The 57,671-nt window shown below is 40.3% G+C and carries 53 protein-coding genes (1 of these 53 running past the window's edge); 28 read left to right on the forward strand and 25 right to left on the reverse strand.

Features of this window, described 5'->3' with window-relative positions; genetic code table 11:
• Window positions 1–79: 79 nt before the first annotated feature.
• From A3860_RS15365 to A3860_RS15375, 3 genes are all read right to left on the reverse strand, one after another.
• Window positions 80–481 (reverse strand): response regulator, encoded by a 402-nt coding sequence (locus tag A3860_RS15365; RefSeq protein ID WP_081147611.1) that lies wholly within the window; start codon window positions 479–481, stop codon window positions 80–82.
• A gap of 75 nt (window positions 482–556) precedes the next feature.
• Window positions 557–1,174 carry a hypothetical protein gene (locus tag A3860_RS15370; RefSeq protein WP_081147612.1) on the reverse strand — a complete coding sequence of 206 codons (618 nt, stop codon included), beginning with the start codon at window positions 1,172–1,174 and terminating at the stop codon, window positions 557–559.
• Window positions 1,175–1,187: 13 nt separating this feature from the next.
• On the reverse strand, window positions 1,188–2,099 hold the full coding sequence (locus tag A3860_RS15375; protein ID WP_081147613.1) for a HEPN domain-containing protein: 912 nt from the start codon (window positions 2,097–2,099) through the stop codon (window positions 1,188–1,190).
• A 214-nt stretch (window positions 2,100–2,313) separates the two neighbouring features.
• Between A3860_RS15375 and A3860_RS15385 the strand changes: the two genes are divergently transcribed.
• The 12 genes from A3860_RS15385 to A3860_RS15440 all read left to right on the forward strand — a co-directional run bounded on the left by A3860_RS15385 (window position 2,314) and on the right by A3860_RS15440 (window position 16,511).
• On the forward strand, window positions 2,314–2,721 hold the full coding sequence (locus A3860_RS15385; protein ID WP_081147615.1) for a helix-turn-helix transcriptional regulator: 408 nt from the start codon (window positions 2,314–2,316) through the stop codon (window positions 2,719–2,721).
• 213 nt (window positions 2,722–2,934) lie between these two features.
• Window positions 2,935–4,227: a toll/interleukin-1 receptor domain-containing protein gene (locus tag A3860_RS15390; RefSeq protein WP_081147616.1), complete on the forward strand. Its 1,293-nt coding sequence runs from the start codon at window positions 2,935–2,937 to the stop codon at window positions 4,225–4,227.
• On the forward strand, window positions 4,220–5,770 hold the full coding sequence (locus A3860_RS15395; RefSeq protein ID WP_081147617.1) for an argonaute/piwi family protein: 1,551 nt from the start codon (window positions 4,220–4,222) through the stop codon (window positions 5,768–5,770). Before A3860_RS15390 ends, A3860_RS15395 begins: the two co-directional genes overlap by 8 nt.
• A 3-nt stretch (window positions 5,771–5,773) precedes the next feature.
• Window positions 5,774–6,313, forward strand: a complete 540-nt coding sequence (locus A3860_RS15400; protein ID WP_081147618.1) for a toll/interleukin-1 receptor domain-containing protein — start codon at window positions 5,774–5,776, stop codon at window positions 6,311–6,313.
• Between the two features lie 10 nt (window positions 6,314–6,323).
• On the forward strand, window positions 6,324–6,725 hold the full coding sequence (locus tag A3860_RS15405; RefSeq protein WP_081147619.1) for a hypothetical protein: 402 nt from the start codon (window positions 6,324–6,326) through the stop codon (window positions 6,723–6,725).
• Window positions 6,726–6,734: 9 nt separating this feature from the next.
• Window positions 6,735–7,232, forward strand: a complete 498-nt coding sequence (locus tag A3860_RS15410; RefSeq protein WP_081147620.1) for a TIR domain-containing protein — start codon at window positions 6,735–6,737, stop codon at window positions 7,230–7,232.
• 121 nt (window positions 7,233–7,353) lie between these two features.
• On the forward strand, window positions 7,354–8,613 hold the full coding sequence (locus A3860_RS15415) for a toll/interleukin-1 receptor domain-containing protein (protein ID WP_081147621.1): 1,260 nt from the start codon (window positions 7,354–7,356) through the stop codon (window positions 8,611–8,613).
• Between the two features lie 123 nt (window positions 8,614–8,736).
• Window positions 8,737–9,357, forward strand: a complete 621-nt coding sequence (locus A3860_RS15420; RefSeq protein WP_081147622.1) for a TIR domain-containing protein — start codon at window positions 8,737–8,739, stop codon at window positions 9,355–9,357.
• A 50-nt stretch (window positions 9,358–9,407) separates the two neighbouring features.
• Window positions 9,408–10,580 carry a toll/interleukin-1 receptor domain-containing protein gene (locus tag A3860_RS15425; protein ID WP_081147623.1) on the forward strand — a complete coding sequence of 391 codons (1,173 nt, stop codon included), beginning with the start codon at window positions 9,408–9,410 and terminating at the stop codon, window positions 10,578–10,580.
• 4 nt (window positions 10,581–10,584) lie between these two features.
• Entirely contained in the window at window positions 10,585–11,160 is a 576-nt protein-coding gene (locus A3860_RS15430; RefSeq protein ID WP_081147624.1) for an SLOG domain-containing protein, read from the forward strand.
• A 41-nt stretch (window positions 11,161–11,201) separates the two neighbouring features.
• Window positions 11,202–11,984 (forward strand): hypothetical protein, encoded by a 783-nt coding sequence (locus A3860_RS15435; RefSeq protein WP_216823455.1) that lies wholly within the window; start codon window positions 11,202–11,204, stop codon window positions 11,982–11,984.
• A 492-nt stretch (window positions 11,985–12,476) separates the two neighbouring features.
• Window positions 12,477–16,511: a leucine-rich repeat domain-containing protein gene (locus tag A3860_RS15440; RefSeq protein ID WP_081147625.1), complete on the forward strand. Its 4,035-nt coding sequence runs from the start codon at window positions 12,477–12,479 to the stop codon at window positions 16,509–16,511.
• 286 nt (window positions 16,512–16,797) lie between these two features.
• On the opposite strand, the gene A3860_RS15445 is transcribed toward A3860_RS15440, so the two are convergent.
• The 3 genes from A3860_RS15445 to A3860_RS15455 are packed head-to-tail and all read right to left on the reverse strand — an operon-like array spanning window position 16,798 to window position 17,874.
• Window positions 16,798–17,301 carry an SRPBCC family protein gene (locus A3860_RS15445; RefSeq protein WP_081147626.1) on the reverse strand — a complete coding sequence of 168 codons (504 nt, stop codon included), beginning with the start codon at window positions 17,299–17,301 and terminating at the stop codon, window positions 16,798–16,800.
• On the reverse strand, window positions 17,298–17,624 hold the full coding sequence (locus A3860_RS15450) for an ArsR/SmtB family transcription factor (protein WP_081147627.1): 327 nt from the start codon (window positions 17,622–17,624) through the stop codon (window positions 17,298–17,300). Before A3860_RS15450 ends, A3860_RS15445 begins: the two co-directional genes overlap by 4 nt.
• A 43-nt stretch (window positions 17,625–17,667) precedes the next feature.
• On the reverse strand, window positions 17,668–17,874 hold the full coding sequence (locus A3860_RS15455) for a hypothetical protein (protein ID WP_081147628.1): 207 nt from the start codon (window positions 17,872–17,874) through the stop codon (window positions 17,668–17,670).
• Between the two features lie 637 nt (window positions 17,875–18,511).
• Here A3860_RS15455 and A3860_RS15460 point away from each other — a divergent pair.
• Window positions 18,512–20,719 carry a DUF5723 family protein gene (locus tag A3860_RS15460; RefSeq protein WP_158085270.1) on the forward strand — a complete coding sequence of 736 codons (2,208 nt, stop codon included), beginning with the start codon at window positions 18,512–18,514 and terminating at the stop codon, window positions 20,717–20,719.
• 103 nt (window positions 20,720–20,822) lie between these two features.
• Here the strand turns inward: A3860_RS15460 and A3860_RS15465 are convergent, their stop codons facing one another.
• Window positions 20,823–21,272 (reverse strand): hypothetical protein, encoded by a 450-nt coding sequence (locus tag A3860_RS15465; RefSeq protein ID WP_081147630.1) that lies wholly within the window; start codon window positions 21,270–21,272, stop codon window positions 20,823–20,825.
• A gap of 256 nt (window positions 21,273–21,528) precedes the next feature.
• On the opposite strand from A3860_RS15465, the gene A3860_RS15470 reads away from it, so the two are divergent.
• Entirely contained in the window at window positions 21,529–22,617 is a 1,089-nt protein-coding gene (locus tag A3860_RS15470) for an AI-2E family transporter (RefSeq protein ID WP_262497310.1), read from the forward strand.
• On the forward strand, window positions 22,614–23,528 hold the full coding sequence (locus tag A3860_RS15475) for a YihY/virulence factor BrkB family protein (RefSeq protein ID WP_081147632.1): 915 nt from the start codon (window positions 22,614–22,616) through the stop codon (window positions 23,526–23,528). Before A3860_RS15470 ends, A3860_RS15475 begins: the two co-directional genes overlap by 4 nt.
• Window positions 23,529–23,831: 303 nt before the next feature.
• Here the strand turns inward: A3860_RS15475 and A3860_RS15480 are convergent, their stop codons facing one another.
• Window positions 23,832–24,122 carry a hypothetical protein gene (locus tag A3860_RS15480; RefSeq protein ID WP_081147633.1) on the reverse strand — a complete coding sequence of 97 codons (291 nt, stop codon included), beginning with the start codon at window positions 24,120–24,122 and terminating at the stop codon, window positions 23,832–23,834.
• A 26-nt stretch (window positions 24,123–24,148) separates the two neighbouring features.
• Window positions 24,149–24,484 (reverse strand): hypothetical protein, encoded by a 336-nt coding sequence (locus A3860_RS15485; protein WP_081147634.1) that lies wholly within the window; start codon window positions 24,482–24,484, stop codon window positions 24,149–24,151.
• Between the two features lie 159 nt (window positions 24,485–24,643).
• On the opposite strand from A3860_RS15485, the gene A3860_RS15490 reads away from it, so the two are divergent.
• From A3860_RS15490 to A3860_RS15505, 4 genes are all read left to right on the forward strand, one after another.
• Window positions 24,644–26,287: a Na+/H+ antiporter gene (locus A3860_RS15490; protein ID WP_245843548.1), complete on the forward strand. Its 1,644-nt coding sequence runs from the start codon at window positions 24,644–24,646 to the stop codon at window positions 26,285–26,287.
• Between the two features lie 79 nt (window positions 26,288–26,366).
• A complete protein-coding gene (locus A3860_RS15495; RefSeq protein ID WP_081147635.1) occupies window positions 26,367–26,927 on the forward strand; it encodes a helix-turn-helix domain-containing protein in 561 nt (186 codons plus the stop codon).
• Between the two features lie 390 nt (window positions 26,928–27,317).
• Entirely contained in the window at window positions 27,318–28,388 is a 1,071-nt protein-coding gene (locus A3860_RS15500) for a fatty acid desaturase family protein (RefSeq protein WP_081147636.1), read from the forward strand.
• 4 nt (window positions 28,389–28,392) lie between these two features.
• A complete protein-coding gene (locus tag A3860_RS15505) occupies window positions 28,393–29,919 on the forward strand; it encodes a B12-binding domain-containing radical SAM protein (RefSeq protein ID WP_081147637.1) in 1,527 nt (508 codons plus the stop codon).
• Window positions 29,920–29,944: 25 nt separating this feature from the next.
• Here the strand turns inward: A3860_RS15505 and A3860_RS15510 are convergent, their stop codons facing one another.
• A complete protein-coding gene (locus A3860_RS15510) occupies window positions 29,945–30,520 on the reverse strand; it encodes a helix-turn-helix domain-containing protein (protein WP_081147638.1) in 576 nt (191 codons plus the stop codon).
• A gap of 207 nt (window positions 30,521–30,727) precedes the next feature.
• Here A3860_RS15510 and A3860_RS15515 point away from each other — a divergent pair, with 207 nt between their 5' ends.
• The 3 genes from A3860_RS15515 (at window position 30,728) to A3860_RS15525 (ending at window position 34,977) form a co-directional block, all read left to right on the forward strand.
• Window positions 30,728–34,099 carry a chemotaxis protein CheB gene (locus A3860_RS15515; RefSeq protein WP_158085271.1) on the forward strand — a complete coding sequence of 1,124 codons (3,372 nt, stop codon included), beginning with the start codon at window positions 30,728–30,730 and terminating at the stop codon, window positions 34,097–34,099.
• 35 nt (window positions 34,100–34,134) lie between these two features.
• Window positions 34,135–34,521: a response regulator gene (locus A3860_RS15520; RefSeq protein ID WP_081147640.1), complete on the forward strand. Its 387-nt coding sequence runs from the start codon at window positions 34,135–34,137 to the stop codon at window positions 34,519–34,521.
• A gap of 99 nt (window positions 34,522–34,620) precedes the next feature.
• Window positions 34,621–34,977, forward strand: coding sequence for a hypothetical protein (locus A3860_RS15525; RefSeq protein WP_081147641.1), 357 nt, complete (start codon window positions 34,621–34,623; stop codon window positions 34,975–34,977).
• Between the two features lie 68 nt (window positions 34,978–35,045).
• Here A3860_RS15525 and A3860_RS15530 read toward each other — a convergent pair whose 3' ends face one another.
• Window positions 35,046–35,684, reverse strand: a complete 639-nt coding sequence (locus A3860_RS15530) for a toll/interleukin-1 receptor domain-containing protein (RefSeq protein ID WP_081147642.1) — start codon at window positions 35,682–35,684, stop codon at window positions 35,046–35,048.
• 323 nt (window positions 35,685–36,007) lie between these two features.
• Between A3860_RS15530 and A3860_RS15535 the strand changes: the two genes are divergently transcribed.
• Window positions 36,008–36,463, forward strand: a complete 456-nt coding sequence (locus A3860_RS15535; RefSeq protein ID WP_081147643.1) for a YybH family protein — start codon at window positions 36,008–36,010, stop codon at window positions 36,461–36,463.
• A gap of 49 nt (window positions 36,464–36,512) precedes the next feature.
• Here A3860_RS15535 and A3860_RS15540 read toward each other — a convergent pair whose 3' ends face one another.
• Together A3860_RS15540 and A3860_RS15545 are read right to left on the reverse strand one after the other, a co-directional pair.
• Window positions 36,513–37,277: a slipin family protein gene (locus A3860_RS15540; protein ID WP_081147644.1), complete on the reverse strand. Its 765-nt coding sequence runs from the start codon at window positions 37,275–37,277 to the stop codon at window positions 36,513–36,515.
• A gap of 123 nt (window positions 37,278–37,400) precedes the next feature.
• On the reverse strand, window positions 37,401–38,294 hold the full coding sequence (locus A3860_RS15545) for a tetratricopeptide repeat protein (RefSeq protein ID WP_143774122.1): 894 nt from the start codon (window positions 38,292–38,294) through the stop codon (window positions 37,401–37,403).
• 264 nt (window positions 38,295–38,558) lie between these two features.
• On the opposite strand from A3860_RS15545, the gene A3860_RS15550 reads away from it, so the two are divergent.
• On the forward strand, window positions 38,559–39,677 hold the full coding sequence (locus tag A3860_RS15550) for a glycoside hydrolase family 5 protein (protein WP_081147646.1): 1,119 nt from the start codon (window positions 38,559–38,561) through the stop codon (window positions 39,675–39,677).
• A gap of 24 nt (window positions 39,678–39,701) precedes the next feature.
• On the opposite strand, the gene A3860_RS15555 is transcribed toward A3860_RS15550, so the two are convergent.
• The 8 genes from A3860_RS15555 to A3860_RS15585 all read right to left on the reverse strand — a co-directional run bounded on the left by A3860_RS15555 (window position 39,702) and on the right by A3860_RS15585 (window position 45,151).
• Entirely contained in the window at window positions 39,702–40,124 is a 423-nt protein-coding gene (locus A3860_RS15555) for an ester cyclase (protein ID WP_081147647.1), read from the reverse strand.
• A gap of 58 nt (window positions 40,125–40,182) precedes the next feature.
• The gene (locus A3860_RS15560) at window positions 40,183–41,067 is read right to left on the reverse strand and encodes a helix-turn-helix domain-containing protein (RefSeq protein ID WP_081147648.1); all 885 of its coding nucleotides are present in this window, start codon (window positions 41,065–41,067) and stop codon (window positions 40,183–40,185) included.
• Window positions 41,068–41,072: 5 nt separating this feature from the next.
• Window positions 41,073–41,222, reverse strand: coding sequence for a hypothetical protein (locus A3860_RS40560; RefSeq protein ID WP_143774123.1), 150 nt, complete (start codon window positions 41,220–41,222; stop codon window positions 41,073–41,075).
• 126 nt (window positions 41,223–41,348) lie between these two features.
• On the reverse strand, window positions 41,349–42,284 hold the full coding sequence (locus tag A3860_RS15565; RefSeq protein WP_081147649.1) for an alpha/beta fold hydrolase: 936 nt from the start codon (window positions 42,282–42,284) through the stop codon (window positions 41,349–41,351).
• Window positions 42,285–42,365: 81 nt separating this feature from the next.
• Window positions 42,366–43,229 (reverse strand): AraC family transcriptional regulator, encoded by an 864-nt coding sequence (locus A3860_RS15570; protein WP_081147650.1) that lies wholly within the window; start codon window positions 43,227–43,229, stop codon window positions 42,366–42,368.
• Between the two features lie 9 nt (window positions 43,230–43,238).
• Window positions 43,239–43,715, reverse strand: a complete 477-nt coding sequence (locus tag A3860_RS15575) for a group II truncated hemoglobin (protein WP_081147651.1) — start codon at window positions 43,713–43,715, stop codon at window positions 43,239–43,241.
• Window positions 43,716–43,829: 114 nt separating this feature from the next.
• The gene (locus A3860_RS15580) at window positions 43,830–44,456 is read right to left on the reverse strand and encodes a chloramphenicol acetyltransferase (RefSeq protein ID WP_081147652.1); all 627 of its coding nucleotides are present in this window, start codon (window positions 44,454–44,456) and stop codon (window positions 43,830–43,832) included.
• 2 nt (window positions 44,457–44,458) lie between these two features.
• Complete coding sequence (locus tag A3860_RS15585) at window positions 44,459–45,151, reverse strand: HAD family hydrolase (RefSeq protein ID WP_081147827.1); 693 nt, start codon at window positions 45,149–45,151, stop codon at window positions 44,459–44,461.
• Between the two features lie 71 nt (window positions 45,152–45,222).
• Here A3860_RS15585 and A3860_RS15590 point away from each other — a divergent pair, with 71 nt between their 5' ends.
• Window positions 45,223–45,810, forward strand: coding sequence for a Crp/Fnr family transcriptional regulator (locus A3860_RS15590; RefSeq protein ID WP_216823456.1), 588 nt, complete (start codon window positions 45,223–45,225; stop codon window positions 45,808–45,810).
• Between the two features lie 165 nt (window positions 45,811–45,975).
• Window positions 45,976–48,351, forward strand: a complete 2,376-nt coding sequence (locus A3860_RS15595) for a glycoside hydrolase family 3 N-terminal domain-containing protein (RefSeq protein ID WP_081147654.1) — start codon at window positions 45,976–45,978, stop codon at window positions 48,349–48,351.
• 353 nt (window positions 48,352–48,704) lie between these two features.
• On the opposite strand, the gene A3860_RS15600 is transcribed toward A3860_RS15595, so the two are convergent.
• The 3 genes from A3860_RS15600 to A3860_RS15610 all read right to left on the reverse strand — a co-directional run bounded on the left by A3860_RS15600 (window position 48,705) and on the right by A3860_RS15610 (window position 53,979).
• On the reverse strand, window positions 48,705–50,120 hold the full coding sequence (locus A3860_RS15600; protein WP_081147655.1) for a LytR/AlgR family response regulator transcription factor: 1,416 nt from the start codon (window positions 50,118–50,120) through the stop codon (window positions 48,705–48,707).
• Window positions 50,121–50,289: 169 nt separating this feature from the next.
• Entirely contained in the window at window positions 50,290–52,200 is a 1,911-nt protein-coding gene (locus A3860_RS15605) for an FG-GAP-like repeat-containing protein (RefSeq protein WP_245843549.1), read from the reverse strand.
• 1,131 nt (window positions 52,201–53,331) lie between these two features.
• The gene (locus A3860_RS15610; RefSeq protein ID WP_081147656.1) at window positions 53,332–53,979 is read right to left on the reverse strand and encodes a (4Fe-4S)-binding protein; all 648 of its coding nucleotides are present in this window, start codon (window positions 53,977–53,979) and stop codon (window positions 53,332–53,334) included.
• A 140-nt stretch (window positions 53,980–54,119) separates the two neighbouring features.
• Here A3860_RS15610 and A3860_RS15615 point away from each other — a divergent pair, with 140 nt between their 5' ends.
• Window positions 54,120–55,760 (forward strand): T9SS type A sorting domain-containing protein, encoded by a 1,641-nt coding sequence (locus A3860_RS15615; RefSeq protein WP_081147657.1) that lies wholly within the window; start codon window positions 54,120–54,122, stop codon window positions 55,758–55,760.
• 250 nt (window positions 55,761–56,010) lie between these two features.
• Entirely contained in the window at window positions 56,011–56,853 is an 843-nt protein-coding gene (locus A3860_RS15620) for an ankyrin repeat domain-containing protein (RefSeq protein ID WP_081147658.1), read from the forward strand.
• Window positions 56,854–57,026: 173 nt separating this feature from the next.
• Here the strand turns inward: A3860_RS15620 and A3860_RS15625 are convergent, their stop codons facing one another.
• On the reverse strand, window positions 57,027–57,671 hold the 3' portion of the coding sequence (locus tag A3860_RS15625; protein ID WP_081147659.1) for a right-handed parallel beta-helix repeat-containing protein. Its footprint extends 255 nt past the window's final position; the window shows 645 of its 900 coding nt (coding positions 256–900); its start codon lies off the right edge, out of view; it ends in the stop codon at window positions 57,027–57,029.

The raw sequence follows: 57,671 nt of genomic DNA on the forward strand, positions 1-57,671 counted from the left end.
AAATACTATTTGAATTCGATTTGATTTTATTTAACCGGAACTGAAAATCATTTAAAAAGCCTGTGTGATCGGCATGTGATTATTGCGATGTGATTTTACTGCCGACTATTTGGCTGGTTAAAAGTGCCAGCGCCGCCTTTAATTCCTGGTATGGGCCGCTTTTGGAAACGATCACGTCTGCTCCTTCAGGTTGTTGCGCATGTGGATCTTTAAAATCCATTGAATAAGCAATGATTTTAATGCCAGGCCATTTTTCTTTTACAACTTTTATGGTTTCATAGCCATCCATTTCAGGCATTCGCATGTCTAAGATGCAGATATCTGGTATGATTCCCCTAACAAGCAAGTCCAGAAAGTCTTTGCCGTTTGTCGCTTGTGGAATTACGTTGTACCCCCAAAGGCTGACTAATTCTTGCAGGCTTTTACGAATTAGAGCATGATCGTCTACGATAGCTACTTTTATTTGGCTACTTATGTTCATAAAGTGGAGTTTAGGTTGGCGAAATTTATAAAGAGGGAACCCAAAGGTGACTGAGGATGGATATTGGAGGTTGTATTAGTGGACGATCTTATTCCTATTTTTGGGAATGCCTCTGATGTGGTTAACTTCCCTTACATCTATCAGATGGGCTGCTTCTACCAATTTAGAAAGATGAAAATAGAGCGATAGCATATCTTTTTCAATACCGGCTTCAGATAGACTTGTTTCAACCAGTGCATATTCCAGCAGGTCTTGCAATTCCAATTTCCATTTCGGTAACGACAAGTATTTAAAAAAGCGCTTGAAGGTTATATATGGGTTAGCAAATTCCTTAAATGATAAAGCGCGTGGAAAATAGTCCCATTGGGTAGAATGCACATGCCATCCGCAAAAAAGGTTGGGGTTGAATGAGTCTTCCTTTTTAATGCTCAGCGGTGAAGTTTTATTTTCTTTGTTTAGTAAATAGGCTGCATTGATAACGGATTCTATCATCTTAAAGTCATACAACAAGTCACCTGGATTGTATTTACGCCAGATAAATTTACCCGCAGCCGCATTCAGAGCTTGTTTGATACATTTTCTGCGTGCTGATAGGTGGCCAGAACAGAAAAATTCGGCAATTACCTGGTAAGGGTCGGTTATTTTCTCTTTGTACCATAGAGAAGTTTGCAAATAATCGTTGGCTGATTTCATAAAGATTAAAGGTTTAGGCTATGGGGGTGGCATTTGGTGTTAATGGAAATGTGGTGGTTTGATTATTCTGTATTGCTATAGCTTTCTTGTTATATAGTTTTCCTGCAACAAGCAATAATTGATGTACTCGTTTCTTTAAAAGATTCGCTGTTTCCGTGGGTATAGAATAATCTTCCTTATAGCGTGCATCTGAATAGGCTTTATTAAGTAGATTGAAAAGGGAGGTTTCTTCTTCCGTGCTACAAGGGAAAATAGTAGAGGGTATAAATGAGAAATTTTCAATAAGAGCCAATAATCGGGAGAGATTGTGTGTAGTTGACCGATAGCCGGTAAATATTCGAAGTAGGGCCATGCAGGTGTGTTGAGTTGCCTGGTGTAAATCAAACAGAGCTTTTTCATTCCAGCCATTGTCCAGGCAAAAACAGGCGGTTTTATAAAAGCGCTCCGCCGTTCGGAAGCATTTGTTCCAGGTAGTTTCTAATTTACTCTTTGTTGTTTCATACGATGGTGCTGTCGGAGGGGTGATTAAAGTACTATTGCTTGTATTGTAAAGCAGAACGGCTTTATGATAAAGTGTAGTAAGAAAACGGCTGTTTTTGGCTAATAATTCGTTTACAGCATCCAGGGATTGAACCACGGCAGTAACCTCACAGTCCAGAGAAGTTGCCAATAGATCAATTTTCTGTTGGATTTCATGGTCGGCCTGGTTGTCATCATTACCTGTGATTATCAGTAGATCAAAGGTAGCTTTGATTGTGTCTTGGTAGCCGGTATCGTCTTTAAAACAGCTCCAATCCTGGTAATTAGAGGTTCGGTAACCGTAGCAAAGGATCTTTTCGGGGTGGATGGTTGTAGCAATTTTCTGAATAAACTGGGCTAATAGAGTTACCAGACTCGGGGATAGGTTGTCAAAAGTAGTTAGCATAAAAGGTTAAAGGTTTGGTATTAAAATAAAAGCATATGCCTTGTGGCTGGGTACGGCTTTTATCTGTAACTAACAGCAAATTACGGGGCGCTTGTACTGTACCGAACCAATTTAACTGGTGGACTACCAGTATTTTATTGTATTTTACGAGGGATATAACGGTATAATACCAATACCATAAATTCCATATATTTGAACCATGATAACTACGCCTATGCCTGAAAAAGTACATCAAGGACGAGCTGTTAAGCGCATACGAGAAATATTACAGGTAAAACAGGAAACCCTGGCTAGCGAACTTGGTATCAGCCAGCAAAGCGTGTCCCTGTTAGAATCTAAAGAAACGATTGATCCGGAGACTTTAGAGCAAATTGCCAAAACGCTAAAGGTGCCAGTGGAAGCGATTAAGAGTTTTAATGAAGAAGCAGCCGTTAATATTATAGCGAACACTTTTCAAGACGAATCTGTTGCATATGCCTATAACTACAAGTGTACTTTCAACCCATTAGATAAGTATATCGAAACTGTTGAAAAGAATGAAAAGCTTTATGAGGCGTTATTAAAATCAGAACGTGAAAAGATTGCTTTGTTGGAAAAGATGTTGGGAGAGAAAAAGAAGTAATAATAGAACGCTTTTAATACTTTTAACCACCTTTTGGGTGGTTTTTTTATTAATGCACTTTCAACAAACGCAATTTGACTTATTCATGTATCCTAAAGGTGTTCTAGATTATAATAAGGAAATTTTTCCACAACGGTGGAAAAAGTACTAAAGAAATTAGGATTAATATTCATATTTTGCTATAGGCGTCAATATCATTGACGCCCTTTATTAATGAATGAAAAGGAAACGATATTTATAAGCCATAAATCTCCAAGCGACAATTATTTTGCTGCATGGTTAACCTCAAAGTTAAAGTTGCTTGGATACGATGTTTGGCTAGAGGTTGATGAATTGAAAAGCGGAGATCCTTTCTGGCCAGAAATCGAAGCTGTTATAAGGAACCGGGCGGTAAAATTCCTTATACTCATTTCTAATAACTACTTGGACAATATAAATGATGCCAGTAGTGGAATATTTAAAGAGCTTTCAACCGCAGACAGAATTAAAACTATAAAAAATTTTAAAACCCCCATTAAGATTGATGATGTGAATGAGGACAACTTTCCTCTTCAGCTAATGGGACTCAACTCAATTGATTTTTTTAACAATTGGCAAAGTGGCCTGGATAAATTACTTGATAGTTTCGGAAAAGAAAAAATTCCTAAAAAAGATCACGCAGACAGTCCACTAAATTTTTGGCTAGAAGCATTTAAGATTAAAGATTGTCACACAAACGAACCTGAGAAAATATATACTAATTGGTTTCCTTTCACCTTACCAGATAAACTGTACATTCATAAACCTATTATTAAAAGTAGCCTTGACAAAACAGATATAATCTACCCATTTATTGAATATAGTGATAGACACATAAGCTTTTTTCCCAGCAGTGCGTATCCTGAATCAATCGTAGTTCCTACCAGCGCAGAATTGAGCATCCCTGATATATTAGACCAGCAGCTAGTTCCAATTGATGATTTTCTTTCTTTAAGCGAGCCTAGAAAAAAGATAATTGAACTAGTAAATAGCGCATTTGCTGAATACTTGTTTCAATCAGGCTTAAAAAAATATGAGCAGTCTAATAGATTAGTATTCTACTTCCAAAATACAGAGGCACATAGGAAAAGGATTAGTTTGAAAACTGTGGGTAAAACTAATGTTGCAGTCACAGGTAAGACAAAAGAAAACCGTTGGAGTTTCGCGATTAGTTTTTTTTCTATCCTGCACCCATACCCTTGTCTGCGTGTGAATAGCCATATCGTATTTGAATCGCAAGAAAATATTGTACTTGACGCTGACGAACAGCATCAGCTTAGAAGGAAATTTGGATTTGATTGGTATAATAGAGACTGGTTAGATACCTTATTGGGAATGATGCTAAAGATTTCGGATAGTGTTAATGATTGTAAAATTAGAATACCCATTGGTCCAAAATTGGAGTTAGTCATTGACGCGATTCCCGCATCTATTGATACTAACTTTGGATATTTTGAACCTGAGAAAGAAGAAAAGGAAAATGCTTAAAATTATACATATAAATGAACCGAATCTTATTTTTGGATTTGACCAGAAAACGATTGATCCCCGCGATGGTCTTGTTTTATTCGGACCACATCAGCCGTTATACCCCTACTCCTTAAGAATTGGGGTCATCGGTTTACAAGAAGATGTTATTGAATATAAAAATTTTGTTGCACAACTAAATCGGCCAATACTTTCAACACAGTCAAAGTATAAAGTAACAAAATCTCTTGAAAGGTCGCGCCCAAGTTTTCCTGGCTTTGAAGCGGTTTTTAATGTCAAATGGCCCGTCAAGCCTGAAGTTGAATTAATAATTGGTTCCCTGGAAATTCAAAAGTGCCTAAAGAATCCGAACAGAATTTTACGTGCCAACGATCTAGTTGACCTCTACCTAAATAAAATACGTCAAGTTGAAAAGAAAGAGGATGCAAAACTTAACTTATGGTTCATCCTTATTCCCACCCAAATCTATGAAACTTGTAATGCTAGTTCTTGGGGGCGAAGTATTGGCAAAGGCACTCACGAATATGTAGAGAAGACTGAAAAGGGCCAAATTTCGTTAAGTTTTTCTGAATATGCAGATTACGACAACAAACTGGCAAGGATACTCGACACCGCTTCTGATTTTCACAACTTACTAAAAGCCAGGTTAATTCAAGAACAGATTACAGTTCCTGTACAGTTAATAGTCGATAAAACGCTAAGATTTCGAAATAGGGATACCAATATACCGTTCCAGGAATATCTGAAGGCAAACTTTGCATGGACGCAATCAACCACGGTCTATTACAAATTGGGCAGGTTGCCTTGGAAATTAGGAGATGTCAGGGAAGGTGTATGTTATATAGGCTTAGTCTATAAAAAGCTACCTAATGAAAGGGAAAGAAATGTTTGCAGTGCAGCACAAATGTTTTTAAAAGATGGTGACGGTTCTGTCTTTAGAGGAAATATTGGGCTTTGGGAAAGTGAAAAACCGCACGAATATCACCTTGACGAGATGTCTGCTCAAGAATTAATCGGTATGGCCCTAGATGATTATAAAGAAAAATGGAATATATATCCGAACGAACTCTTTATTCATGCCAAAGCTAATTTCAACGATATCGAATGGCAAGGCTTTTTAAATGCAGTTCAGAACCGTTCGGCTCACACAAGTTTAGTCGGAATTCTCATTAAAGATTTAAACGAACTAAAGTTATATCGTCAGCCCTATAATCAATTGGGTAATTATGGTGTAATGCGCGGCACTGCCTTAATTGTTGATGAAAAAGAAGGTTACCTCTGTACCAAAGGATTTATCCCTCGCCTTAACACTAGCAATAGTTTAGAAATTCCGAGAAATCTGAGAGTAAAAATTGTTCGTGGGAATGCACACATTGAAACTGTATTAAAAGATATATTGGCATTAACCAAGTTAAATTACAACGCCTGTGCTTATGGAGATGGAAGCCCAGTAACTCTTAAGTTTTCTAATAAAATTGGTAGTATTCTAACGTCAATACCCGATTGGAAAGTGGACACTCGACAATTCATGTTTTATATATAAATAATGATTATAACAGAAGCTCAATTCTTTAGCGACACTAAAGGAGATAATAAATTTTCTGTATTGTTTGAAAAAGTGTTAGCTGATGCATTTAAAAAAACACTTTACATTTTCATTTCCCATAAACACAATGAAGTGAATCATGTTTATAGGCTCCAAGAAATATTAGGCCGATATGGTTTTACAGGCTATGTTGACTGGGAAGACGATAACATGCCTCCTACCACAAGTGGTGAAACAGCCGTCCAATTGAAAGACAGAATAGTAAAAGCCAGAAAATTTATATTAATAGCAACAGAAGCAGCTATTGAATCCAAATGGTGTAATTGGGAGGTTGGCTTTGCAGATGCACACAAGTATGAAGATCATTTGGCGTTGCTTCCAATAAAACCTGATCAATCACAATACAAAGGAGAAGAATATTTACAAATTTATCCTTCCATTCAGATAAGAAGTGAAAGCTTGGAAAGGTCACAATTATCTTATTACGTTCAGTACCCCAACGGAAAGGAAATATCATTAAAAAACTGGTTAACAATTTAAAATATAACATATGGAAAATAAGATCAAACATCTGGAATTTATTCAACTAACCATCACCAGGATGAACGTGAATTCCTTTATGGTAAAGGGCTGGCTCATAACACTTGTTGCAGCAATTTTTGTTTTGTCTGAAAAGGATGCTAACACAAAATTTCTATGGTACACACCCTTTGCCACCGCAGTGTTCTATGGTTTGGATACATATTTTTTGATGTTAGAAAGGCAATTCCGCAGTCTTTATAATCATGTTAGGACTTTGCAGGAAGCTGAAATAGACTACTCTATGGATATTTCTTCTTACCAAAGCGGAAGAAACAGTTTTGTAAGGTGCCTGGTTTCTCTTACAGTACTCTTGTTTTACCCTGTGGTTCTCGTCGCATCCCTCATTGCGGCTGCATATATTAATCATTAATTTTTTGTTATGACCAGAAAAGTTTTTTTTAGCTTTCATTACAAAAGGGACATTGTTAGGGTGTCAAGAATAAGAAATAGTGGCATCGTTACTTCTAACTATGAAAAATCATCTTTTCTCGACCATGCAGATTGGGAGTCCATTCAGAGAAAAGGTTCTTCTGCTATAAAAGATTGGATTGACAGCCAACTGATTGGCTCAACTGTAACCTGTGTTTTAATTGGTTCCGAAACCAATGATAGAGAATGGGTACATTATGAGATAGAACAAAGTGTTTTGAGAAAAAACGCAGTATTAGGAGTCTATGTTCATAATATGAAAGATTTCAATGGGAATGTTGATCGGCCCGGCTTCAATCCTTTGGCCAAACACAAAATAAATGGCTATGATTTACAATTGATCGCTCCAGTTTATGATTGGGAATTACATGATGGGTACAGAAGTTTCGGAGGATGGATTGATCAAGCAGTCAGCAAGTTTAAACATATAGGGCATTTCAGGGGATAAAATCCATTGTATCTACATTATACTTTTTCCAATATCCGATTATATCTTTAAATAATTCCAAAGCCATACATTAGAACTTACAATATTTCCTTATTAACTAAATCCTAAATTCTTCCTTAAAGTGCAATATGACGCTTTTATCTGCCATGCCAGTGAGGACAAAAAAGATTTTGTTCGCCCGCTGTCTGAATTGTTGCAACAACAAAACCTTGATATTTGGTATGACGAGTTTTCACTTACTGTCGGCGATAGTCTGATGAAAAAAATTGACGAAGGGCTATCCAAATCTAGGTTTGGAATTGTTGTACTGAGTCCAAATTTTTTTAATAAACCTTGGGCGAAACGAGAGTTGAATGGTCTTACAACAAGGGAAATGTTGGAGAAAAGGAATTTAATTCTACCTATTTGGCATGGGGTCACAGCTCATGACGTTGCTCTGTACTCTCCCCCGTTGGCGGATAAATTAGCGATATCTTCTGCAAATGGAATAAATGCTGTTATAAGGGAATTGACCAGAAAAATTAAACCAGATGAAAGTCCATTAATAGTTGCGCGAGATTACCTATTGCATCTTAAACTTGATCCCCCACCTATTTCAGATGAATGGTGGTTAGATATGGTCGAATATAAAGAGTTCCTTAAATTTCCGGATCTCAATGCACAAAAAAGATGGATATTTCCATTGCCCTATCCGAATGAAGATAGAGGTTGGGAAAGAGGTCATAATATTGCATCCACTGCTTTACAATTGGATTGGTCATTTGAAGGTGAAGAATTAAATATTGATCCAACAACTCACCCCGAAATCGTTCATAAATTCCTTCATCGATGGCCGGGACTATATGAATGTGTAAGATTAAATCCAACCGTGCTAGCCTTGTACGTCCCTCAGTTAACAATTCCTGGTTTCGATTCTGGGTTCGAAGACTTATTTGACGAAATTCTAAGCCCAAGTAAACAAACTTCAGACAAAATATTTTCTTATGGCAAACACAAAACTATTGATAACAATGATCCCTTATGCGCAGACATAATTGCTCTTAGACATCCAACATTTGGTAACTATACGGAAGAAGAATTGGGATATTGGTATTTTAATGCTCATGATACAAAATATTTTCGTTCTGAAGCGGATACTTTCGAAGGGCTAGTTTGGCTTTTGAGTGATGATTCCACATGGTTGCCTCAAAAATATAGAGATACTTTTATTAAGGGAATCTGTTCTAGGGATCAATGGACGCACCCAGGGCATAGATATAACAATTCATTTATGCAGGCATTATTAACCAAACCACGTAAGCAGTTTAAATTTACGAAGCAAGTAAAGAAAGGATTATTTGAAATAGTAGAACAAGCGAAAAACAATATGGCCATTCGGTAAAAGTCAGATAGTATTATTTCAAAGCTACTGGAACTAGATTTAGTTAAATGTTTCTATGATTATAGGGACTGGTTGGAAGATCAAAGGAACCGTTATTAGGACGAATGGTGAAAAAAAATAGCTATGGCAAAACGAGTATTTTTTAGCTTCAATTATGAAGACGTAAAGAACTTCAAGGTAAATGTAGTCAGAAACAGCTGGATAATAAGAGACGGCGAAGGCTCTTTTGTTGACAGTTCCATTTGGGAATCTGCAAAATCCAAAGGAGTAGCTCTTATTAAAAATTTAATAGATAGTGGGTTAAAGGGCACTTCGGTTACTGCTGTTTTAATTGGCGAAGATTCGGTTAACCGCAGATGGGTTAATTATGAAATTATCCGGAGCTTTGAGCGAGGGAATGGTTTATTGGGTATTCATATTAATAGAATAGCCGGACGAACGGGTCCTACTGTCAGAGGATTAAATCCACTAGATCGGCTTGGCTTCGAGATTTCAAAGGATGGCAAGAAAGTTCATTTTTATGAACTCAATAACAAAAATTGGGTCTCTTATGCGGATTTACCTATAATTAATAACAAACAATCCAATACTCTCTTTTTTGAAGACAGCTTTTGGTCTGGCAATGAATTTGGTAAGTTTTATCGCTTTTCTGATAAATTCAGTACGAAATGTTGGGATTTAGAAAATGGATATAAGAATTTATTTAACTGGGTGGAAATTGCAGTTAAACAAGCAGGAAAGTGATCATGTTCCTATCTAATAAATTGTATAATTAATTATGAACATAAAAGTTTATGACTACCACATATCAATTAATAACAATCGGAATTTCTCATACTCTTAAAGACACAATTATTGAATCTTTCTTTCAAAGGGTTGAGGAATTAGGAATTCCAACCGAATTAATATCAATTATTAATGGAGAAAATTTTAACCAATACAAACCCAATGCTCCTTCCGTTTGCCTCTATTTTGGGGAGCCTCAGGTTAAACAATTTCCAGACCTTGTTATATTAGAGCAACTACAGGCAAATGCAGTTTTTACGATACCAATTGTACCTGATCTTAAAAATTTTTCAAATTCTATACCTGAATCACTACGTCCCATTAACGGTACCGCGTTGAATAATCTCACGCAAGTCGATGCGATTGTAAACAGTATTTTAGAAGGGCTTTCGCTTTTACGAGAATCGAGAAGACTTTTTATTAGTTATAGAAGAATCGAATCTAGGACGATGGCAATTCAGCTTTACGAACATCTGGATGCCTGTGGGTTTGATGTGTTCTTAGATACTCATTCCATTCGCCCAGGAGAACCGTTTCAAGAAGAACTTTGGCATCGGCTGGTGGATACTGACGTCGTAGTACTTTTAAACACTCCTGGCTTTATGGAGAGTCGGTGGACTGCAGAAGAGCTTGCTAAAGCATCTGCTATGAGTATCGGAGTCGTACAAGTAATCTATCCTGAGCACGAGCCAGAAAAAATGGCTGCACTTTGTTTTCCTTTTTATTTGGACGATAAACATTTTGCAGGGGGCAATTCAAGAAATCCTGATGGCTTTTTCACCGTAGGTGCACTTAAAGAGATAGCAAAACAAGTAGAGGTAGTAAGGGCTAGAAGTTTAGCAGCACGTCAAGACAATATTATACGGGAATTTACTTCCACCGCGCAAAAATTAAACGTAGCTGTTCAATTGCACCCACAAAAGTTCATGACCCTGCGGAATTCAAATGGTAAGGAAGTAGCGGTGATTCCGACTGTAGGAATTCCTCATGGTTTTACTTACAACCAAACAGCCGAGTTGATTAAACTGATTCGAGAGAGTGAAGCCGCAGAAGCATTAATACTTTATGACCATCGGAATATCAGAGAAAAGTGGTTAAATCACTTGATTTGGTTAGACTTATATTTGCCTGTCAAATCGGTAAAAATCACCGAAATTGAAGAATGGATGACTAAATTATAATATCATGATATTTTTATCTGCCAGCATTCCTGATGCCAAACGCGATCCGAAATACTTTAATACAGCTGATATTGTAGCCATAAGGGATGCCGTTCGCGCTCTAGCCACGGTGGTAATACCTCGTACGCAACTGATTTGGGGTGGGCATCCAGCTATTACTCCCTTAATTCGCCATGTGATGCAAACTATGAAGTCCGATGTAAATGAACATGTTACTCTATATCAGTCTGAATATTTCCGATTGCACTTCCCACAAGAAAATAAATATATAGAAAAAATCATATTCACTGATGCTAGGCCAACCCTTGAAGAAAGTCTTTTAATTATGCGTCAGGAAATGTTACAAAAGGAGCATGAATTCAAAGTTGGAATTTTTATTGGAGGAATGGGAGGTGTTGAAAAGGAATTTAGACTGTTTCGTGAATTGCACCCTACGGCTCATATTTTACCAGTGGCTAGCACCGGCGCTGCCGCTAGGATAATCTACGATAACTTTGAGCAAAAACCTAATAGGAGACTTTTAACTGATTATGCTTATATGGCATTATTCAAAGAATTGCTTAATGAATACTTACAATAATTAATAATCTTTTTGAATATTACATTTTAATTTAAGTAAGAATGTATAGAGGTTTTAATCTTAGTATCGGAAGCACTGAGGACTTTTATGAAACAGGAAAGAAGATATATGATAAAATTAAAAATCCTATTCAAAAGACATTAAAAGATTTTATTTCCGTTTCTGGCGTTATCGAAGGATCTAAATTACGAGAACATTGGTTCCCCCAACTAAATGCAGATGTATTCATTGCTCATTCGCATAAGGATGAGCGGAATGCAATTGGGCTTGCTGGTTGGCTGCATCAGAAATTTGAGATTACAGCTTTTATCGATTCCTGTATTTGGGGTTACGCTGACGACCTTTTAAAAATTATTGATACTGCTTATTGTTTAGATGATGATAGAATAAATTATAACTACCAAGAAAGAAACTTCTCTACGGCACACGTTCACATGATGTTGTCTACTGCGTTAACTATGATGATAGACAGAACTGAATGTATTTTTTTATTAAATACTCCTAATTCTATTTCATCAACAGAAACAATTAAAGACAAGACAACATCTCCATGGCTTTATTCTGAAATTATAATGACGCAATTGGTCAGAAGACGAAGGCTTCTTTCACATCGTCCAGCTACACGAACTTTCGCAAAATCCCTAAAACTAAATGAGCGGCTTGAAATCGAACATGATGTAGACATAAGTGGGCTCACAAACCTAGATAGAGATGGTCTTTTAACTTGGCTTAGAAAGTGGAATCGAAAACCATTTCACAAAGAAGCGTTTCCATTAGATTACCTTTATGAATTGTTTGATGATTCAGGAAAGGAAGCTCTATAAAATGGTAAAAAAGTTGTTGCGTTCATTCTGGTAAAGGATTCGTAGAAACCACGTCTGAAACAAATGTCCACCAATTAAATGCTCTGCAATACCTCTTTAGTGATGGTCAATTATTCTTCAATAAAAAAACTTTATCTCAGCATTACATTAAGGATTTAGTAAAAGAATCGAAGCACCTCAGAGTATCCGACCGGCCCAAAAAGCAACGCATTCACAAATAAGAACGAGGCTGGAAAAGAGACTTATATTGTCTTCAACTCTTTCCTTGAACCTCACTTTGGACTTGAATAGGCCTTTCATTCAGCTAACTAAGGGAGGTAGAACAGAAAAACTTTCCAATGGCCTACCCGAAGTTCGCCATCCTTCTTTCAATGAAAGAAGAAACAAAATCTAACGTCAGCACTATTAGTCGGGTTATTGTCTAAGTGCTAAAATATATAATGTGGATGCAATACGATCACTATATTGTTTTCTAACCTTTAACATCAGTTAATGAATCTGATTTATACTTTTCAAAACTCTGGAGAACAGATCAATAACGACGTCGTGCTGCCAGGCGCACCGTTTCGAGTTGAGCCTATTTCGTATAATTTCTTACTAAAGCCTCAATGTAAATTTTGGCGTTTCGGTATTCGATTTTCAAGGACAGATACTGTTCAATTTTATATGCCTGAACACAGATACAAGAAGCCAGAGTTCGACGAAAACTTCATCGACATTCATATAGGTGTCGGTCAATGGGAAGACGGAGTTTGGAGAGATGAAACCAAATTCCATTTAGCACAGTATAATCTAGATGGATTAGATCATTTATTGACGGAGAAACCTTATGTTCCAATGTCAGCAGTTGGATGGAGTCTCAATTTTGAACCGTCCACAAATACTATCGTTACTTATTTTGAGTTTAATGACAATCAGAAACTGCCTATAGTCACTCATGAACTATCAATACCTAGAGAGTTTAAATTTTTCAAAGTCTTTGCTTGGGCGGATAAATCTTCCTTCCAAATAGACTGTGAAATATCAATCAACTCTGCCCAAACCGATTTGTCGTCAGTTGATTTCAGGGTCGGAAATATCATCTTTCGAAAAGGGAACATGTTTGATTATAGCACCCAGCGAATGGCAAATGTCTTCATTTTACCTGCTTCATCAAGTGGCACTGCAACACCACATACCTTAAATAGAGCTTCGGAATTAGGAATTCCAAATCCAAAGCCAAATCTTGCAGGATCCGTTGAGCTTTATCCAGTAACGAGTGCTCGCCAATGGATGAGTGCAGGTTATGGTTATGCAGTAAACCGTGACAGTTCAAGTTTGGAAATAGTAGCACAAACAGCAATGAATCTGCACGACAAAATTGTAAATAATAAAGAAGCGAAACTGAATTGCCGTGCTGTTAGTTTACCCCTTTTGGGAACTGGTACAGGTCGGCTTGATCCCATACTAGTAGCGTCAACGCTTGATCAAACTCTTAATGCAGGTATGTTGCTTAATTATGTAGTGAGCATACCTGACGGAATAACTTTCTTAAATGTTAAAAGATTTTTCATTGGACGTTACGATGAATTAGGTGGAGATGAAAATAACGTTGTTCCAAATGTGATTATAGATTTCGCAAAAAGGTATTTACTTAATATTGATAATATTAAGTACGATTTCGATGAAGATCGTAGGGTTTCACATTTATCACTTGAGGATTCATCATTCACGTTTCATGATTTTTGGCCAGGTGAATTGAAGTTTGTAACACATTTGTCATTCAATAATTGCAAGTTGAATAATCTTGAATTTCTCAAAAAGGTCAACAGATTGAAACATCTAAAAATGACTTCATGCTCAATTGTAAATATCAGTGCACTCGAAGCTAAACGGAAATTATACTCATTAGAACTTAGCAATCTAGATATAGAATCTTTATTGTTTCTGATCTCCCATACGTCCCTTCGAGCGTTGACCCTACGGAGTATGCATCTAAAATCACTTAGTGAAATATCGATTCTGACCAACTTAGAGGAGCTAGACTTACGATCAAATGAAATTGACAACTTAAACGGTGTAGATGCTCTTAAAAAACTTAGGAAGCTATTTATTGCTACCAATAGAATTACTTCTATTCAACCAGTCAAGCACCTAAAGCAATTAGAGATCTTGGACATTAGCAATAATCTTATACAAGATCTAACCCCAATAGCAGTGTTGAAGAATCTAAAATATCTGCGAGTAAATAAAAACCCTGCTATTTCGAAAGAGAAAATCATTTTGGATGATAATGAGAATCAGTTGTTACCTATTCAAAATATGCTGCAAAAAAAGGCAGAAGAAGACTTGGTAGACATTCAGTTGCCTTGCAAAATTTTGCTTTTAGGAAATCACGGAACTGGCAAATCATCTTTATTAAATCTATTGCAAAAAAGGCAAAACGAAACACCGCATTCAACTCATATAATTAAAATTGAAAAATATCCAACAGGCGCCAAGGGTATTCCCAAAGCTATTTTTTTTGATTTTGGAGGGCAAGATTACTATCATGGCTTATACAAGGCCTTTCTTAGCGGCGGTTCAGCTTACTTATTGTTGTTTAACCTGAACAGCAATGAAAACAAAAAACAGTCTGATTCCAATAAAATTTTAACTCAAGATTTCAGCTTGCAGTATTGGTTAAACCAAAAAAAGTATTTCGAACAGCAAGTATTTCAAACTGGCAGTGATCCAATATTTATTATTCAAACATATGCTGATAAACATCCACGACTATTAAAGCTAGAGTTGACGGAGGATATCCAAAACATCTACTATGTGAATTTAATTGAGGAAGCAAGACAGCTAAGTACTTATAAGCAAAAGCAAAATAGTAACAATCTTAATCATCTGATTCAGGAAATTAAAGATTACATAGATTTTGCGTCTGAAATTGTTAAACGGCCTCGATGGTTTGTGACTTTCGTAAACAAGTTATTAGACCTTTCAGAGACTTCTACTCATGAAGCACTTTCAATAGAAAGACTTTTAGATTTTTATGACCGACCGGGGGATTCTGAACAAGTAAAAATATTTATGCAAGACGACCTAGATCAATTACATAAACAAGGACTTGTGTTATATTATAAAGATCATTTGCCCGATATTGTATGGCTTAATCCGGTGGCGGTTGTCAATTATGTTCATGACAAAATTCTAATTAAGAGCAAGTTGCTAGATAGGTATGGCCTCACTCTAGAGGAAGTTAAAAAGTTCGATCAAAATATTGTCCAACTTCTCCATTTACAAAAAGTTCTATTCTATCATGAATACGGACAAGAATCGTACTATATAGTGCCAAACTTTCTCCCCTTGTTTGAAGAAGAGATTTCAGGAGCTGGATTACTTATGTTTGGAATGAATCGCCCGTGTGTAGTTTTGAAATTTATTAATTTTTTACCTTTCGGACTTATCAATCAATTGATTTGTTTTTTTGGCGTCTTGCCAGAGCATAAGAGGTTTTGGCGAGATAAGTTACTTTTTAAACTAGGCAAAACCAAAGTGTGCATTGACGTGGATATGCAGTTGCTGGAAATAAAGATATTTACGTTCTCAGACACAGTTCTTTCCAGCAAGGAATCAGACTTAGTGGAACGTTACATTTTTCTCAGCATAATGGGACAATATTGGGACATGGACATCCTAAGTTTTAACGACTTCTCTGAATTTGAAAAGGATAAGATCGTCAAAGAGAAATTAAATTTAGAACAACCTCTGCATCAAAAAATTGCAAATCTAGAAGCGTTAATTGATAACGAGGCATGTAGACCGTTGGACCTATATATATCAAAAGATAATAAAAATTTCGTGTCTTACTCCCAATTATGTGGATCGGACGGAGCGTCATCTATCAACGCCTATGAGAAAAGTTCTGAAACGGAGAACCTAACTGAAAAGATCAATATTGTGGAAGCGCATCCATTTCAAGTATTTACCAAAGCTAAATTGAAAAAAGCCTTCAAGGCGGTTATTTCTTATTCAAAGCAAGACTTAGACCACGTACTCAAGTTTAGACAATACCTGGAACCGTTACGTGAACAAGGGTTACTTGATCGACATTGGTTTTGCACGCTACTGCTTGCTGGGGAAGAATGGAACGAAAAAATCAAAAAAGAATTTGATGAGGCTGACATCATTTTCTTTATGGTTAGCGAAAACTTAATGAGTACTCAGTACGTCAAGGAAAACGAAATAAAAAATGCTATTGATAAATATGATAAAGGCGGGGAAATATTTATTATCCCAATTTTGTTAGTACCCTATAATTTTAAGGGGAAGGGTAAATATGATTTAACAAGATTTTCGTCCCTTCCATACTCGCTTAAACCAATAACTGAATTTCGTAATCAACATATTGCATGGCATGTAGTTTCAGAATTGATACGAATAACACTTGAGCGAAATTTAAAGCCAGAAACAACCAATGATCAATTTTATCCTCAGCTAGATAGGTATTTAGCAGCTATTATTAATGGAGACAAAATTGCAGACTCCGACAAACTATGAAACAACTAGTAGAAAATTGCACAATAGAAAAACACACTCAAAATCAACTCACTCGTTTAAAGTATATCAATTTATTATATGCCTAATCTGTTGTATTTCTTGCAAATCCTCAATAAACTGGTTCGACAATTGTCCAGCCGCCCCGACAAATAAAAAAAGGCTCTGTTAAAAAGGAGCCTTTTTTTATTCATGTATTTCGTGGCTATAATTGACGAATCCTATTGCGGGCAAACAAATAACTGTCAGCCTCACCATTGCCATGCCGATGGTAGACAGCCGTTTCTTTTTATTGTCGTTGCGATAAAGTTCCCAACAGAACTTCCAGGTTTTGCATTGATACTGCATATCCTTCTTTGAAGCCCATCTCAATCATCTTCTCCATACGGGCAAGCGATTCGTTATAAATAGTAATGCTCACTTTTGTTATTTCCCCCTGTTCGCTGAATGTAAAATCCCAATCAGAACCCGGCAATTCAGGGTTTTCATTTTCGTCTGCAAAAGCATTGAACATTTTGAAATTGGTCTTTGGGGTAATGGAAGTATATTTCTGAATTGCCCAACGCTCCTGTCCTTCCGGGCTTACCATCGCATAAAATCGTCGACCACCCACTTCAAAATTCATATGTTTTGTTTTTGCAGTCCAGGGTTTAGGTGCCACCCATTGGTCAAGAAGTTCTTGTTTTGTAAAAGCATCCCATACCAGCGAAAGTTCGGCATCAAATTCCCTGGTTATGAATACTGTTTTTGTTGTTTTGTCAACGGTAAAATCAAATAGCAAATTAGTTGTCATTTTTTTTGTTTTTTAAGTGTTACTAATACTTTGTCAAGTTGATTAAATTGGGTTTCCCACAGCATTCTGAATTGATCTAACCATTTATCAATCTCTTTCATTTTTTGAATTTGGAGTGAGTAGTAAATTTCCCTGCCCTGCTGTTCCTGTTTTACCAGGTCGCACTCTGTCAAAATTTGAATATGCTTTGATACAGCCTGTCTGCTTGTATTAAAATGTTCGGCAAGGGCATTGGGTGTCATTGCCTGCAATGCGATCAGGGCAATGATTGCCCGCCTTGTTGGGTCGGCAATTGCCTGAAAAATATCTCTTCTTGTTTCCATCTTTGGTTTATTTGCAACTATGTGGTTGCAAATATAAGTGCAATTATTTGGTTGCGCAATTTTTATTTATGATCTGCTGCTGAAGGCTATTTTCAGGATATTTGTCATTATCAAAATAAGGCCCATCCTGATCTGTCAATGTAATTACATGATCGTTGATAAGGTCGGTTATAGAACCCGTAATTAAAACCGGTTTGGTGAAATCCCTTCTGACCAATATGCAATAATGAACCGGAACATTGCTTTCCACTGGGCATTATTGTTCACACCTTTTTGAACCATAAACCTGTAACCTGGCAACCGGGAATTGGTTAACAACAGTAAATGTGCGAATGATGTAACCTGTTTATGGAATTATATAATACCTGGCATCAAAAAAAGACCCAACTTCATGTTGATCGTTATTAACGAGATAAATGAAGACAAAGCGGAAACGTATCCTATTGCCTTATCAACACCAGTTCAAAGAATGCTGGAAGTATTAAGACGATCCGCAATCCAGCTATTAAATAAAAAAATCCGGGCGAGATCCCGGATTTTTTTCATTAGATAAAATTCAATGGAATAGGTTCGTTGTTATTTGTCTTTTTTACTAATAGATCAACGTACAAAGGTGAACTTGTTTTAAATGATGCAGGATACACGATTAAATAAATAAATTACATCATTCACACATTTTCATAAGTGTTGCCTCTCTGCAAATTATCAGGCCACGCTGTTCGTTTTTTATATACTAACGTTGAAGGTATATTATGAGGTGCTTTAACCCCCTTTCCATTTCAATACAGATTTTTAAATGCCTGTATAACGGGTATGCTTATCGAAGCAATTACCTAAATAATAGTATGAGAAAAAATTATTTACTCTTTTGTTTTTTATTGATGATAGTGAGTACAATCCGATCGCAAACTTTCCCGGGATACCGTACCGGTAATTATACAGGTGTAAACGGCGTCGTGTTCAATCCGGCCAACATTGCAGACAACCGTTACATGTGGGATGTTAATGTTATCGCCATCAATGGCTTTGCAGGTACCAATCAGTCGGGCCTGCGTTTTAAAGATATAACCCGGTCTTTCAATGCAGACTCATTAAAATCAAGACTTTTGAGCGGCAATGATCACATCAATAGTTTAGCCTATGCCGATGTACTCGGGCCTTCAGTTATGTTTAGCCTCAGCCCTAAAACATCGCTTGCTTTTACAACGCGGTCGCGGGTATTTGCCAACGGTAGTGATATAAATGGCAACCTGGCAAATGCTATCATTAATGGGGGAACAGCTACGGCCGGCGTGCCGTTTACGTTCAGTAATAATAATATGCTGGTACATACAACCGGCTGGACGGAAATCGGTGGTTCGGTTGGCCAGGTGCTAACCAATAAAGGCAACCGGAATTTCTTCAAAGCAGGTATTACCATTAAATACTTAGCCGGAACAGCAGATTCCTATTTATCAGCTAATGACCTTTCCGGAAACGTAGATGGGGTTGGAAACAATTATTTAACCGCTACAACCGGATCTCTTTCTTTAAATACCACTGATGCCAATTTTAGCGATTACAAGTTCAAAGATTTTTTTAAATTCAATGGCCATGGTGTAAGTGGTGATGTTGGATTTGTTTATGAATGGCGCCCGGCAACGGATTATTCCATGTATGAAACAGACCGTTTTGACAATAAGTATAAATTAAAAGTAGCAGCTTCCCTTTTGGATGTGGGGAGAATAAATTTTAACAGAAACAGTAATGAAGCTGCCAGTTATGCAGTTAACATTCCACATGGAGAAGCCTTTGAATTAAACAAGTTCGCCGATAAATCAGTAAAGGATTACAAAACCATCCTGGATCAAAGCCCTTACTTTAAAGGTACAGCAGTTGATAATTCATATAAAACAACCCTGCCCACCACTATTCACGCAGAAGTGGATTATATGATTGGAAAAGGTTTTGCCCTCAATGCTGCAGGCCAGTTCACCACCAACAAAAAAAGTACACTTGCGCTATATTATTATAATGTGTACAGTTTTACGCCTCGCTGGGAAAATAGCCTGTTCAGCATTGAACTTCCCATGAGTTATAATGAGTTGACACAATTCAATGCCGGCGTGGCCTTTAGGGCGGGACCATTTTTTATCGGTTCAGGAAGTGTGCTTTCTGCATTGGTGCATGATTCCAGACAGGCTGATCTGCATGTTGGTTTCCATTTCGGAATGAAGTATAAGAAGAGGTTCAAACCTGACTTTGATAAAGATGGTGTGTATGATGATGTAGACAAATGCCCCGGAATTGCGGGCCTGGTGCGTTATAACGGTTGCCCGGTCCCTGATACCGATGGCGATGGTATTAATGATGAAAATGATTCCTGTGTAACAGTGCCTGGCGTGGCGCGCTACAATGGTTGTCCGGTCCCTGACACAGACGGTGATAGTGTTAATGACGAAGAGGATTCCTGTAAAGATGTTGCCGGCCTTAAAAAATTCAACGGATGCCCCGATACCGACGGCGACAACATAATGGATAAAGATGATAAATGTCCAACTGTAGCCGGTGTTGAAAAATATGCAGGCTGCCCGGTACCTGATACAGATAAAGATGGCGTGCCCGACGACGAAGATCTTTGCCCTAATGATCCGGGCCCTGCATCTTCAAAAGGCTGTCCTGTTGAAAAAGTAGTGGTTCAGATTACGGCCGATTTCAAGAACATCCTGTTCGATTACGGCAAAGCCACCATAAGACATGAATCGGATTCCATTCTTTCGAAAGCTGCCAGAACGATGATCGAGCAAATAGGCAACTCTAATTTCTATATTGATGGTTACACTGATAATAAAGGTAGCGTGGCCTTCAATAAAAAATTGTCAAAAGCAAGAGCACAGGCAGTGGCGAATGCCCTGATCGCAAATGGGATCGATAAATCGCGAATAATAGTGCGGGGCTTTGGAAAAGATAACCCTATTTGTGATAATAATACGGAACGTGGAAGGCAATGCAACAGAAGGGTTGAAGTTGTGATCAGAAATATAAATCAAAAGCAAGAGCAGCGAAGTATAAAAGTTAAATCATACGGTGTTGTAAATAAAACCCCGAACGATTAAATGAATGAATTAGCTTTTAAAATGTATTCCCCTGCACCGGTATTATAAACCGTGGCAGGGGAATTTTTTTCTGCAGCCATTCTCAGTGGTAATATTTATTCTATTAGTTCGGTATTGTATCGATAGCCGCACTGTTAGGTCTTCCGTCTTTTATTCGTTTATCTAATTTGGCTTGATTATTTTCAATTTTCTTCTTTAGATCCTGGATGTCCTTATGTAATTTGTCCAGATTTTGGGATTCTACTCTTGCATTCCTGGAATCTTTTTTGGCATCACTGGCTTTATTTTTTGCTCTTCTGGCCAGCTTCCTACTATCTGGATCATCACTTAATTTATCTGCTGCAGTTGAATTTATATTCGCAGAACTCTGTGCTTTCTCAGAAGCATCTTGCTTTTTATTAGTTTGTTGTTCAAGCTGGCTTAGAAGTTTGCCCAGCTTTATTTGATTGCGATGAATTTCCATTGCTAACGAAAGGGAATCTGCATTCACCTGGGCTGTTATTGATATACAATATAACAAGCTACCCGAGATCAATAATAATAGTTTTTGCATATATAAAGGTGGGATTTTTTCTGAACTACATAATTATATGATTCTGGATAAGAATTACATTATTCTCACATTCCTGAAGTGTGGTGATATGAACGTCTATGAACCTGATAATATATTTACAACAAATGACCACGTAATACAGTTAAGTATAATCACTCTATTAAAATCCTGTATTTTTGTATTGCGGTTTCATTACTGGCCCACTGGTAAATAACATTTTCTCATGGATCAATATTGAATAAGCCATATGAAAGAAATGCCTGTCACCATAAAGCGTTCAATTGAATTGCTGGGGCTTTTTTTGATTGGGGCAATAATTGTTATTGGAAAGATTATCATCATGCCCCTTCTGATGTCCTTTTTTATCAGCATTATACTGTTGCCGGTATACCGTTTCTTCAGAAAGCATAAATTCCCTGATGTTTTAGCTGTTATTTTACCGATATTATTAGTAATCATCGTTATCGCACTTATAATCTGGTTATTTTACAACCAGACAAGCTTTCTCCTTCATGATTATTCTAAAATAGAAAAAAATATAACCACACATCTTAATGCGCTGAGTTTATGGATAAGCCGGGTGTTCGACTTCTCGCCAACAGAGCAATTAAAGTTTATCAGGGATCAAAGCAATAAATTTTTCAGTTATGCAGCCAGTATTTTGAGCGGCGCAGCTGGTTCGGCTACAGGCATTTTGTTATTCTTTGGATTATTGCCCATTTACACTTACCTGTTAATAATGAATAGAAATATTTTTATGAAATTCATCTTAATGTGTTTTGAGCCCAAAGAACATACTAATATAAAAGACGTTATGCAGCAAATTGAAAAGATGGGTAAAAAATATCTGTTAGGCCTGCTGATCCAGCTGTGTTACATTACTATCCTTTTATGGGCAATACTGGCTATATTTGGTATAAAACATGCATTGCTAATAGGAATTATATTTGCCTTCTTAAACCTGATCCCATACCTCGGCGCATTGATAGGTAACATTTTAGGTGTATTGATTACATTGGCTTCATCCGAAAGTGTTGTCGATATCCTGTTTGTGTTGGGTGCTATAACTGTAGTACAGTTCCTCGATAATAATATTTTGATGCCGCGTATTGTAGGTTCACAGGTAAAGCTCAATCCGCTTATTTCCATCATAGGCATTTTTATTGCCGGAACCCTTACCGGGATCTCCGGAATGTTTCTTGCCCTGCCGGTCATAGCGGTTTTAAAAATTATTTTCGACCGCACTGAGCAATTTAAAAAATGGGGGGTGCTATTAGGTGATGAAAAACCTGCAAAACCGATGCATTTCCCGGGCTATCCTCTGACGAAAAAAATAAGCTCATGAAATGGATACCGATCTTTTTTGCGCAGTTATGGGTTTCCCTGAGAACGACCTTTAAAACCTTTATTGCCGAAAATCTCCTTCGCTATAGCGCCTCTCTTTCTTACTATACTATCTTTTCGCTGGCGCCTTTACTTATTATTACCATTTCCCTATTAGGATATCTTTTTGGAAGACAGGCTATGGAAGGAAGAATATTTTCAGAAATACGCTCACAGGTTGGCGATGTTGCTGCAATGCAGATCCAGCAAATGATTCAGCATATTGTTTCTGCTCAGTATTCCTCTGTTGCAGGGGTTGCGGGGATCATAGCAATGGTGATTGGTATATCAGCAGTTTTTACAGAAGTACAGGACGCTGTCAATCACATCTGGAAGCTCAAACCAATCCCGAAACTTAACCGGAAGAAATTCCTTATCAAAAGAGCGATATCTTTAGCGATATTCAGCGTCATTGGCTTTATACTTGTTTTGTCATTAATAATGAACCTGCTGATAGATATGTTGGGTAGTTACCTGATTGACTTTTTTGCAAATGCCGGCGTTATTATGGAATTTGCAATTAACCGCATATTTATAATTGTTGTTGTGGCTGTATTATTTACATTCATGTTCAAGTATCTGCCAGATGGAAGAGTGAAATGGAAAGATGCAATTAAAGGAGCTATATTTACTTCGTTCTTATTTATGCTTGGTAAAGCAGCTATAGGTTATTTTCTTGGTCACATACAAACGGCTTCCACCTATGGTGCTGCAGGCAGTCTGATTGTTTTGCTTCTATGGATTTACTATTCAAGCGTTATTATATACTTCGGGGCAACATTTACAAAAGTATATGCGTATTTGTATGGAGGAAAGATCACTCCCAGGTCATACGCAGTTTATCTGGAAACGAAAGAGGTCTTTCCAGGCTAAAAATTAAGCTCCTGAATCATTCGCCGGCCCGTAGCCTGTCGGGGCCGGCAAGCATCAATATCAATTTTGCTCCTTGGTTATCAATTTATTCTTTGCTATGTGTATCTTATGTCCTTTTTTATCGATCCAATAATATTTTGAATGCTTGTCAATATAAATGGTTTCACCATTTTTTTTATTTTAAAGGATAATTATGAGCGGTGTATTACAGAAGGCGGGCATAAAAAAAGGATCAGCTAACATGACCCTTTTAGTATATGTAATTTCAAACAATTCTTTATCCGTTCTGTGCACATTGGCTTTTTATTGCCTGATTATGCGAACACTATTATTGTATTCGATCAAAAGATGTAATACTTTAATTTTTTCAATTATTTTATTTCTGAAAGTGCTATGGAACCGGGTTTTGTTAACTTCCTTTAAAGCGCTTTCATATTTAACTACAGCTTCTTCATACAGGCCATTATTTTCATTCCTTATTGCTTCATTAAACAAGTCAACAGAGATATTCTTTTTACGTGACAGTAAAGAGCGCAAAACAAGAATAATAATTGACAGCCCTATGAATAAAATGAAGTAATAATAAAATGGCATATAAAATATTTAGTGCCGGTAGAAAATTAACCCTTTCCCGTTAAAAGCTGTGTACTAATGTATTCTTCATAATCCTTTAGGAAAATTTTATTGTCTCTGGCCGATTCAAATAAAGATTCCAGATTAGAAGTTTTGAAAAAACCAGAGGTGACCATTCGGGTGAGTGAAGGGTTGGCATCAACCCAGTCGGTTTGCAGGCTGTGGTTCTTTAAATAAGATACAACGATCTCAACTTTGAAATAAACAGAGGCTTCTGATATTCCTGATCGTAAAGCAAAAAGTTCACTCATGGCTTTTGGATAGTTTGCCGGATTAAACTTTTCGTTGTTCTTAATAGTGATATTATTTGTATTGATTGTCATAAAATATGTTAGATTGAATATCCCTAAACCTTTTCATGATTTCTATGTTTGAATGTGTAGGAATAACTAAATACAACAGCATACAAAACTGTGTCTTTTAATTCAAATAACAGTTACATAATTGGAGAATTAAGTTATATTATTCACACATTTGAATGAATGATGGAAAACTTTAAGATCATCATTTTTATATTAGTAGTGTTGATCAGCTTATCTGCTCTTGTTGATAAACTAAAACTTCCTAATCCCGTTTTTCTGGTGTTGGTGGGGCTGATCATTGGATTTATACCTGCATTGCCTGGCCTGGTTATGGATCCGGATGTTGTATTTCTTGTTTTTTTACCGCCCTTACTATATGATGCAGCTTTCCGTACTTCCTGGCATGAGTTTAAAACCAATATAAAACCCATATCAGCATTAGGTGTCAGCCTTGTTTTTATTACTACGCTTGCTGTTGCCATTACAGCCCGTTATTTCATTCCAATGTTTAGCTGGCCGCTGGCTTTTCTAATGGGCGCAATCATTTCTCCGCCCGATGCGGTAGCTGCAACCGGTATCATTAAAGGTCTTGGACTGAACACAAAGGTCATCAGTATTCTGGAAGGTGAAAGCCTTGTTAATGACGCTTCTGCTTTAATTGCCTACCGCTATGCACTCGTAGCAAGCATTACGGGAGGTTTTCTGTTGTGGCAGGCTGGTTTACAGTTTTTGTATGTTGCCGGTGGTGGCATAATTATGGGTTTGCTGATTGGCTTTATACTAATATTTATTCATAAAAGAATCGAGAACCAGTCTATAGTTGAAACCAGCCTTACCTTGTTAACTCCATTTTTGTCTTATTTAGCTGCCGAACAAATACATGCCTCCGGCATACTGGCTGTAGTAAGTACCGGGCTTTTACTGGCGTGGCGTTCTCCGGAAATATTTTCTTACCAAACAAGGATACGAACAAGAGTGGTTTGGGACACTTTAATATTTTTGTTGAACGGCTTTGTATTTATTCTCATTGGCCTGCAATTACCCGGTATTTTAAAGCAGTTAACAGGGTATAAATTATCTACGCTTATAGGTTATGGAATGATCATTAGCGTGGTGACTATTTTAATACGCATGATATGGGTTTTCGCGGGGGCTTATTTACTCAGCTTGTTTAACCGTGATAAGAAAGAACATAACGGTGTACCGCCCGATCTGGAACAGTATGGCAACTGGAAGAATGTTTTAATAGTAGCCTGGACAGGAACAAGAGGGGTGATCTCTATGGCGTTGGCCCTTGCGCTGCCGCTTAAACTTTATAATGGAAATGTCTTTCCGCAAAGACACCTGATCGTATTTGTTTGTTTTGTTGTGGTTTTTGTAACGCTGGTAGTACAGGGATTCTCCCTTCCCCTGCTGATCAGGCTGCTTAACGTGAAACCTTCTATTAGTGAGGATAAGGAAGTAAAAGAACTCCAGTTGTATATGGTGAACAGCACGCTGCATTTTATTGATTATGAATTTTACCCACAGCCGGCCGAGCGGGTCAGGATGGAGTTAAAAAAGAAATTTGAGCAGGTAGCCGGAAAATTAGCCAATGAGATCAATATACATACAAGAAATGAAAACCAGGAAGAACAGTTAGCTGTAAGAACGCTTACCGAAATGCAAAAAGCGCAGATAGAGATCGGCCGGTTTCAACGGGAACTGTTGCTAAAACTCCATAAAGAAGGCCGGTTCAGCGATGCAGCAATAAGGATGGTGGAAAGGGATATGGATATAGATGAATTGAAATTGAATCAATTGCTGCCTAAAGAAGATAAATAAGGAAGTTTTACGTACATTTAAGTAGGAAACGCCGTCATACCTGTACTACCTTTCTATACTGGCGGTAAAATTTGCTCCCTTGATATTGTATATTAAAAATATGGTTTGCCTCCGCTGTAAGATGGTCGTGAGAGAGGAATTGACAAAACTGGGTATCCATTTTACTTCAGTAGAATTAGGCGAAGTGGAAGTGATGGAGAATATTTCAGCTGAACAAAAGGAACAGATAAAGACAGCGTTATTGAGATCGGGCCTCGAATTAATGGACGATAAAAAGAGCATTTTGATCCAGAAAATAAAAAATGTTATTATTGAAAAGGTCCATTATTCAGAAGAGCCGTTGGCAGTAAATTTTTCTGAATATTTAAGCCAGAAATTAAACTACGATTATACCTACCTGGCCAATCTCTTTTCAGAAGTGCAGGGTACTACGATTGAAAAATTCTTAATAGCCAACAAAATTGAACGGGTAAAAGAACTACTCGTATATAATGAGTTTAATTTAACCGAAATCGCTTATCGGATGCATTATAGCAGTGTGGCGCATCTTTCGGCCCAGTTCAAGAAAGTAACCGGTCTTACCCCTTCACATTTTAAACAGCTAAAAAATAAGCGCCGGTCCATGCTGGATGAAATGTGAATCAAATCATTCCTTTATTACACCATTACTGCCCTTTCTTAACAGGGGAAATAATGCCCCATAGAACTGCTTTATCTATAAGTGTGAATTGTGTAACATATTTAATAAAATGTATAACATGAATAAAAAACCAGCTATTATCCTGTTCCGGTTTTTCATAGGATATTGGATTAATTCAGGGCTGGATTTTTATCCTGGCCCTTTTTTTAGATCTAAAACGATGACATTCAACGCCATTCATTAGTTTAAATGATGCCCATCATTAAACACCGTTCAGTAAATAATGTGTGAATAATATAACTCTCTCTAGGAAGTATATAACAGTTATACTGTGAAATTAAGTCAATTTTGATGGAAGCAGCTATGCTGATTTAAAAATACGGTTCGGGTATGCCTAAAATAACATTTAATAACAAGGACCATTTGTTTTTCCAGTCTGTTAAAAGATCTGTGGAAGCTTATTTTCAAAACAACCGGCTCAAAAAAACCGGAAACTGGAAATTGTATACAAAAGCATTGGTATTGATTCCGGTTGCTGTTGCAGTCTATTGCTGGTTGCTGTTTGGCAATTATAGTTGGCCGGTTGGCGTATTGCTTTCCGGGCTTTTTGGTTTCAGCCTGGTATGCATAGCGTTTAATGTGATGCACGACGCCTGTCATGGCAGCTATTCCGGAAAGAAATGGGTCAATGATTTCATGGGTTTAAGTATGAATGTTTTAGGCAGCAATGCGTTTATCTGGAAGATCAAGCACAATATTATTCATCATACCTATACCAATATAGACGGAGTTGACGATGATATCGCCAATGGCCCGTTATTAAGGCAATGCATTACCCAAAAATGGATGCCTATACATCGCTACCAGTTCATCTATATGTTCATCCTGTATTCTGTAAGCACGCTTGCCTGGATGTGGGGCACTGATTTTTACAAGTACTTTTCAAAAAAGATCCATACTACCGTTATTAAAAAAATCGATGCCCGGCAGCATGTCATATTCTGGATCAGTAAGGTATTGTATCTGTTTTTTTATGTTATTGTACCTGTTTATTTTTTAGGGTGGCAGGCATGGTTAACCGGTTTTTTAATTCTTCATATAACAATGGGGCTTGTTTTATCTATCGTATTTCAGCTGGCGCATGTGGTGGAAAAAACTTCTTTTGATTCGGTTGCAGAAAACAGTAAGGTGATAGCATCGGAATGGGCTGTTCATGAAGTGAAAACCACTGCCGATTTTGCCCCTCGAAATAAAGTGATCAGCTGGCTAGTGGGTGGTTTAAATTTCCAGATAGAGCATCACCTTTTTCCGCAGATCAGCCATGTGCATTACCCGGCATTAAGTAAAATAGTACGGAAACAATGTGAATTATTTGGTTTGCCCTACAACTATTACCCAACCATGAGTGAGGCCATTTACTCGCATGTGCGGCTCATGAAACAATTAGGAAGAAACTATTAATAATATGCGATCTCTTAAAATAGGGGTAATTGATCTTGTATGTAAAAGCCCCTCCAGGTCCTTATGGGGAAAGATCATGCATGCTAACCTGGCCAGTATAATGCCTCAGGTGATAGCCACCTGGTGCGAACAGGAAGGGCATACCGTCACCATGATATGTTATACTGGGAATGAAGATTTGCGTAAAGAGCTACCGGAAAATGTAGACTTGATTTTCATTAGTTCATTTACCCAGGCGGCGCTCCTGGCTTATGCAATCAGTAACTATTTCCGTAGCCGCGGAATAATAACCGTTCTTGGTGGTCCGCATGCACGGTGTTATCCCGATGATGCTATTCAATACTTTGATTACGTACTGGGTTTTACCAACCGGGGAATAATTACAGAGTTATTGAATAATTGTATACCCCAACGTCCTGTAGGAAAAAAAATGTGTGCCGGTAAACAACCGGCAAATTTATGCAGCATACAGGAGCGATGGAAATTTATTGAGGCTACTTTAAAGAAGGCCCCTTTTATTAAGATTGTGCCTATACTGGGAAGTGTTGGTTGCCCCTATACATGTTCGTTCTGTATTGATTCAACTGTCACTTATCAGGCATTGGATTTTCAAACAATAAGTTCTGATCTTCAATTTTTGCTTACAAAGTATAAAAAGCCGTGGATAGCATGGCATGACCCGAATTTTGGTATACGGTTCGACGAAAGTATGCAGGCAATCGCTTCGGCTGCGCCGCCTAAAAGCTTTCATTTTATTGCAGAGAGCAGCCTTTCTGTTTTGACAGAAGGTCACCTGAATAAATTAAAGGAAAATGGTTTTGCCGCCCTGCTGCCAGGTGTAGAATCATGGTACGAATTGGGTAATAAGGCGCGGGCTTCACATATTACCGGAGCCGAAAAAGTGAAACAGATCTCCGAACACATTAATACTGTTTTTCGTTATGTGCCATATGTACAAACAAACTTTGTACTGGGCCTCGATAGCGATGCGGGGGCTGAACCATTCGAGCTTACCAAACGCTTTATTGATTCTTCCCCTACCGCTTTCCCCGGGTTTTCGCTCCTCACTGCTTTCGGTGAGGCTGCTCCGCTGAACCTGGAATATCAAAGAGCAGGACGGGTACTTCCATTTCCATTTCACTTTCTTAATAATCACTTGGCTATGAATGTGAAACCCAAAAATTATGATTGGGTCGACTTTTACGACAAAGTGATTGATCTTACAGAATATGCATTTTCACCAAAGGCGATCTATCGACGTTTTATGCATACGAAAGGTTTTACATCGAAATGGATGAATGTTATGCGCGCCATTTCTTCGGAAGGTTGGGGCCGGTTGAAATTTTACCGGCAGGTAAGGCAAAACCTTATTCAGGACCGCAACTTTAGAAAATATTTTGAGGGGGAATCGCAGCAATTGCCAGAGTTCTATAAAAACATTATTAAAACGGATCTCGGCGTGTGGTGGCAATGGCTGCCAGATACCGCCCTGTTACATAATGCATATGCGTATCTTCAGAAGACCAATTAATTGTTGTACTAACTGTAATTCCCTGCTATTTCTGGTTACCGCACACCTTTTCAACGAGATCACGTTTATTGCCATTGTTTTGTTTGAAGTGCGTAGGGGAAAGGCCGGTGATTTTTTTGAACTGCGCCGAAAGATGTGCAACACTGCTAAAATGCAATTTGAAGGCTATATCCGTGAGGGAAAGCTCTTTGTAAATGAGTAGTTCCTTAACCCGTTCAATTTTGTGGCAGATATAGAATTTTTCTATAGTAATGCCCAGTTGGTTTGAAAACAGGTTCGACATATAGGTGTAATCATAGTGCAATTGATTACTAAGGTATACAGACAGGTTTTTGACTAACGGTTCGTCTGTGTGGTAGATGAGATTAATAATGAGGGCCTTAATTTGTTGAGCCAGGATAGTTTTTTTGTCTTCCAGTAATTCCAGATCTAATGATAATAGAGTGGATTTGATCTGATTAAGCTGGGTATCGGAGATGTTCTCTTTCAGGCTAACCTCCCCCAAATTCACTTCACTATACTGAATACCAAGCTTTTCCAATGCATCTTTTACAACAATAATGCAGCGGAGGGTAGCCATATTTTTAATGTAGAGTTTCAAGTAAGTTTATTTTCGGCAATTGACTTAAACAGGAAGCTCTCTTAGGGGGATCAGGTCAGTTGATCATTGGGTGTGGCAAATAACTTATACCATAATTGTACCAGCCCTGCTACATTCTTCAACACCAGAATGCGATTTGTAACCATAGCCTTAATAAATGTACCTTGGAAAGGTTTTTCGACCATAATTTTCAGCAAATGCTACATCATGTCTGAATTTCACATTAAAGATAAAAACAAGGAACCTTCTGATAATCTTTTCCCGGTAGTGGGCGTGGGAGCCTCGGCTGGAGGCCTGGAAGCTTTTAAAAAGCTGATGAAGGCTTTACCGGAAAATGCAGGAGCCGCCTATATTTTGGTACAACACCTGGAGCCGTCGCATGATAGTATGTTGGTGGAGATACTGCAAAAGACCACATTAATACCCGTACAGGAGATCACCAATAATGTACGGGTTGAGCCAAACAGGGTGTATGTGATCCCTTCGAACAAATTGCTGATGGCAAATGATGGCCGTCTTGAATTAAGTCCCCGGGGGCCGAAAGGCGAGAAAAATATGCCTATCGATCTTTTTTTCACCTCGCTGGCTGAAGTTCACCAGAGCCAGGCGATCGGCGTGGTTTTATCCGGAACCGGAGCCGATGGTACCCTTGGATTGAAGTCGATCAAGGAACATGGGGGCTTTACTTTTGCCCAGGAACCACAATCTGCTGCCTTTTCCGGCATGCCTCAGAGCGCTATCGATGCGGAAGTAGTGGATTTTATTCTTAAACCCGAAGAAATCCCTTTGCAACTGGCCAGGATATCGGAAATTTTCAGAAATGGTTTGGAGGTGGAAAAAGAAGAAGGGAAATCGGCCAGGGAAGAGGCTTTTCGTCAAATAATTGCGTTATTACGTGTACGGAAAGGAAATGATTTCACCTATTATAAACAGACTACCATTCGCAGGCGCATCATTCGCAGGATGGGCTTGAACAAGATTGAAAATATTACGGATTACCTTACCTATTTCAGGGAGAATATTGCTGAACAGGATCTTCTGTATCAGGATCTCCTTATTCCGGTAACGGATTTTTTCCGCGATCCGAAGGTTTTTGCAGCACTATACGAATCCGTGTTTCCAAACATCTTAAAGGATAAAGATGATGCTAACCCGTTGCGCATCTGGATCGCCGGCTGTTCAACCGGAGAAGAGCCCTACTCAATGGCCATCTGCCTGAGCGAATATTTAGGAGATAAGGTAGCCGACTATAAGATCCAGATCTTTGCGACAGATATTTCTGAAAAATCGATAGCAAAAGCCCGTATTGGCATTTACTCCAAAAAAGAGCTGGGCGGATTAAGCGCCCTCCGGGTGGAAAAATATTTTACTAAAGTAAATGGCGGCTATCGTGTCAATAAGTCCATCAGGGATATGTGTGTGTTTGCCTGCCATAATTTTTTGAAAGATCCGCCCTTTGCAAAAATGAGCCTGATCAGTTGCCGGAATGTACTGATCTATATGGAAACATTTCTCCAAAAAAGGGCGTTGACCACTTTTCACTACGCGCTGAATGAGAACGGATATTTGTTACTGGGCAATTCAGAGACTACAGCGCCTGCGGCAGAGCTGTTTGCAACTTATGGAAAAAGTGAAAAGATCTATACAAGAAAAAACGTTCCCGGAAAGTTTTTGCATCCTTCTTCCAATAAAACTGAAAATATATCTAGAGACAGTGTGGACACTGTTAAAAAGGAACCGGGGCGCGACGATTTTCAGCGGAGCGCCGATGAGGTAATTGTACAAAAGTTTTCACCGCCCGGGGTAGTAGTAAATGAAGAAATGGACATTGTGCAGTTCAGGGGGATAACTGGCGCCTGGCTTGAACCGGCACCAGGAAAAGCGAGCCTGAACGTGCTGAAAATGGTTAAACCAGGACTGGCCTTTGAACTGCGGAATGCTTTGCATAAAGCAAAAACGGATAAAAAACCGGTGGTGAAAAAAGGGATCTCTCTTGTTGCACCTGAGAAACAGCAATTGGTGACCATTGAAGTTATTCCGTTGTTGAATACGATCGAACCCTATTATCTGGTTCTTTTTGGGGATACAATGACTAATGTGCCAGGCGAAGACCTGGAAAGGTTAACCCGGGAAGCCCTGAATAAAGAGTTGGCCGAAAGCGAACGGAACAGTCAATTGGAAAGAGAGTTGGCCCAGTTGCGTGAGGATATAAGAAGCATTACCGAAGATCAGGAAGCGGTTAATGAGGAGCTGCAAAGCGCAAACGAAGAGCTGTTGTCGGGTAGTGAAGAGTTGCAAAGCCTGAATGAAGAACTGGAAACATCAAAGGAGGAGATCCAAAGCACTAATGAAGAGCTGACTACGCTGAACCAGGAGCTTCAGGACCGGAATGATCAATTGAATATTGCCCGGTTGTACGCCGAGTCCATAATAGCTACCATCCGGGAACCACTCATTGTGCTGGATAAGGAGATGAAAGTAAGAACGGCTAACCAGTCATATTATAAGAAGTTCAAAACTACAGAGGGGGATACGGAAGGGCAATCCTTTTATCAGCTTGGAAACAGACTGTGGGATATTCCAGAGCTTCGATCGGCCCTGGAAAATAGTTTGTTGACAGATGGCCGTATTACTGATGTGGAGATCAAACAAAGATTTGAAGATATTGGAGAAAGGATCTTGTTGTTAAATGCCTGCCGGATAGCCAGAAAAGATAATGGTGAATTATTAGTATTACTGGCTTTTGAGGACATCACAGATACCAGGAACCGGGAAACTGATCTCGTTAATTTTTCGCGTGAACTGGAAAGTAAAGTATCAGAACGCACCCTTTCGCTTAAAGAAGCCAATACCTTGCTTAAACAATCAAATGATAGTCTGGAACAGTATGCAACAATTGCTTCCCATGATTTGCAGGAACCCTTGCGAAAGATCCGGACTTTTTCGGCGCTTCTGAGTGAACGGTTTAGGAAAGATATAGATGGTGAGGCCAGGGAATTGATCGACAAGATCGGCCTGGCTGCAAAACGAATGTCAGAATTGATCAGTGATGTACTTAATATTTCAAAGGTATTGGACGCTAATGTTTTTGAACAGGTAGACCTGAACGTTATTCTGCAAAATGTAAAGAAAGATTTTGACATGCTGATTGCACAGAAAAAAGCCATTATAACACAGGGTGAACTTCCGGTTATTAAAGCGGTGCCATTGCAAATGAACCAGCTTTTTTACAATCTGCTCGGCAATGCTATTAAATTTTCCAGACCGGCTGTAGCGCCTGTGATCCATATTTCCTGCCGAATGCTCCCGGCCGGCGAAGTGCAAACGTATCCATCTCTCAATAGCACCTCCACTTATTTTGAAATTATTTTTTCTGACAATGGTATAGGCATCAATGAAAAATTTATGGAACAGATCTTTCTGATATTCCAGCGATTAAATGCAAGGGACCGTTTTGAAGGAACTGGTATCGGCCTGGCCTTATGTAAGAAGATAGTATTAAATCATAGAGGAGAAATTTATGTACAATCAAAAGAAGGGGTAGGAACAGAGTTTCATGTTCTTCTTCCCAGGGAATAAAGGTTCTTTTTTTCACTTATTTCAAATGAAAGACTATGACTATTTTGCTAATTGATGATGATGAAGACGACAGGAAGTTGTTCTTTGAGGCAACCGCAGAATACGATGACACGATTAAATATGTTGCTGCAGCTGACGCCCGGGAAGCACTGCTATATTTGAATAATGCAGCCAATGTTTTACCTGATTTTATTTTCCTGGATTTGAGAATGCCGGGCCTGAGCGGAGAGCAATGCCTGATAGAAATTAAGAAAGACCCCCGGCTTGCTGCTATTCCGGTGATCATTTACACAACTTCCAGGGATGAAAAGGAATCTGTAAGGCTAAAAGGGCTGGGAGCAGCACATTTCATGAGCAAACCGGTTTTGCCGGATGATGTGTATTATATGGTTTCGTTTGTGCTTGGTGAAAAATGGAGTTAGTTATTGAACATGCTGGCCGGGTGACGGAATAAGCACTTTAGTCAATAAAATCTCATAAGTAATGGTAAGTGATACGTTTTGAGTATATTTGAAATTTTTATGACAGAAGATCAACACATTTTTAAAAAGATTGAACTGACAGGCGACCGGGTATTACGGTTAGCTGCAGTAGAACTTTGTAATGAAATTATAGAGAACAGGTACAAAGCCGCTGAAATCATCGATTACCTGGGCAGTAATAAAGTATTTGGGCTTATTGCGAGGATGAAGAAGCTCGAAGCGCATAAAGACGACCCTGAAGTTAAAGGGAGATCAAGGCAATTAGCAAACGCCTACGAGTATTCAATAGGAAAGCTCTACTACGAAGATAAAATTAAGGCATTGGCAACAGCAAAAGAAGACCTGGCCCATTTTTACGAAAACCAGGAACAGTATTATGTGAAGAAGGATGCGTGATAGATCAATCGTTGATTCTAAAATGCAACCAGGCCTAAAAATAAACCTGCGTACACAAATGGCTTAGATCATGGTACTATTTTGGCGAGGCCTTTTTTATCGTCTTTGAGTGTTACATGACGAAATATAGACTTATTATTTTCAATCAATGTATCTAGTATTTCATCTGTAAGGTTGGGGTCAATTCTTCTGCGAATTCTTTCAAAACTTGCCGTTTGATAACCTCGTTGGTTCAGGTAATTGAGTATGGCTTTTACCTGTGGATCTTCTGTATTCGATGGCATATTTGGAGTTGCGTTTGTTGATACAATAGAACTTGGATCTATTTCTTCATAAATTTCTTTAATTTGTTCAGTGAGCAAATTCCAGGGAAGTGAATTGGGCACAGTGAAGTCTAAATATTGAATGGATTCTAAACGAGGATGCATCTGACATTGACTGATTTTTATTGGAATAATTGTTTTGCCTTTCCCAATTGCATAAGCCCATTCATAAGTTACATAAGGCGATTCAGTCGAATATGAACTTAGGGCGATTAACACAGCTCCGCTGGTAGAAATGCCATCTTCAATGCCTTGTCTCCAATCGGCGCCGGCTACCAGGCTGCCCTGGTCTCTCCATAAATCAATACCTGCCTCTTTAAGTTTGATTTCCATTAGTTCTGCAAAAAAATAATCCTTCGTTGAATAACTTAAAAATACGGTCATGGTAGTTTCGGTATTAGTTACTGCAAAATGTCAAAACCCAATGCAATTGAACCATACCAAGATTACTAATATATGAGGATAAAAAAACGGGTTTTTTTCACGTTTTTTTACCTGTTTTGAAACATAAAAGTATTATTAGTTTCTTCTGCCTCCATGGTGCCACTGGTTCAAATATTTTTCAATGTCAGCTTGTTTTAACAGTTGTAGCATTGCATTTTCACCGCCCCTATACCCCCATTTACCGGCAATCTTCCATTTTTAGCCTAACAACACTGTTCTACAGCGTGAGGTATGTTTAGTTTCGCTTCTATAAATTCAACACAATGACACCAGAAGCGAATAAAGAAGCCATTAAACATGCCTATGATACGATATTTAAAACATTCGAAAACCTTGATTTCAGAGCGGCTGCTAACTGCATTACAGCTGACTGCGACTACATCACCTTTAATGGAATGCATTTGCAGGGGCGTGAAGCTTATTTGCAATCGCATGAAGAAATGATGAACAACTTTATGTTCAGAGGGGCCAAACTGGAGGGACAACTGCAAAAGATCCGTTTTGTAAACGACACCACTGCTATTGTAATTGCTACCGGCGCCATTCGTTTTCGCTGGCAGAAGAAAGCGCCTAAAAGCCGTCAATCGATCAATACGGGTGTATGGGTGAAGAACGAAGAGGGCGAATGGCAGCTCACCGCTTTTCATAATTGCCGCATTCAGAAAATTCCCTTTATTGGCAGGGTGATGATGATGCTAACTAAAAAGAAGAAAGGATAATATCCAGCACACAAAAAAGCCCTCATCGTGTTGATGAGGGCAGCCGGTTTTATTCGGCTTCTTTTTTGTTTTTCACTAATTCACTAAAGCTTTTTGCGGCATTCGAAAATTCAGAGGGTAATAATACGATCGTAGTTGTATTGTTGTCGATCCCGATTTCTGAAAGCATTTGCATCCTTCTTAATTCAAGTGCGATAGGACTACCTTCCATTTCTTTTGCACCTTGTGTAAGTTTTATGGAAGCATCCAGCTCGGCTTCTGCTTTTACTATTCGTGCTCTTTTTTCTCTTATTGCTTCTGCTTCTCTGGCCATTGCCCGTTGCATTCCTTCCGGAATTTCCACATCCTTCATTTCAACCATTTCGATCTTTACACCCCAGGGTTCAGTCGTTTGATCTACTATCCTTTGCAAATTGGAATTTATTTGCTCCCGCTCTCTTAATACTTCGTCTAAACTGTGCTGCCCTATAATATTTCTTAAAGCTGAAACCGAAAATTGATACACAGCTTTGTTATAATCCGCAACTTTAATGATTGAATCTTTGGGATTTGTAATACTGAACCATAGAACAGCATTTACTTTAATAGTAACGCTATCCTTTGTTATCGTCTCTTGTTGCTCAAGCGCAACTGTTTTAGTTCTTATGTCTACCTTTTGTTGCCTTTCTATTAATGGTATTAACCAATAAAGTCCCGGGCCTTTTATAGCTTGAAACCGGCCCAGCCTGAAGACAATGGCCCGTTGATATTCCTGGGCTATTCTTAGCCCGGAAAGGATTAATAAGATGATTAATCCTGTGATTAATAAGATCATTTTATATCGTTTTATTGTTCGCTTGATATATGTGATCTTATTTGTCGCAGAACTAACGTTAAGATTACAATAAATTTAAAAAAAATGGGGGAGGGGATAACCTACTGAATGACAGCTTATGATTCAATTCTCCTTTTCTGCAAGCCCGGCAACTTCGGCCAGTGCCAGATAAAATGAGCTTTCCTTAAATTCCCTGATGAAATGTTCCTTTGTGGCCTTTTCCCCGTTTTCAAGATCGGGACGTGGCATCTCAACTGTTTTATTGAACAGGTTTATGGTGGCTGATCCCGAATAATAGGTCAGGGTATCAGTTTTCGCTGTTTTGCTACCGAAATTGGAAGTCACATAGCTGAAAGAAGGGAAGGTATCAAATGTACATTGTATGGAATTTTCCGCTTTATTTAAATAATCCCTGATCGCGTTTTTAGAATACAGTTTCTTAATTACCCGCACACTGACTTCGTCATAGCTGTCAAAACTCTCAGGAAGCAACAATTCCAAAACTTTATCGTATTGTTTTAACCCTTCATAACAACGGGCATACAGAAAATCATATTTTTCTTTTTGCATGTGATAGCCCGTTCCACAGTTGTAAGTGATTTTGTATTTTTTTACAGCATCTTCCAGGTATTTATATGCCTTGTTATACTGCTTGTTTAAAATATAGATCCTGGTTAAGTAAATAGCTGCACTGTTTTTATAGCTTGATGTATAGCTTCCATAACCGTAAATATTGGTTGTTGTATCGCCCCGAACGTCTGATGAATGATAATACGTGGTTGCATAATGCTTCTCTGTTGACTTAATAATATTCAGAAACATTTGCTCTGCTTCATGTAGTTTATTGAGCTCCCAAAGCGCACAGGCAAGTTGGTAATATTTATCGTAATTCTTTGAAGTGGGTTGTTGTGTTGCCAGCTGCGCATACTTTTTATATACTTTTTTGTCATTTGCATTGGGTGACTGATCCAGATAATTAATCGACAGTGAAACGGTTCTCCCTGCCAGAGTTTTCACTGCGTTAAGAAATGAGGAGTCAATAGTATAGGTAATCAATGTATCCTGACAGTAAGCCCAATGCGCATTGATTAAGATGCAAACAAGAAGAAATATTTTAATATGAAGCCTGCCGGGATTCATGGGGCTAACTTGTATGTTTCCACTATTTTACGCTTTTTTTTGGCGGAAAACAATATGCTACCTCCCTCACAATACAATCTTGATTAAACATTAACGCATTTTCTTAGTCTATAACAAACCCATGATACCAAAACTTATACTATGAAGCTGTATTTTTTACTTACTGCACTTATAGTTATTGCCTCCTGCCAAAAAAATAATGATACCCCTCCTGTAAACGAAAGCGACAAGCCTGTACGGCTTACTATTGATGGTAAGACTATTAAAACGCCTGATGGCAATGCCATTGAATTGCGTGGCGTAAACTGGGGTTGGTGGGAAACCGCCCAGCCGCAGGATGCGGCCGAGGCAGTAACCATGGGCGCCAATATTGTCCGCATGCCCTTTCGATGGTATTTTGGTGGCGATGGAAGCAACATCCGCCAAACTGATGCGCCCGGACATATAAATCCAGACGGCTTAAAGCTGTTAGACCAATACATCAACTGGTGTACAGATCAAAAAATATGGGTATTACTGTTTGCCGGTTCCGACCAGGGCGCAGGCGATTCCACTGAAAACTACTGGACCAACGCATCGCTGAAAAAGGAATTTATTGAAACCTGGCAATTCCTGGTACAACGGTATAAAGACAAACCATACATGGCGGCTTATGAATTATTATCTGAACCACATCCCAGAAAGCCGGCGACATCACAGGATGTAGTGTCTTTTTATGAAGATGTTATTGCGGCCGTTCGTAAATACGATACCATTACTCCTTTGATGATTGGGGCCAACGATCATTACGATATCAACGAGCTTGAGGATGCCGTTACAATCAAAGATAAAAAGCTCATCTATACCTTCAATTATTACCTGCCAACCGACTATATAAAACCCGATAAACGGGAACAGGCCAATTTGCCCATTGTTTCTTATCCCAGCACCTATACCGACTTTGATGGCAAAACTGTAAATCTTAATAAAGATTATTTAACACAGATACTGCAGCCGGCGGTGCAGTTCAGGAGCAATCATAATGTACCGGTATTTGTAAACCAGATGGGCGTACGAAGCCGTTGCCCAAACAATACAGACTATCTCACCGATGTATGCGATATCTTCTATCAAAACCACATTCCATTTACTTACTGGACCTACCGTACCAATAGTGATGAGTCTGAATACGGCATCTATTGGTTCAACAAAACAACCAACCAATACGTTTTCAAGCCTGGGCCGGCAGCTGTGCTCACCGCGGCCTTTAAAAGAAAATGACCCGTGGAACGGGTCACTGAAGTCTTATTTGTTTTGCGTTAATTGCTGCCATAATGCACTGTTATCACGAATGCTCCAGTGTTCAATGGCCTGGTCGTCATTCAGGCGAATGATATCTATGGTGGAAAAGCTAACGCTTTTGTTGGTAGGCTCAATACCCATGTAGGTGCCTTTGTGTGTGCCCTGAAAGGTTTTGTAGGTCATTACCAGATCGTCTTCCGCAATCTGCATGTTTATGGTCACATTCAGATCAGGAAACACCTGCCACATGAGTTGCAGGAATTGTAATACGCCGTCCTTACCTGCATTGCCGGCGCCGGCCGGAACGCTGTGGTTAACGAATTGCGCATGCACAATTTCATCAAAAGCCTGCGCATTTTTGCCCTGAATTACTTCGTAATTGAATCGTTTTACAATTGCTTTGTTCTTTTCTAAAATAGTATCCATATTTTTTTAGGGCAAAACTATGGTTGGCGCTACTCAATGCTTTGTACATTTACCGGGCTCATTTGTACATTTCGCGGATGGCCTGCCTGAAGACAGCAGGCGTTTGTTCTGTCAGTCTTTTAAAGAAACGGGTGAAGTAGGCCACATCTTCAAACCCCAGGTCGTAAGCGATCTCCTTAATGGAAAATTCGGTATGTAATAATTTTCTTTTTGCTTCCAGCAAAATGCGCTCATGAATATGTTCAATAGCCGTTTTGCCGCTTTGTTGTTTAACTACTTCATTTAAATAGCCGGCCGTCTTATTCAATAAGGGCGCATAATCTGCCACCTGGTGCAATGTTGAAAACTGTTCATTGATCAGTTTTTTGAAATCAGTTAACAGCTTTCGCTCATTTGTTCCGGCGCTTTTTGAAATTTGTTCAGTATATAAACGGCTGCTGTATATACTCAATACCCGTAAATACGATAGTAACATTGTGTTCCGCCATTCACTGCCTGTCTGGTATTCGACCCACATTTTTAAAAGCAGGTCTTCAATAAATGAAAAGTCTTGCGGCTGCAATGATAATTCATGGGCATTAAAAGGGTTTTGAATTACGGGCAGTTGCCGAAGGGTTTTATCGTCGTCGAGGTTCAGGAACTCTTCAGTGAAAGAAAGCAGGATCCCTTCAAGCGGTTCTGTTTGTTCTTTTACCTGTACCTGCCAGGGTGAGGAAATGTATAAGGTGTTTTTCTTTATCGTATAAGGCGTCGTATCTATCCAATGCCGGCTGCTGCCATTACGCACCAGCACAAACATGTAATAATCCTTGCGGTGTGGCACCAGGTGATTAACTTTTCGCTTTTGAAATGCCGTGCCATCATTGACGATCATTTCAATTAAATGATTGCCCTTTGCAAAGCTTTGCTGCAAGGAATATTTAGGGATATTATTTTCTTTCATTAAGGTCAATGCCTTTTAAAATACTGCACTTCCTTCTCGTGTTTTTGAGCGGCTGCCAGTGAATCGAAGGTACCTAAATTCCTTCTTTTATTCGTTTTGGGGTCTTTCTTCCGGGAGTACAGGCGGTATTGACCTGATTTTAATTTGCGGATCATAACTGTAATTTTAGTAATACAGTCAATAATTATACCTGGCTCAAGGTTAATGAGGAAACATTTCTACATAAAACAAAAGCTTCAGGTTGGGAACCTGAAGCCTTGTTGTTACATCAACTGCCGGTCTTACTCCTTAATAAATTTGATCAGTTCGTTATTGAATTTTTCCCTTTCCTCTACAAACAATCCATGCCCGCTATTTTCGAAAGGAACGATCGTTGAGTTCTTAATTCCCTTATGCATTTGTTCTGCTAAAGCAAATTCACAGATCTTGTCTTTTACACCATGGAAGATCACTGTGGGAATACTGATCTTACTCAGCTCGGGACGCAGGTCTGTATCCCTGAGGGCGATCAGGCTCTGCGTGGCGGCATAGGGTGATGCTTCCATATTGATACCACTTAACCAATTGCCAATGCCCGGTGATAAAGCTGTTTCAGAAGCCGCAAAGATCTTTCCAAAGTTCTCCAATAACTGAGGCCGGTTTGTTTTGCTAAGGGCGATCAACTCATTGACTGTTTCTTTGGTAAAGCCATAAGGATAATCAGTGCGTTTTGTCCAAACCGGTGCTGCGGCGCCAAATAATGCCAGTTTGGCAACATGGGCGGCATTATATTTAGCTACATAGTGGATCGAGATAGCGCCGCCCATAGAAAACCCGCCTATCGTAGCTTTTTGAATATTTAATTTGTCCAGTACAATTTTGATATCATCGGCATACACATCATAATTGTATTTACCATATGGCTTATCCGATTTACCAAATCCTCTCAGGGTGATACCGATTACGCGGAAGCCTTTCTCAACCAACTCCTGGTATTGGTATTCATACATGGCATCGCTCAACGGCCAACCGTGAATGAGCACTACCGGGCTGCCTTCGCCCAAATCGGTTACATGCAGCTTTACATTTTTTTCTACTTCAATAAATTCTTGTCTGCCCAATGAGTTATTTCTTTCGGGTGTTTGGGCAACACTTTGATCAGCAGAGAATATTCCAGCGAAAATGGCAGGTATGATGAGCGCTTTTTTCAGGGTCCTTGTGAATGCTGTACGTTTCATTTTGTGTTCTTTTAATTGATTAAATTGATAACACAAAACTACTTACGGGCGTAAGGCGGGTCAATGCACCAAAATCTTCATTTATTGTACTTTTTTCCCTTCAACATGATTGTACTGTTTTCTGAATTCAACCGGCGATGTCCCGGCCTGTTTAGTAAAAAGCCGTACAAAATAAGCAGGATCTTCATATCCCAGGGCGTAGCCAATTTCTTTTACCGAGAGGGGAGTGTGGGCTAATAATCTTTTTGCTTCCAGAATGATCCTTTCCTTGATGAGGTCATTAGGCGATGCCTGGCCAGTTTTCGTAATATGCTTATGCAGCATCTTGGGCGACATGGCCAGCATATTCGCATAATCGGCAACTGTATGCAGTTTTTTATAATGCAGTTCAACCAGCTGGCTGAATTTTCTCAGAAATTCAATATCCTGGCTGGCTTCACTGGTAATTATGCTGTGTTCTTTTTTCCAGATCCGCGTAGCTATTATGATCAGTTTCTTTAGCAGAATGCGCAGCATTTCTTCCATTGCCGGTTCATCATTTTTTATTTCCTGCACTATTTCTGCAAGGATCTGCTGCACCTGGCCAGATTCTGCTTTCGATAAGTATACTACCGGTATTTCATATACATTATTATATAGTATGCCGTCGCACGACACTTCTTTGTCGTGAATTTCTACACAATAAAAGTCGCGGTTATAATAAATGAGCGAGCCACTGCTGGCATCGGGCAATGGAAGTTCGTACCATTGGTTTACGTTTATAAAAAAGAGGGCGTCATCTTTTAATTTATATTTATTAAAATCAATGCCAATATGACTGCCTTTCTTAAGAAATAGAATTTTTATGTACGGGTCGAATTCCTGCTGGTTCACTTGTTCTGCAACCGGCGCATCAAATGGTAATACCCCAAATTTCTTATAAGTGAATTGACGAAAAAGGCTCATTGATTGAAGCTAATTTTCTTTTGGAATGTATGGCCCGCCTGTTTCACCCCATCCCCATTTGGGCATTGGTTCTGTATGTTGCATGGGGTTTTCGGCCAGTTGGGAGTTGATGACCGCAATACGTGATCCCCATTCAATGTATCCTACAAAAGCTGAACGGAATTCCGGGTCGCTTTTTAATCCAATTTCATCGGCGGTCTGCATTAAAAGATGTACCCAGCGTTGGCGTTTTTCTTCTGTCAGCATTTTTCCGATATGCTTTCCAACCATAGTGGCATGACTGCCGCCTTCCTGTGTATATAATTTTTCGCCACCAAATACTTCGGCTACAAAATGCGCCACATGTGTTTGGTGCTCGGGCGACATGTTTCTAAACACTTCACCCAACAACTCATCTCTTAAAACTTTTTCATAAAAGGTCTTGAACAGTTTTTCAAAAGTTGCCAGGTCGCCTGCCCATTCATATAAGGTTGGAACGCTTTTCATCGGTGTCTTTTATTCGCAATTTAAGTGTTCTGCTTATCAAAAAAACGATTTGTGATAGTTGGTCATGCTGTTCATTCACCGGCGTATATGTTCATTTGCCGGAAAAGGGAGTAATTATTCCCTATTCATCAACTCCTGGAATTTATTAATAAAAAGCCCCACATGATAGCCGTCTGCCAATGCATGATGCACATGTACCGCAACCGGCATTGTTTTTTTACCATGTTCCGCTTTCACTTTTCCGAAGGTTATTTTCGGACAGCTATCGGCAAACGAAAAACAACGGGCGTGTGATATGGCGGTGAAATTAAGCCAGGGAATAGCCGAAAAATGAATGACGTTCTCACCTGATACAGCCGGCTTTAACCCGGTTGCCCCTTTCTCTGCTTCAATGATCTCCGTAGCGTTGGCGTAAAAACTATCTTCATTTTCAGTATAATCAATATACGCAAATCCAAAGGTGCCATCGGGGCGGGGAATGGTGGGCGAGGCATCGATCCTGTTGAACAGGAACACATCTTTATTGACAATGCGATAACGGAAATTTTCAATGGTATTGGCGGCTTTCAACGCCTGGTACAGGTAATACTGAAAAAAAGAAATGTTATGTTGACGGGCATAGTCATAACCTGTTGTACAATCTATTTCAACGGTTATCCCATGAAAGGGTTCTTCAAATTGCGAAAAGAACTGGTAATGATCTTTTCTTGCCCAACTGGTTATATCAATGGCTGTTTTCATGGCTAATCAAGGTGATTTAAAATGTCTGCAATATTGGTCAATGTTATAAGATTGGGATGTTCTATTGTATCGTCGTGCTGCTCATGCATCCAGGTAGTGTGATAGGGGATATGTGCAGCGAATGCCGCCAGCGCCAACACCGGCAGTACATCCGATTTAACCGAATTGCCCAGCATCAGAAAGTTTCCGGGAGAACAATCAAGATGGGTCAACAGTTTTTGGTAATTGGTTACCTGTTTGTTGCTCATGATCTCGATATGATGGAAATAATCCTTCAAACCCGATTGTTTCAGCTTCCGTTCCTGATCGAGCAGGTCGCCCTTGGTGGCTATGACCAACTGGTATTTCCCATGCAGGCCTTCCAGTGTTTCTGCTACCCCTGGTAACAACTCAATAGGTTTTTGCAGCAGATCATGGCCCAGTGCCAGGGCTTCATCGATCAGTTGCAATGGGGCCGTTCCATTCGAAACCCGGGTGATCGTTTCTATCATGCAAAGCATAAATCCTTTAATGCCATAACCATAAAGCGAAATGTTTTTCATTTCAGTTTGAAACAATTCCCGCGATACAGCCTGAGCCGGCAGATGATCTTTCAGCAATACACAAAACCGATGTTCGGCTTCCTGAAAGTAAGGTTCGTTCACCCACAGGGTATCATCAGCATCAAATGCAATGGTTTTTATCTTGTTCCTCATGGTCGCATTATTAGTTTTTGTACTTTCCGGTTTGCAAAATTGGGCTGTTGACACAGTCATAAAAAGGACATTTGTCCCATCCGGAAAATATGCTTCGTACCAACAATGCTTTTTTATCATATATAGAAGCGCTGTACCAGGCGCAGCAACGCAGGGAAGACATTCTGTTAAAAGAATTTTCCGCTGCGCAGTTACTGCTGCAACAGGGTGAAAAGCCTACCAAAGTAATGTTGCTGAAAGAGGGTATTACCACCTGTTATTTTAATGAAGGAGATGATAAGCGGTTTATTGTGGAGTTCCTGGGGAAAGGGGAGATCATTGGTGAGCTCGAGATCATAAAGAACGTCCCCTGTTTATGCAATATAAAGGCTTTAACGCCGGTTAAAGTTTATGCCATTTCCATCCCGTATTTTCGGTCCCTGCTTGAAAAGGAATTACCGTTTAATAAATTATTATTGGAGTCCTTTGCCGAACGCATCATCAACACCTCTTCCCGTGCCTCCTTCCAGCAATTAAATACAGTAGAACACACACTGAGTAAGTTGCTGGCATTGATTAAAGAACAGGAAATAAATATTTCCAAAGAAGACATGGCGGCATACCTGGGCATCACCATTCGAAGCCTGAACAGAACATTGAAAAAGCTACAACAGGAATAGCTCAAAAACGCTAAAAAGTAAATTTTTGCTTTGTTAGTTCTGCCTTTACAAGGTATGCCTGTTCAGCGTCAACTGCCGTTCATTCCCTTACGCAAACGTTAGCGTAACATTCTGCACTCACGCGGTTGCTTTGTTAATATATTTGTTTTCGTACATTATATTAATATGAAAATAAAACACCCGCTTGCCTGGCTCACGCTGATCGGTATTGTTTCATTTAAACCGCTTACCACTATTTATAAGGATGGCTGGATCGATCTCAACAAAAATGGAAAAAAAGATATCTATGAAGATCCCACCCAACCGGTGAATGCCAGAACAGCCGATCTGTTGTCGAAAATGACGCTGGATGAAAAGACCTGTCAAATGGCTACACTCTATGGCTGGCGCCGCGTGTTGAAAGATTCTCTCCCAACTGCTGAATGGAAAAATGCTATCTGGAAAGATGGAATTGCCAATATAGATGAACACCTGAATGGATATATCGGTTCCAACAAAACATTGACGCTTGACCTGGCTACAGATATGGAAAAACACGTTTGGGCAATGAACGAGACCCAGCGTTTTTTTATTGAACAAACCCGGCTGGGTATTCCGGCCGATTTTACCGATGAAGGTATTCGTGGTGTTGAAGCATATGAGGCAACCAGTTTTCCCACCCAGCTTAATATGGGCATGACCTGGAACAAAGACCTCGTGCATCAGGAAGGCATTATTACCGGCAGTGAAGCGCGGGCACTGGGTTATACAAATGTATATGCGCCCATTCTCGATGTAGCCCGTGACCAGCGCTGGGGCCGGCTCGAAGAATCATACGGCGAAGACCCATACCTGGTAGCCTCCATGGGTATTGCGCTCGCAAAAGGTATTCAACAAAACGGCCAGGCCGCCTCTACTGCCAAGCATTTTGCGGTGTACAGCGCCAATAAGGGCGCCCGGGAAGGCCAGGCCCGCACAGACCCGCAAGTGGCGCCACGCGAAGTGGAAAATATTCTCCTGTATCCCTTCAAGAAAGTGATCAAAGAAGCCGGCATCATGGGCGTTATGAGCTCGTACAACGATTACGATGGTATACCCATTTCGGGTAGTAATTACTGGTTGATACGCAGGCTGCGGGTTGAAATGGGTTTTACCGGCTATGTGGTCAGCGACAGCGAAGCGCTCGAATACCTGAGCAGCAAACACCATGTGGCGGCCAATTTAAAAGAAGCCGTGTACCAGGCCTTTATGGCAGGCATGAATGTACGCACTACGTTCCGTGCGCCCGATAGCATTATCATTTACCTGCGCCAGTTGGTGAAAGAAGGACGTATACCCATGGATACCATCAACCATCGCGTAGGAGATGTATTGCGGGTGAAGTTCCGGCTGGGGTTGTTTGATCATCCCTATATAGCAAGTGCTGCCGAAACCCGTAAACTGGTGAATAATGCGGCCAGCCGGCAGGTGGCCTTGCAGGCATCGCACGAAAGCATTGTGCTGCTGAAAAATAATAACAACATCTTACCACTGTCGAAAGAATTGGAAAAAGTCGCCGTAATTGGTCCCAATGCTACGGATGACGATTATGCGCACACGCATTACGGCCCATCGCATACGGCCAGTGTAAATGTGCTGCAGGGTGTACAGCAAAAGCTGGGTGCCGGCAAAGTGCTGTATGCAAAAGGCGTTGACCTGGTTGATAAACGCTGGCCCGAAAGCGAGATCCTGCCGGAACCGATGGATGCGGGCGAACAGGCCATGCTCGACTCTGCCGTTCAGGCAGCCAAACAGGCGCAATGCGCAATTGTCGTTTTAGGCGGAAATACAAAAACGGGTGGCGAGAGTAAAAGCCGCACCAGCCTCGACCTGCCCGGTTATCAGCTGGACCTTATAAAAGCCATCAAGGCAACCGGCAAACCGGTAGTGGTGGTGCTTATTGGTTCCCAACCCATGACCATTAACTGGATCGATAAATACATCGATGGCATTATTTACGCCGGTTATCCCGGAGCGTACGGTGGTACAGCCATTGCCGATATTCTGTTTGGCGATTACAACCCCGGTGGCAAGCTCACGCTTACCTTCCCCAAATCGGTTGGACAATTACCGTTGAACTTTCCATCCAAACCCAGTGCGCAAACAGATGAGGGTGAGCATGCGCGCATCAAAGGCTTGTTATATCCGTTTGGATTTGGGTTGAGCTATACTACGTTCGGATACAGCAATCTGAAAATAAATGCAGGTACTAAGGCCACCGATCCTGTTGCGGTAACAGTTGATATCAGCAATACCGGTAAAGTAGCTGGCGACGAAGTAGTGCAACTGTACATTCGCGATGTATTGAGTTCGGTGACCATGTATGAAAAACTGTTGAAGGGTTTTGAACGCGTGCACCTGCAACCCGGCGAAACAAAAACGCTTTCGTTTACCATTCCACGCGATGAATTGAAATTGTACGACCGCGATATGAAGTTTGTGCTGGAACCGGGCGAGTTCAGTGTGATGGTAGGTGCATCATCGGGCGACATCAGGCAAAGTGGAAGTTTTTATATAAAGTAGGGGAGAGCTGAATTGAATTTTAATCCCAACTCATGAAATATAGTGGCCCCTTAGGGGGCCATTTATTTTTGTCAAAGATCACAAGGTTGCCAAACATCTCATTGACAATGAGTCAATTACAGGTCTTAGTTCGGAGAAGCTTTAGCGCTGTTTTTGCAAATTTCTTATTTTCAATTAGTTATTGAGCTTAAGTTATCCAGTTGTTGTACTATCCTTGTACCAACCTTGTACCATCCCTTAGTAAACACCCCTTTTTACCGAAGGATGACTGAAGGATCGCTAAAGTTTATTAAGTATGTTAGAAGTAAGAGGTAAGAAGTTCACGAATTTCTTACCTCTTACTTCTTTTGGAATTACGGGTGAACCATCTCTCCATAAGTGACTCCATCCGGAGTCAACCATTCATATCTGTCAGTGCTGAGCGTTTGAATAGTTGAGGTAAAGGTGCCAACGGGGCTGAAAACCCGTACCTGTGTCTGGTTGTTCAGGAAAGTCCACGTACCATTATACACAGTGCCATTTTGATCAATCTCTGTATAAGTGCCATTTGTTTCAAACTTGACCCAGTTCTGCGACAAGTTGAGCGGACTGTTGGTTTTATTGGGTTTCCAAATCAGAGAAGGGTTCGATTGGTTGAAATTAGTGAAATATTCAGTGTACACCCAGGGTTTGGACGTTAACAACTGCAACCTCCCGCCTGTAGTATCGATCACCTGGTTTTTGGGTACCATAACGCCGTAGTTACCGCCACCACTCTGCAACCATTCATACCTGTTTGAAGTGAGCTCCTGAATGGTGGATACAAAAATACCAAGGGGATTGTTAACCTGAACCTGTGTCTGGTTGTTCAGGAAAGCCCAGGTGCCATTTAAAGTGATGCCATTTTCAGTGATCTCCGTGTAATTGCCATTCGAATAAAATTGCACCTGGTTCAACGACAGGTTTAACGAATTGCCGGTTTTGTTTGTTTTCCAGACCAGATTGGTAGGGTTGTTATTGAAATCGGTAAAGTATTCATAATATACCCAGGTTTGGCCCGTGAGCAGGTCTGTTAAGTCGCTTGTTGTGCTGATACGGTTCGACTTGCCGGTTCCTGAAGTTTTCTGCGACAGTGCTTCTTTAGGTTCGTTGATCGATTTCGAGCAGGAAGTAATTGCTGCCAGCGAGCAGCAGAATAAGGTAAATGTTAATAGCTGTTTCATTTTGAATAAAGTTTCGGCTAATTTACCACGGTATAATGCAACCGTTAACAGAAAGCTGCAAGGCCCCTTTGCTTCAAGGCGCACAATGTCTTTCAATGGAATAAAAGAAAGACCCTGCATGGTGGGAACGGCCATTTTTTGCTGTGATATTTGCAAAGCCTGGATATTTTCCTGCAGTACTTTAAGGTTATCTATTACTTCTTTTTCGTGCGATCTTTTGACCACTTTTTTAATGGCCCTTTGCAGATCAGCCGCGTCAACCGGTTTGAGCAGGTAATCTACAGCACTGTATTTGAATGCTTCAATGGCATGGTCGTTCCATGCCGTCACGAATATTATCTGGAATTCGATTTTGTCAAGGCCATTCAGCAGATCAAACGCATTTTCATTATTGATGGCGATATCGAGCAATAACAGGTCTGGCGAGCATGCATGGATGACTTCTAAAGCAGCGTGTACACTGGCAGCTTCGCCAATGATCTCTATTTCCGGGCAATGGGCCTTTAATAAATTTTTTAAAATACCGATACTGGCACGCTCATCATCTACCAGAACAGTTCGTATCATAAGATATTAATCACTTTTGCAAAACACAAGATAGGTAAAAATACTGATAGGGATAGGCCAGTGTTACACATCTCAATTAAACTTATTTGGCTTCCCACAAAAAAATAAACGCAGGAAATCGTATGAACTTCCTGCGTTTAAGCTTATTTCGTGAAAGTTGTTTATACTGCTACCTGGCGAAATAGTTCCTTAGTTCTCCACTGTTCTCCCCATAATTCCAACGCACCTGATCAGCCTTTCCATCCCCGCTGATGTCTGCGAAATAGAAATATGTATTCTCGCTTTGTGAAGTGCCTCTTAACGTATAGATAGGACCGCCGAAGGCGCCTGAATCGGAATAGTATACTTTCAGGTAACCCTGGTAGTTGTCGGGGTTCCAGTATACTTTATCAGCCTTGCCATCGCCGTTCATATCGGCAAAATAGAACCGTGTATTGCTTAAACCGCTGGTGGCAGAATTGCTGTATGAAGCGTTTTCTGTAAAGGTTCCATCCCCATCAGATGTATATACCATGGTTTTACCTGAGTTAAGATCAGGGTGCCATAATATTTTATCAGCTTTACCGTCGCCGTTTACATCAGCATACCAGAACGAAGTACCGGCAGTGGTGCTGGCTCCCGTTGTACCTGACACTACGGTGCCGCTGAAGCTGCCGCCTGAAGTGGCCAAATATACACGGGTATGGCCATCATCGTAAGTAGCGTTCCAGTATATCTTGTCTGCTTTTCCATCGCCATTTACATCGGCAAAATTGTACAGGGTGGTGGTGCCTGCGCTGGTGCCTTCGGGATTATCAACAGCGGTGGCGCTGAAATTACCGCCTGAGGTGGCCAGGTAAACCAGGGTATGACCCGAATTCAGCGAAGGGTTCCAGCGAATAAGGTCAGCTTTTCCATCCCCATTGATGTCGGCGTAATAATACCGGGTGGTAGATGAAGTAGAAGCACTGGCTGCATGGGTAACTGCAGCAGCCGCAAAAGTGCCATCGCCGTTTGAGAGAAATACCCGCGGCTTGCCGCTGTCATAGGTATAGTTCCAGTAAATTTTATCGGCATCGCCGTCGCCGTCTACATCAGCGAAATTGTATTTGGTAACTGAACTGGCGCTAATGCCATTGACATCGGTGTGGGCGCCGCCAAAGATGTAGGGGATATAAGTAGCCATTACCGGCCAGTGATCAGAAGGCCAAAGCGTTTGTCCGTTTACGGTGTAGCTTTTGGTGATCACGCTCGAGCTGGTGAAGGCCATGCTCCGTGTGCTCAGGATCCAGTCAATTTTGGCATCGCCTACGGCATCCCAGCCATGGAAAGTAGGATCGCCCGAAGAATCGAACAGTGCATCCACCATATTAAGACCGCTGGCATCTTTTATAATGCCCATTTCGGCAGTGCCGGGTTTGGCGTTAAAGTCGCCAAAGCAAATGACCGGCAGGTTGGCGGTGTTGTTGTTTTTAATGTTCATCAGCACCGTATCTGCATCGAGCTGGCGTTCGCCGGTGCTCACGGTTGTCCAATGGTTGTTACAAACAAAATAGCTGTTGGCCGTGTTCAGCTTATCCTGCAGCACCACCCATTTGCCGGTGCGCGTTTCAGACGTGATCATGGTGAACCCTCCACCGCCGGTTCGGGTGAAACGGTCATTTTTATAATAGATCGTTTTGGGTGAACCGTTATTCGGTCCGGTTGAGTAACGTCCGTAACCGGCGGAGTCCATCCTGGCATTGAACCAGGTTTCAATATCGTTGACCGCAATTTCCTGCAGGCCTACAATGTCTACATCGTTCTCGAGAATGATTTGCAGGCAATAATCCTTACGTACATACTGGGAGAAGGGATCGCCGGCTGCATCGTTACGTACGTTAAACGACATTACCTTGATGGGGTTCATATCGCTTATGATGGTTTCGGTTTTGGCAGAACGGCCCCCATTGTTTGGCGGGGTTGCTGCATTTTCATCCAGTTGAACTTTTTTACAGGCTGCAAAGCTTACGGCAAGCGCCAGCAAGCAGGCGGTTACTTTGAGTAATGCATAGTTTTTCCAGGGCATTCGGGGAATGCCAGTTGAATTTGCTTTTTTCATGTTAAAGGCGTTTTAGTTGGAAATGATGAGCGTTTTGATTTTTAGGTTATGGAAATAGCGTATTCATTATTGATTGACAATAATTAATGTATAGGGGAACCAATGAAATAAGGGCAGGGTTGAACCAGGAATGCATCGGGCTATTAATAGCAGTGTCTCACTTCACTTTAAAACAAAAATAACTGTAATTAAAGTTTAGTAAAGTAAGTTAAGTAATTAATTAAATAAAAATAAAGTTGTGTAAACAAATAGATAAAGATTATTTAATTGGGCAGCGTGGTGGTGAATGAAGCATTATGCGTAGGGGCAATGGGAATCAAGGCGCAGAAAAACGCAAATGGGAAACGTGAGTGGTGAATGGTGAATCTGATAAACGGATTTCTTAGTTGCCCCCGCGTACACTGGTAATAATGCAGGTTTTGCTACCCTCTCAAAACGCCTTGGTGCTACAGACGCAAGGCTTATTTCACGGCCCCGTTAGGGCTAATAAGATCTTTTGTATTATTAGGCGGCGTTTATTTACATTCGGCGGACATGCAGCAAGTATTTTGCGTTCATAATCAAAATATTGCTGCATTAAAGTAATTTCTTCTGGTATTTAAGTGAATAAACAGGCAAATGAGTGAACCTGCATTAAAAAAAAGTCAGTTATTTATGATTGTAAGTGAACTTTACTGAAATTAGTGGAGCCGCAATAAAAAAGAACTGCAAATTGGGAAAAAAACGTACTTATTTCATCAGGCGATCAACTTCCACAAAAAAGTAATTAACTTCAAATGAAAAGATGTTACAACCGGCAAAAAGTGATCAACTTTTTTTTAAATAATGCTAACTGTAATAAAAAAAACTATCTCCTATGCAGAAAATGTTATATCTGCTAACGCTGATGTTATAGCCCGGGAAAAAGTAACTATAAACCTGAAAAAGTAATTATCTTCTTCAAAAAAGTAACTATGACCTGGTAAAAAGTAAGTATCGTCCCCAAAAAATAACTATCGCCCGGCAATAAGCAATTATCGGCCCCCAAAAAGTAAATATCTCCCGGTAAAAAGTAATTATCGTCCCCCAAAAAGTAACTATAACCCGGAAAATAGTCCACCCAAAAAATTGAGTTCAAAAAACTAACCCATTTTACTCATCTTTATCGGCAGGGATCCACGAAAGCGCTCCGGTAGGGCACCTCTCTACCTGCAATTTTATCGTTTCCGAATCGGCGCCGGTCATGGTGACCCAGGGTTTGGTTTTTAAATTAAAGACTTTCGGCAATTGCGTTACACAACGGCCTGAGTGTTTACAAAGCTCCGGTTTCCAAACCACGGTAATATCGCCATTGGTATACTTCAATTTCTTGTCAACATCTTCTTCATGGTACACGTAGCTTCTGACTTTGATATTTCCTTCGAGCATTTTTGAGACCGGGCATTGAGCGGCAATTTCCAACAACCGGTTCTTCTGCTCCGGTTCTACCCCCGCCGGAAATGTAATATCGCGATCGATAAATGTAGTGGTATTGTCACCATCCTTTGTCTGGAACAGGTTGACATTTACTTTGATCTCCGCGATGTTCCAGCCTTTTCTGTCGATATACATTCGCAACGTAATGAGGGTACAGGTGGCCAGCGATGATAATAATAAAGTGTATGGATCGGGGCCGGTGTCTTTGCCGCCATTTTTTTCGGGCTCATCGGCAATGAACTGTCCGTTGCGCCATTCAATAACACACTGATATTTGGTTGTGCCAATAGTTCCATGAACAGGTTTTTGAAATTTATATTCCATGAGATTACTTTTAGAGGTTTCAGGAAACAAAACGGCTACAATTTACGGCTTTCTCTCAAGTGTGCGCCTTAAGGATGGCGCAGGATGGTTGCCTTTGTTTAAATCGGTAATTTAATTTTTACTAAACGATTAATGCCAACATGAGAAAACTTTATTCTGCAGCACTACTCCTGCTGCTGAGCGGGTTAGCTACACCCGCTCTATGCAAAATTTATTATGTAGCCACCGGTGGCAACGATGCCAATACCGGCACCATCAGTTCTCCCTTTCTTACCATTCAACGGGCGCAAACTTCCGCCGCAGCGGGCGATACGGTGTACATACGGGGAGGTACGTATGCAATGTCTGTGTCGCAGGTTGCCCAGTATTCCAGCATCTGGGCCTATGTAACCCTGTTGAACAAAAGCGGTACATCGGGCAATCGCATCAAGTATTGGAACTATCCCAATGAAAAGCCGGTGTTTAATTACACCAACGTAAACCCCTCAGGTTACCGTATTCATGCATTCCAGGTTACCGGTTCGTGGATACATATCCGCGGAATAGAGGTGGTGGGCGTACAGGTGAACATTACCACCCATACCCAAAGCGAGTGTTTCGAGAACCAGGGCAGCAACAATATTTATGAGCAGTTGAGCATGCACGATGGCAAGGCTATTGGTTTTTACCTTACCAGGGGCGGCAATAACCTCATTTTAAATTGTGATGCTTATAACAACTGGGACAATGTTTCTGAAAACGGCCTCGGCGGCAATACCGATGGTTTTGGTTTCCATCCCAATAACGACCTGGTAGGCTATACCGGCAATGTGTTCAGGGGATGCCGGGCCTGGTTCAACAGCGATGACGGGTTCGATTGTATCAATGCTTTTGAAGCAGGCACCTTTGAGAACTGCTGGAGCTTTTACAATGGCTATTCCACAGCGTTCGCCAGCCTCGGCGATGGCAACGGCTTTAAGATCGGCGGTTTTGGCGTTTCTGATTTCAGTAACCTGCCGGCCACTATTCCCCGTCACACGGTTCGCAATTGTTTGGCCATCCGGAACAAAGCAAATGGTTTTTATGCCAACCACCATTTGGGAGGTAATAACTGGTATAACAATTCGGCTTACTATAATGCAGTCAACTATAACATGCTGAACAGAAGTTCAGATTATGCATCGGATGTGCCGGGTTATGATCACAACCTGAAGAATAACCTGGGCTGGGGCGCGCGTAGTACGGAATACAGCAACCTTAACACCTCAACCAGCAATGTGAGCTATAACTATTTCACCCTGTCGGTAACTGTGAACAGCTCCGATTTCTTAAGTGTAGATCAAAGTTTGTTAACAGCGGCCCGCCAGAGTGATGGTAGTTTGCCGGTGAATAATTTTATGCGGCTGGCTACATCAAGCGATTGTATTAATAAGGGCACCAATGTGGGACTGGCCTACAACGGATCGGCCCCCGACCTGGGTTGTTTTGAGTCGGCTGTAACAACAAGAGAAGCCACAGCACCCGAAGAGGTGGCCAATGATCCATTCACAAATGGACTGGTTGTATTTCCCAACCCCATAAAAGGAAAGATCGTGGCGCGTTATTCATTAGCCCGGGTATCGAAAGTGCATTTGAGTTTGTACGATGCCAAAGGAGCATTGCTGGCCGTGTTACTTGATCGCGAGCAGGCAGCAGGCAATTATTCTTTCCCCGTTGGGGAGAAGTATTTCAAAACAGCCGGTACTTATTTTATGCGATTGCGTACCGGTGAACATACCGAAACCGTATCACTGGTTAAATAGGAAATGATCAGTAGATGCCGCCAAAGGGCAGGCATTGATTTTCTTTTTGTGATAATATTTACTGGCCACTACGGATATGGTCAATATCATTGAACATCTCTGTGTGGCCGCTGTATAACCACTGTGCCAAATGCGAATTAAATTATATATTTATTGGGCTTTTGGCAGAAAGATCTTATTGATCTCAGTTTGAAATTCCCGACTGGGTGATTACTAATTGTTTCGTAGCTTAAGCAGATAATTCTTCGTAATGAAAATAACCACTGTCGCACTGGTTTTTATACATATGTTGTTGCTGGCTGGTTGCGCCAGGTTCGATAACGATCTGTTTGATGCCGTTTCAAGGAATGATATAGGCAGTGTAGACCATATGTTAAGAAAAGGGGTTGGGATAAATATTAATAAAAAGGATGCCGAAGGACGTACGCCTTTATTCCTGGCTGCTTTCCTGGGCGAGAAGGATATTGTTCATCTGCTGATCAAAAATGGCGCGAATACCGAGGAGAAGAATAGATTTGGGGAAACCCCTTTATCGATCGTAGCTACTAAAGGCTATACCGAGGTGGCTCATATCCTGATCGAGAACAAGGCCGATGTAAATGCGGTGAATGTAGATAGCGTAACGCCGTTAATGTACAGCGCCACTTATGGTTTTCCCGAAATCGCCGCGCTGCTGTTAAAACACCAGGCATTGGTGAATGTGGAAAGCAAGGAAAAATTAACGCCGTTGGTGTATGCCTGTGTCAATGATCGCCTGGAGGTGGCCGAGTTGCTGATAGCGCATAAAGCCGATGTAAATTTCAATATGCAGGACAGGGAAACCATCCTGATGACAGTTTGCATAAAAGGTGATGCCGCCCTGGCAAAATTGTTAATTGATAATGGCGCCCAGGTAAATGCCCAAACCACGTATAAGAGCACCGCTTTAATGGCAGCCTGCCGCAACCGCCATGTTGATGTTGTAAAAGTACTGATAGCTGCCAAAGCCGATCTGAACATAAAGGATGAGAACGGTGAAACGGCCCTTGACCATGCGAAGCGGGCGGGTGCGCAAGAGATTGTTAAGTTATTAAAGGATGCTGGCGCACAGTAGGTGAGTAGAGAGTGGAAAAAGCAATTTACTAGTTGCAGGTTTCAGGTTACAAGGAATACAAAAATAACTGCACCCTGTAACCTGTAACTTGAAACCTGTAACTCCTTCCTATTACAAAATGAACCCCGCTTTCGCGGGACTCATTTTCATGTTAGTGTTTGTAGCCAAATAAATTAATATATGCGGGTCATCAGGCCTGATCCGTTTCCAGATCCGCCACTGCCGGTGATCGTAATATGACCGGTGTTACCATTTCCATCATAACCCCAGGCTTTGTTATTGGTGGCTGTACAATAGGTAACAGTATGGGGTACCGACTGGCCTGCGCTGCCCAGCTTGAACCCATTGCCATCACCATTGGTGCCATAACCGTTATTGCTAGCAGTACAACTGGTGATGGTTACCGTGTATGGCTGTCCATATAAGTCCCAGCCATCATCCGAATTGTGGTTAGAAACACAACTCTGGAACTTGTTGCCGGTGCCGCCAGATAGTTTACAGGCAAAACCATCGGCATTTTCGCCGCCATTCTGGGTATCGTAGTTTTCATTTGATTTGCAGGATTGTACGTTGTTGTCGTGCGATCCGTTGTAGATCTGCAAACCGGTATCGTGGTTGCCGGTTGTTGTTACATTATATACATAATTGTAACCACCGGTCTGGAATACAAGACCAGCATCGGGCCCGCCCTTAATAGTCATGTTGGTAATGTTCCAGTAGCTGCCATTACATTTTACCACCCAGCCTGAAGAAAGGCCGGCGCCATTGAGTGTACCACCGGTAAGATTGATCTTTGAGCTGGAGGTACCGCTGTTCAG

The sequence above is a fragment of the Niastella vici genome, assembly GCF_002077945.1.
Lineage (GTDB): Bacteria > Bacteroidota > Bacteroidia > Chitinophagales > Chitinophagaceae > Niastella > Niastella vici.

Excerpts from the sequence above, each read along its gene's own strand:
- A3860_RS15370 (WP_081147612.1), bottom strand. The coding sequence starts at position 1,174 with ATGAAATCAGCCAACGATTATTTGCAAACTTCTCTATGGTACAAAGAG.
- A3860_RS15445 (WP_081147626.1), bottom strand. The coding sequence starts at position 17,301 with ATGACAACTAATTTGCTATTTGATTTTACCGTTGACAAAACAACAAAA.
- A3860_RS15365 (WP_081147611.1), bottom strand. The coding sequence starts at position 481 with ATGAACATAAGTAGCCAAATAAAAGTAGCTATCGTAGACGATCATGCT.
- A3860_RS15470 (WP_262497310.1), top strand. The coding sequence starts at position 21,529 with ATGCCTGTCACCATAAAGCGTTCAATTGAATTGCTGGGGCTTTTTTTG.
- A3860_RS15605 (WP_245843549.1), bottom strand. The coding sequence starts at position 52,200 with ATGAAAAAAGCAAATTCAACTGGCATTCCCCGAATGCCCTGGAAAAAC.
- A3860_RS15620 (WP_081147658.1), top strand. The coding sequence starts at position 56,011 with ATGAAAATAACCACTGTCGCACTGGTTTTTATACATATGTTGTTGCTG.
- A3860_RS15395 (WP_081147617.1), top strand. The coding sequence starts at position 4,220 with ATGCTTAAAATTATACATATAAATGAACCGAATCTTATTTTTGGATTT.
- A3860_RS15500 (WP_081147636.1), top strand. The coding sequence starts at position 27,318 with ATGCCTAAAATAACATTTAATAACAAGGACCATTTGTTTTTCCAGTCT.
- A3860_RS15440 (WP_081147625.1), top strand. The coding sequence starts at position 12,477 with ATGAATCTGATTTATACTTTTCAAAACTCTGGAGAACAGATCAATAAC.
- A3860_RS15480 (WP_081147633.1), bottom strand. The coding sequence starts at position 24,122 with ATGCCATTTTATTATTACTTCATTTTATTCATAGGGCTGTCAATTATT.
- A3860_RS15430 (WP_081147624.1), top strand. The coding sequence starts at position 10,585 with ATGATATTTTTATCTGCCAGCATTCCTGATGCCAAACGCGATCCGAAA.
- A3860_RS15550 (WP_081147646.1), top strand. The coding sequence starts at position 38,559 with ATGAAGCTGTATTTTTTACTTACTGCACTTATAGTTATTGCCTCCTGC.
- A3860_RS15575 (WP_081147651.1), bottom strand. The coding sequence starts at position 43,715 with ATGAAAAGCGTTCCAACCTTATATGAATGGGCAGGCGACCTGGCAACT.
- A3860_RS40560 (WP_143774123.1), bottom strand. The coding sequence starts at position 41,222 with ATGATCCGCAAATTAAAATCAGGTCAATACCGCCTGTACTCCCGGAAG.
- A3860_RS15610 (WP_081147656.1), bottom strand. The coding sequence starts at position 53,979 with ATGGAATATAAATTTCAAAAACCTGTTCATGGAACTATTGGCACAACC.
- A3860_RS15490 (WP_245843548.1), top strand. The coding sequence starts at position 24,644 with ATGATGGAAAACTTTAAGATCATCATTTTTATATTAGTAGTGTTGATC.
- A3860_RS15535 (WP_081147643.1), top strand. The coding sequence starts at position 36,008 with ATGACACCAGAAGCGAATAAAGAAGCCATTAAACATGCCTATGATACG.
- A3860_RS15420 (WP_081147622.1), top strand. The coding sequence starts at position 8,737 with ATGGCAAAACGAGTATTTTTTAGCTTCAATTATGAAGACGTAAAGAAC.
- A3860_RS15435 (WP_216823455.1), top strand. The coding sequence starts at position 11,202 with ATGTATAGAGGTTTTAATCTTAGTATCGGAAGCACTGAGGACTTTTAT.
- A3860_RS15405 (WP_081147619.1), top strand. The coding sequence starts at position 6,324 with ATGGAAAATAAGATCAAACATCTGGAATTTATTCAACTAACCATCACC.
- A3860_RS15615 (WP_081147657.1), top strand. The coding sequence starts at position 54,120 with ATGAGAAAACTTTATTCTGCAGCACTACTCCTGCTGCTGAGCGGGTTA.
- A3860_RS15570 (WP_081147650.1), bottom strand. The coding sequence starts at position 43,229 with ATGAGCCTTTTTCGTCAATTCACTTATAAGAAATTTGGGGTATTACCA.
- A3860_RS15385 (WP_081147615.1), top strand. The coding sequence starts at position 2,314 with ATGCCTGAAAAAGTACATCAAGGACGAGCTGTTAAGCGCATACGAGAA.
- A3860_RS15580 (WP_081147652.1), bottom strand. The coding sequence starts at position 44,456 with ATGAAAACAGCCATTGATATAACCAGTTGGGCAAGAAAAGATCATTAC.
- A3860_RS15515 (WP_158085271.1), top strand. The coding sequence starts at position 30,728 with ATGTCTGAATTTCACATTAAAGATAAAAACAAGGAACCTTCTGATAAT.
- A3860_RS15465 (WP_081147630.1), bottom strand. The coding sequence starts at position 21,272 with ATGCAAAAACTATTATTATTGATCTCGGGTAGCTTGTTATATTGTATA.
- A3860_RS15530 (WP_081147642.1), bottom strand. The coding sequence starts at position 35,684 with ATGACCGTATTTTTAAGTTATTCAACGAAGGATTATTTTTTTGCAGAA.
- A3860_RS15525 (WP_081147641.1), top strand. The coding sequence starts at position 34,621 with ATGACAGAAGATCAACACATTTTTAAAAAGATTGAACTGACAGGCGAC.
- A3860_RS15585 (WP_081147827.1), bottom strand. The coding sequence starts at position 45,151 with ATGAGGAACAAGATAAAAACCATTGCATTTGATGCTGATGATACCCTG.
- A3860_RS15565 (WP_081147649.1), bottom strand. The coding sequence starts at position 42,284 with ATGAAACGTACAGCATTCACAAGGACCCTGAAAAAAGCGCTCATCATA.
- A3860_RS15540 (WP_081147644.1), bottom strand. The coding sequence starts at position 37,277 with ATGATCTTATTAATCACAGGATTAATCATCTTATTAATCCTTTCCGGG.
- A3860_RS15505 (WP_081147637.1), top strand. The coding sequence starts at position 28,393 with ATGCGATCTCTTAAAATAGGGGTAATTGATCTTGTATGTAAAAGCCCC.
- A3860_RS15520 (WP_081147640.1), top strand. The coding sequence starts at position 34,135 with ATGACTATTTTGCTAATTGATGATGATGAAGACGACAGGAAGTTGTTC.
- A3860_RS15485 (WP_081147634.1), bottom strand. The coding sequence starts at position 24,484 with ATGACAATCAATACAAATAATATCACTATTAAGAACAACGAAAAGTTT.
- A3860_RS15560 (WP_081147648.1), bottom strand. The coding sequence starts at position 41,067 with ATGAAAGAAAATAATATCCCTAAATATTCCTTGCAGCAAAGCTTTGCA.
- A3860_RS15375 (WP_081147613.1), bottom strand. The coding sequence starts at position 2,099 with ATGCTAACTACTTTTGACAACCTATCCCCGAGTCTGGTAACTCTATTA.
- A3860_RS15400 (WP_081147618.1), top strand. The coding sequence starts at position 5,774 with ATGATTATAACAGAAGCTCAATTCTTTAGCGACACTAAAGGAGATAAT.
- A3860_RS15600 (WP_081147655.1), bottom strand. The coding sequence starts at position 50,120 with ATGATACGAACTGTTCTGGTAGATGATGAGCGTGCCAGTATCGGTATT.
- A3860_RS15390 (WP_081147616.1), top strand. The coding sequence starts at position 2,935 with ATGAATGAAAAGGAAACGATATTTATAAGCCATAAATCTCCAAGCGAC.
- A3860_RS15475 (WP_081147632.1), top strand. The coding sequence starts at position 22,614 with ATGAAATGGATACCGATCTTTTTTGCGCAGTTATGGGTTTCCCTGAGA.
- A3860_RS15425 (WP_081147623.1), top strand. The coding sequence starts at position 9,408 with ATGACTACCACATATCAATTAATAACAATCGGAATTTCTCATACTCTT.
- A3860_RS15595 (WP_081147654.1), top strand. The coding sequence starts at position 45,976 with ATGAAAATAAAACACCCGCTTGCCTGGCTCACGCTGATCGGTATTGTT.
- A3860_RS15450 (WP_081147627.1), bottom strand. The coding sequence starts at position 17,624 with ATGGAAACAAGAAGAGATATTTTTCAGGCAATTGCCGACCCAACAAGG.
- A3860_RS15555 (WP_081147647.1), bottom strand. The coding sequence starts at position 40,124 with ATGGATACTATTTTAGAAAAGAACAAAGCAATTGTAAAACGATTCAAT.
- A3860_RS15410 (WP_081147620.1), top strand. The coding sequence starts at position 6,735 with ATGACCAGAAAAGTTTTTTTTAGCTTTCATTACAAAAGGGACATTGTT.